Genomic DNA, 57,671 nt, shown 5'->3' with positions numbered 1-57,671 from the left:
ACCGCTGGAAGACCTGAGAGCCGTGGGCCCGCTGGAGTACGAGCGGCTGCGCGCCGACGCCGCGCCACACCGGGTGCCCGTGACGGACGAGCACGCGCTGATGGCCCTCAACTACACCAGCGGAACCACCGGCCATCCCAAAGGGGTCATGTACCACCACCGGGGCGCCTACCTCCAGGCGCTGGCCATGGTCGCCCACTTCCGCCTCACCCAGGAGGCCGTCTACCTCTGGACGCTGCCGATGTTCCACTGCAACGGCTGGGCGTTCCCCTGGGCCGTCACGGCCGTCGGCGGGGTCCACGTCTGCCTGCGCGGAGCCGACCCGCACCAGGTGTGGCGACTGATCGCCGCCGAGCGGGTCACCATGCTGTGCGCCGCGCCCACGGTGCTGATCTCCCTGGTCGAGGCCGCCCCCGCGTCACCCGACGGCCATCGGGTGACGGTCGCGGTCGGCGGCGCGCCGCCGTCGCCCACCCTGCTCCAGGGCTGCGCCAGGGCCGGCTTCGACGTCACCCACCTGTACGGCCTGACCGAGACGTTCGGCCCCGCGGCCATCTGCGACTGGCGGCCCGAGTGGTCGGCCCTGCCGATCGGCGAGCAGGCACTGCTCCGCGCCCGCCAGGGCGTCTCGAACCTGGTCTCGTGCGCGATGCGCGTCCTCGACGCCGAAGGCCGGGACGTGCCCCGGGACGGGGAGACGATCGGCGAGGTCGCGCTGCGGGGCAACACGGTGATGCTCGGCTACTACCGGGACGAGGAGGCCACCCGGGCCGCCGCGCCCGACGGCTGGTTCCGCACCGGCGACCTCGGCGTGCTGCATCCGGACGGCTACCTGCAACTGCGTGACCGCGCCAAGGACATCATCGTCTCCGGCGGGGAGAACATCTCCTCGATCGAGGTCGAGGCGGCCCTGGCCAGTCATCCGGCGGTCCTGGAGGCGGCGGTGGTCGGCGTTCCCGACGATCGCTGGGGCGAGCGTCCCTTCGCCTTCGTGACCCTGCGCCCCGGCGCGGAGGCCACCGCGGAGGAGCTGCGCGCGCACGTACGCGGCCGGATCGCCGCGTTCAAGGCGCCGGACAGGTTCGAGTTCGGGGAACTGCCCAAGACGTCCTCCGGCAAGATCCGCAAGGTGCCGTTGCGTGCCCGGGCCAATGCCCGCTGACACCGCCGGTCGAGGACGCGGACCTCCGCGCGGAGCGAGCGGCACAGCCGGGCGTCCCCCGAGCGCGAACCGCCGCACCGGGCGGTCGACCGGAGCTTTCCCCACCCGTCAGCGAAGCGGGTAAGGTGCCACTAGCCGAACCTCGGTTTACCTACATGAACGGCCTTCCATCGCCATGAACCCACTTGTCAAGTCGGCGGACCGCACCCTCGCCATTCTGGACCTGCTGACCGACCATCGCGACGGCCTCACCCTGACCGAGATCCAGCGCCTGCTGGAGATCCCGAAGAGCAGCACCTACACGCTGCTCGTCACGATGGCCACCAGGGGGTTCCTGGAACAGGACGCCGAGACCCGGCGCTTTCGCGTCGGCATCCGGCTGTGGCAGGCGGGCCAGAGCTACGTCGCGGTCTCCGACCTGGAGCAGGCGGCGCTGCCGTACATGGAGGCGCTGCGGGACACCCTGAACGAGACCGTCCAGCTGGCCACGCTCGACGGCACGGACAACGTCTACATCGCCAAGGTCGACCCCGACCAGCAGCTGCGCCTCGCCTCCCGCGTCGGCATCCGGCTGCCGGCCTACGCCACCGGGATCGGCAAGGCCCTGCTCAGCCAGCTCCGCGACGAGGAGATCGGGGAACGGTTCGCCGAGGTCCGCTTCGTCCAGTACACCCCTCAGACCATCACGTCGCTGCCCCACCTGCTCGCCGCCGTGCACGAGGTACGTGAGAACGGCTACGCGACCGACAACTCCGAGTACACCCCCGGCGTGTTCTGCATCGCCGCGCCCTTCAGCGGCCACCGGGGAGGCGGCCGCGCCGCGATCAGCGTCTCGATCCCCGAGATGCGCAAGACGCCGGCGCTCATCGCCACGACCATCGACAACGTCCGCTCGACCGCTCACCAGCTCTCGCTGCGCATGGGCTACCAGGTCGGCGCGGGCGGCAACGCGTAAGGACTCACATGGAACTCTTCCGGTTCGGCCCGGCCGGGTCAGAACGCCCCGCCGTACGGCACGAGGGGCGCGAGTACGACCTCACCTCGCTCACCGCCGACCTCGACGGCGCGTTCTTCGCGGCCGACGGCATCGAGCGGGTCGCCGCCGCCCTGGCCACGGGTGAGCTCACCGAGATCGACACGACCGGGCAGCGGATCGGATCGCCCGTCGCGCGGCCCGCCGCCGTGGTGTGCATCGGGATGAACTACGCCGCCCACGCGGCCGAGTCCGGCGCGGCCCCGCCGGAGCACCCCGTGGTCTTCCTGAAGCACCCGGGTTGCGTGGTCGGCCCCGGCGACGAGGTGATCCTCCCTCCCGGTTCGGTCAAGACCGACTGGGAGGTCGAGCTCGCCGTGGTGATGAAGCGCACCCCGCGCTATCTGAGCGACCCGGCCGAGGCCCTCGACTACGTGGCGGGCTACGCGCTCTCCAACGACCTGTCGGAGCGGGCGTTCCAGATCGAGGTGTCGGGCGGCCAGTGGTCCAAGGGCAAGTGCGCCGAGACGTTCAACCCGCTCGGCCCGGTGCTGCGGCCCGCGGCCGAGATCCGGCCCGACCGGCTGCGGCTGCGCTCCTGGGTCAACGGCGAGCCCCGGCAGGACTCCAGCACCGCCGACATGATCTTCTCGGTGCCCGAGCTCATCGTGCACCTGAGCAACCACATGCTGCTGCTGCCCGGCGACGTCATCAGCACCGGAACCCCCGAGGGCGTCGGTCTCTCCGGCCGCTTCCCCTACCTCAGGGCCGGCGACGTGGTGAGCGTGGAGATCGACGGGCTGGGCCGGCAGGAGCAGAAGGTGGTGGACTACCGGCCCGTGTCCTGAGCGACGTCAGGGCACGGGCGGACGGCCCCGCGACCGGTCGCGGCACGGAAAAACGACACGGAAAAGACGACCCGGCAGGCCCGGCACCGCGCGATCGGTCGCGGTGCCGGGCCTCCCGCGTTCACGAGCCGGGGAGCTCCGCGACGACGCCGTCCGGGTAGCGGGTGAGCTGGTCGGCGTCGTAGATGGTCAGCGGCACGTCGGCCACCCTGCGGACCCGCTCGTGGGCCGCCATCGCCTCGTAGATGTTCTCGCAGATCCCGATGGGCTGGTCGGTGTCGAGGTTGCGGCGGGTGAAGTAGGCGTCGGTCACCGTGACCACGCCCGCCGTGCTGTCGATCTCCACGGCCATGGAGGCGCGGTGGTGCGAGCCGGTCCACCAGGTACGGATCCCCGGCACCACCTCGTCCTCGTCGGCGAGCAGCCGGACCCGGTCCCACGCGTCGTGGGTGAGATAGCCGAGCACGTCCGGCGGCAGGCAGGCCCAGCGGTCGTCGTGCGGGTGCCGCTTGGTGCGGTGGAAATGGGTCCAGCCACGCTCGGTCAGGCAGATTCGCGCGTTCGGGAACAGCGGGACGTTCGAGGTGGTGTAAAGCTGCAGCGGCGTCAGCAGGACGTGGGTGACATCCTCCGGTGCGACACCGTGCGCGGCCAGCTGGTCGGGCAGCCACTGGCCGGGCTCACGCCGCATCGCCGCGCGCTCGCCGAGGAAACCGGCCCACTGCTCGTTCATCGGGCCGAGGTCCTCGGCCGGTCCCGTGCCGACGAGCGCGGTGACCCCCTCGCCCTGGATCAGCACGGCCTGGAAGGCGAGCCGATACCACCGGTCCCAGTCCGACATCCAGTACACCTCGGGACCCGGAACGTCTCCGTCGCCCAGATGAAGCAGACGTACACCGAACATCTCACTCCCCTCCCCACGGGCGCAGCAGCGCCTTGACGACATCCTGTCGTCCTTCCATCAGCTCGCCGAAGATGGCCGCGCCGTCGGCCAGGTCGAAACAGGACGCCCAGTCCAGCGTGAGGCTCCCCGCGAGCCTCACGGCGTCGGCGAACTCGGCCGCCGTGTAGCAGTACGAGCCGACGACACGCTTCTCCTCACGGACGATCTTCTGTCCGTCGAAGGCGGCGTCGCTGCTGAGCAGCCCCACCCACACGGCGGTGCCGCCCGGGCGCAGGTGCTGCACCGACACGCGGTGCGTCACCGCCGCGCCGACGGCGTCCACGACGATGTCGAACTCGCCCCGCAGAGAGGTGGTGACGGCGGTCGCACCCAGGCGCTCGGCCACCTCCAGCCGCTCCCTCGACAGGTCGCAGACCACCACCTGGTCGGAGAACCGCCTGGCCGCGAGCATGGAGACCAGGCCGATCGTGCCGGCGCCCAGCACGGCGACGCGGGCGCCCTCGGCCGGGCGGGCGAGGTTCAGCGCGTGCACGCCGTTGGCGAGGGGCTCGATCATCGCCGCCGTCTCGAACGACATGGACGGCTCGATCGGATGCAGGGCCTTCTCGGGTACGCAGACGTACTCCGCGAACGCCCCCGCCCGGTGGATGCCCAGGATGGCCCGCTCACGGCAGAGATGATCGCGGCCCAGCAGGCACAGGTCGCACACCCCGCAGCTGAGCAGGGGGTTGACCGTGACCCGGCGGCCGTCGGGGGTGGTCCCGGCGAACTCGTGGCCCATGATCAGCGGTGGCCGCCGGAAACCGCTGTCGCGGATGCCGTGCAGCTCGCTGCCGCAGATGCCGACCGCGCGGACCTGGACGAGGGCCTCACCGTCGATCGGCCGGGGGTCGGCGACATCGAGCAGCTCGACGGTGCTCGGCTTGGTGTAGACGAGAGCGCGCACCGTGCTCAGCCCGCCTTCAGCAGGTCACGCATGATCTCGGCGGCCCGCCGCTGCAGCAGCGGCAGCGACCTCGTCGAGAGGTAGGCGACATGCGGGGTCACCAGCACGCGGTCGTGCCCGGCGAGCTCCGCCGAGATCCCCGACGGCGGCTCCCCCGCCAGCACGTCCAGCGAGGCGAAGCCCAGCGTGCCCGCCTCCAGCGCGGCCAGCAGCGCGGACTCCTCCACCAGGGCTCCCCTGGCGGTGTTGACCAGATGCCCGGCCGGGCCGAGCGCCTCCAGCACCGTCCGGTCGACGATGCCGCGGGTCTGCTCGGTCGAGGGCATGTGCAGCGTGAGGTGGTTGACGGCCGCGGCGAGGCCGGCCGGCGTCGCGTGCCCGGTGACGTCCGGGGGCAGGTCGGCGACGTACGGATCCCACACGTGCACGGGGAAGCCGAGCGCGGTGGCGCGGCGGGCGACCTCACGGCCGATCCGCCCGAACCCGGCGATGCCCACCGGGTCCTCACCGGGACACAGCGGCGCGGCGATGCCCTCGGTGGTCCACCCCCGCACGGTGTAGGACCGGCTCGCCGCGACGAGCCTGCGGTTGTGGGCGTAGATCGACGCGACCGCGTGGTCGGCCACCTCCGCCAGGCAGTAGTCGTCCACGTTGCGGACCTCGATGCCCAGCCGGGCGGCGGCGGCGAGGTCGATGTTGTCCAGGCCGATCCCGTACCGCACGACCGCGCGCAGCCGGGGCAGGCCGGACAGGACTCGCTCGGTCAGCGGCGCCCACTGCACCAGCAGGCCGTCGGCGTCCGCGCCGACCTTGAGCACCTCCTCCTCGCTTCTGGCGTCGTGGTGGCTCACCTCGAACTCGGGGACCAGGACTCCGCGCTCGATGGAGCCGTCCCCCAGGTTGGTGTCGGTGATGACGATGTGCGTGTTCAACGCGGGTCCCTCGAATCGCTGTCGATGCGCGTCGCCGGAGCCGATCCGGCGAAGCTGGAGTTCTCGCCCAGGCCTTCGGGGCCCATGGCCAGATAGCCGCCGTCCACGGGCAGTTCCGCGCCGGTGATGAAGCTGGCGTCGCTGGAGCACAGGAAGGCGATGGCGCGGGCCACCTCGTCCGGCTCGCCCAGGCGGCCCAGCAGGTGGAAACGGCCCCAGACCGGTTCGACGGCGGCCCGGTCGCCGTTCGCGGCCCGGCTCACCTCGGGGGTCCAGATCCAGCCGGGGCTGACCGCGTTGACCCGGATACCGTCCGGGGCGAGGTCCATCGCCATGCACTTGGTCAGGGTCAGGATGGCGCCCTTGGTCGCGTTGTAGGTCCAGCGCGCCGGCTGCGCGACGTGGGCCGAGATGCTGGCGGTGTTCACGATCGCGCCCGCCCCGGAGCGGGCCAGCAGCGGATGCGCCGCCTGCACCACGTTGCCGATGCCCTGCACGTTGACGCGGAGCACCCGCTCCCAGTCGGCCGCCGTCACGTCCAGGCCCCTGGCCAGGAAGTTCACCGCGCAGTTGACCACCGCGTCGAGGCGGCCGTGCGCGGCCTCGATGCCGGCGACGGCGCGGCGCACCGCCTCACCGTCGCCGACGTCGACCACCTCGGCACTCGCCGTGCCGCCCATCCGCTCGATCGCCTCGCGAGTGGCGGCCAGGCCGGTCTCGTCGACGTCGAACCCGATCACGTGCATGCCGCGCGCGGCGAAGCGCAGAGCCGTGGCCGCGCCGATACCCGACGCGGCGCCGGTCACGACGCCGACACGATCGGTCCAGTCCATCTTCGTCCTCCCCTTCGGTCAGGCGTCCGGTCGCGAGGTCAGTCCGACACCCACGCGTTCAGGAAGCTCGGCACGCTGTAGCGCAGCCGGCTCGGCTCGTCGAGGTCGACGCTGTGCACCCGCTTGGACCAGATGAAGCCGATCGGCGTGCTGGTCGTCCACACCCACGGGAGCTTGGTGGTCAGGACGGCGTCCGCCTCGTTCCACAGCTTCTTCTGCTCCTCGGGGCTCCCGGCGACACGGGCCGCCTCGACCTTCTCGTCGAAGGCGTCGTCCTTGAACCCGCCGGTGTTCAGGTCGCCGCCCGAGTGCAGGAACCGGTACGGCAGCAGGTCGGGGGTGAGGAATCCGGCCATCGTCCAGCAGATCGCCCCGTACTTCTTGCCGAAGAACTGCGCCAGCCAGGCGGAACTCTCCAGCGCGTCCAGCTTCACGTCGAATCCGGCCGCCTTGAGCTGGGAGACGATGACGTCACTCGCCGCCCGGGCGTTGTTGCAGGTGTAGGTGAAGGAGGCCTTCTTCCCCGTCTCGCTCTCGTACGCCGCGATCAGCTCCTTGGCCCCCGCGAGGTCGTACTCCGGGACGGCCTCGGTGCCGTGGAAGGGGTTGCCCTCGGGGAAGAGGCTCACGGCCGGCCTGCCCAGTCCCTCGGTGGTCAGGTCGACGATCTCCTGGCGGTTGAGCGCCTTCGACACCGCCTGGCGGACCCGCTCGTCGTCGAAGGGGGGCCTGGTCACGTTGAGGATGATGCTGTCCTGGTCACCGCCGACGCCCTGGACGAAGTTGACCTGGGTGTTCGTCGTCGCCGTCTTCATCAGCGTCGAGGAGGTGGTCGCCATCAGGTCGATGTCCCCGGCCAGCAGCGCCTGGTAGGCACTCTGCGGGTCGGCGATGGTCTTGACCACGACCTTGTCCAGGTACGCCTGCTTGTCCTTGTTCCAGTACTCGGGGTTGCGGACCAGTTCCACCGGGCTGCCCGGCGACCACGACTGGAGCTTGTACGGCCCGGCCCCGGCGGCGTGCGCGGTGTAGTCGTCGCCGTGCTTCTTCAACGCCGTCGGGGAGGCCACGTACCCGGCGGTGCCGGAACCGTCGTAGGAGAACACGTACGGCAGGTTGCTGAAGGGCTTCTTCATCTTGATGACGACGGTGCTGTCGTCCTTCACCGCGACGGAGTCGACGGAGGACAGCAGCGCGGCGGCGGTCGAGCCCTCGGCTCTGTTGCGGTCGAGGTTGAACTTCACCGCCTCGGCGTCGAAAGGCGTGCCGTCGCTGAATTTGACGCCCGTGGGCAGCGTCATCTCCCAGCTCATCTTGTCGTCGCTCTCGACCAGGGACCTGGCCAGGTTCGGCTCCGGCCGGTCACCGATCTTCGGCACCGTCATCAGCGTGTCGTAGACCGCCGAGCCGATCAGCGCCATCGTGTTGGCGGAGCCCTTGGAGGGGTCCAGCGTGGTCAGGTCGGCCCCGGCGGCGACGGTGAGGGTGCCCCCCGCCTTCGGGGCGGCGTCGGCGGCGGCTCCCGAAGGAGAGGCGGCGGTGCCGCTCTGCACCGTGCAGGCGGCCAGGGTGACCACGGTGACGGGCGCGATGAGCAGGGCGATCGCCCTGCTCACACGGCTACCCCTGTATGGGACGCGCATTGCCTTGCCTTCTTTCTCAAAAGGGGAAGAGCGGTGGTCAGCGGACGGCGGGCTCGAACGGGTGGTGGCAGGCGACCTCGTGCCGCGGGGACAGTTCGTCCAGCGGGGGCGGGGTGGTCGTGCACACCGAGGTGACGGAGGGGCACAGCGCGGCGAAGCGGCAGCCCGGCAGAAGCCGGCCGTCCACGTCGTCGCTCCCGGTCCTGGTGCGGATCCTGGGTGCGGGGTCGTCGTCCGGCTCCAGCGAGGGCACGGCGTCCTGGAGGGCGACCGAATAGGGGTGGCGGGGACTGTTGGCGATGTCCGGTGCGGTGCCCCGCTCGACGACCCGCCCGGCGTACATCACGGCGGTCCGGTCGCACAGGGACGCGACCACGCCGAGGTCGTGGGAGATGAACAGCATGGCCAGGCCCTGCTCGGTGCGCAGTTCGGCCAGCAGTTCCAGGATCTGCGCCTGGATGGAGACGTCCAGCGCGGAGACCGGTTCGTCGCAGACGAGCACCTCGGGCCGCAGGATCGTGGCCCGCGCGATCGCGGCCCGCTGGCACTGGCCGCCGGAGACCTCGTTGGGGCGGCGGAGCGCCATCTGCTCGGTGACGCCGACCCGGTCGAGCTCGGCCAGCGCCCGTGTGCGCCGTTCCTGCCGCGTGCCCTGGCCGTGCACCCGCAGCGGCTCGGCGACCGAGTCGAGCAACGACCTCTTCGGGTTGAACGACGCGGCCGGGTTCTGGAAGATCGCCTGCACCGACGCCCGCAGCCGCCGCTCGTGGACGCCCACCGGCGTGCCGTGCAGTGTCAGCCGGCCGCTGCTCAGCGGTACCAGCCCGAGCATCGCCCGCGCCGTGGTGGACTTCCCGCAGCCGGACTCCCCGACCAGGCCGAGGATCTCTCCCCGATAGAGCCGCACCGAGACGTCCGAGACGGCTTCGGGTCCGTTGCCGTACCGCACGGAGCCGTTCTCCAACGTGAAGATCGGCTGCTTGCCTTCCGTCATCGGCTCGCCTTTCCCGGGTGCCAGCAGGCGTACTCGTGGCCGGGGACGTCGCCGAGCGCGAGCAGCGGCGGCTGCTCGTCGCGGCAGCGTGCCGAGGCGTGCCCGCACCGGGGGCCGAAACGGCAGCCGGGGGGTGGGTTCAGCAGGTTGGGCGGCTGCCCGGGTATCGGCCGCGGCAGGGACTGCTCCGTCGCGCGGTGCCGCGGGATCGCGGCCATGAGCGAGCTGGTGTAGTGCATGCTCGGCCGGGCGAAGACGGCACCCACCGGCCCTCGCTCGGCGATCCTTCCGGCGTACATCACGGCGACCTGGTCGGTGTGGCGGCCGACGACGCCGAGGTCGTGGCTGACCATCACCAGCCCGATCCCGAAGCTCGCGCACAGCTCGTCGAACAGGTCGAGGATGCGGGCCTGCACGGTGACGTCCAGCGCGGTGGTCGGCTCGTCGGCGAACAGGAGCTTGGGGCGGCAGGCGACGGCCATCGCGATGGCCACCCGCTGGCGCATTCCGCCGGACAGCTCATGGGCGCGGGAGTGGACGCGCCGGGCGGCCTGCGGGATGCCCACGGTCTCCAGCAGCTCGACGGCCCGCGCCGCGGCCTGGCGGCGGGTCACCTCGGGGTCGCGGCGGACCGCCTCGGCGATCTGCTCGCCGATCGGCGTGATCGGGTGCAGCGCGCTCAGCGGATCCTGGAAGACCATCGCGACCTCGCGCCCCCACAGGGCACGGCGGCGGCGCTCCTTGAGATCCAGCACCGAGTGCCCGGCGATCACGACCTGGCCGCTGATCCGGGCCGTGCCCGCTCTGGTGAGTCCCATCGCGGTGCGGGCCAGCACGCTCTTGCCGGACCCCGACTCCCCGACGATGCCCAGGCGCTCGCCGTAGCCGAGTTCGAGGCTCACATGGTCGACCGCGCGGACCGTCCCGGCGCCGGTCGGGAACTCCACGACCAGGTCCCGGATGCTCAGCAGCGTGTCGCCGGCGCCCGGGGTCTCGGCAGGGGTGACATCGGAGGTCGTGTCGGGGGTCATCGCACACCTGCCGTCGCGGCGTCGGAACGGGACAGGAAACGGTCGGCGATCAGGTTCAGGCCCAGGATGGTGAGCAGCATGAACATCGAGGGCACCGCGACGAGGCGCGGATCCTCGCTGATGAAGATCCGGCCACTGTTGATCATGCTTCCCCAGGAGGGCTGCTCCGGCGGCACGCCCATCCCCAGGAAGCTCAGGCCCCCCTCGATGAGGATCGCAGAACCCACGCTGACCAGCGCGTACGCCATGACGGGCTGGAGGATGTTGGGCAGCACGTCACGCACCACGATCGACCACGTGCGGGTGCCGATCACCTGACTCGCCTCGACGTACTCCCGGCCCGCCACCGACATCGTCTGCGCCTTGGCCAGCCGGACGAACACCGGCGTCATCGGCACCAGGATCGCGATCATCACGTTGCCGACCGAGGGCCCGAGGAACGAGGCCAGCGCCAGTGCCAGCACCAGCCCGGGGAAGGCGAGGATCACGTCCACCACGAAGGAGACGACCGCGTCCACCCAGCCCCTCAGGTAGCCCGCGAGCATGCCGAGCGGCACTCCGATGAGGGCGGCCGCGGCGACCGAGCCGAACCCGATCCCGAGCGAGATCCTCGCCCCGGACAGGGCTCGGGCGAGCAGGTCACGACCGTAGTTGTCGGTGCCGAGCCAGTGCTGGGCGGAAGGACCGCCGAGCCGTTCGGCCGACGACATCGTCTCGGTGTCGAGCTGGAGGAACAGCGGCAGGGCCAGCGCGGCGAGGGCGAGGAACCCGAGCCAGGTGAGCGACAGCGCGTCGGTCAGCCGCCAGGTGCGCAGCCGCCGTCGCCAGGTGCTCGCGGCGCCCACGGCGGGAAGAAGTCCTGTGCTCACGCGACCGGCACCTCCCGCGCGCGCCCGGCCTGACGGCCGGCCGTCCGCGTCTTTCGCAGCCGGGGGTCGATGAAGCCGTACAGCAGGTCCACGACCGCGTTGATCAGTACGAACGACGTGGCCGCCACCAGCACGACCCCCTGCACGGTGACGTAGTCGCGGGCACTGACCGACTGGGCCAGGATCGACCCCAGTCCGGGCAGGCTGAACAGGTTCTCGATGATCACGCTCGACCCGATCAGCACGCCCGCCACCACTCCGATCGAGGTGGTGAGCCCGAGCAGGCTGGGCCGGAACGCGTGCCGCACGGCCATCCGCAGCGGCGAGATCCCCTTGGCACGTGCCACGTTCATGAACTCCTGTCCGTATGTCTCGACCAGGTCGGCCCGCAGCACCCGCTGGTAGAGCGCGGCCGGACCGGCGGCGAGCGCGAGGGCGGGCAGGAACAGCGAGCCGAGGTTCTGTCCCAGTCCGGCGCTGATCGGGACGAAGCCGTTGGCCGGGTACAGTCCGAGCTTGATCGCGAACACCCAGATCAGCACGAACGCGAGGACGAAGGAGGGCACCGAGACGGCCACGAACACCAGTGAGCTGATGCCGCGGTCCACCACGGTCCCCCGTTTGATCGCGGCGACCGCCGCGAGGGGCACGGCCGCCGCGAGCGCGATGATCTGGCTGAGGACGATGAGCTCGACGGTGACCGGCGCCCGCGCCAGGATGATGTCGGCGACCGGCTGCCGGTTGGCGTAGGAGCGGCCGAAGTCGCCCCGCAGGATGTCGCCCAGCCAGTTCACGTAGCGGTCGGCGAGCGGCCGGTCCAGCCCGAGTTCCTGGCGCAGGGCCGCCACCGACTGGGGGGTGCCCGACTCGCCGAGGATCGCCCTGGCCGGGTCTCCTGGCAGCAGGTTGAGGCTCAGGAAGCACAGGGTCGACACCACGATCAGCACGGCCGCCAGCCGGGCCAGCCGCAGCAGCACCCTCCGCGTCCTCATCGCGGGCCCAGGTGCACGCGGACCGTGTGGCGACCGGGGCCGAGCCGGACGTGTCCCGTCGTGGTCACTGCCGGGGTCGCTGCCGGGGTCGCTGTCGGAGACGGGGTCGCGTCCTCGGCTTCCAGCGCGGCGCCGACCGGCGCGTGCACGGTCGCGTACGCGGCCCCCGGCACCTCCAGCTCGTGCTCGACGACCTCGCCCGACCATCTCCAGTGGCTGCGGATCGGGCCGACCGGACTGTCGTAGCCGGCCCTGACCCAGTCGAGCTCGCGGGTGTAGCGGGCGCGCACGGCGACCTCGCCGGTCCAGGTGGTCTCGGTGGCGTCGATGCCCGCCACCCCCTCGAAGAGGTGACGGCCGACCGCACCGAGGGCGCAGTGGTTGAAGGAGTTCATCTCGGCGGTGGCCAGCGACCCGTCCGGTTCGATGCCGTCCCACTTCTCCCAGATCGTCGTCGCGCCCTGGCCGACCATGTAGAGCCAGCCGGGCATCCGGTCGCGGAGCAGCAGCCCGGTGGCGAAGTCGGCGTGCCCGTAAGCGCTCAGGACGGGGAGCACGTGCTCGACGCCGTGGATCCCCGCGGTCACGTGTCCGATCCGCTCGATGTTCTCGCGGAGCCGGTCCGCCGTCGCCCGCGCGGCCTCGCCTCGCACCAGGCCGTACCCGACGGCCTGGGCGTAGGCGGTCTGGGTCGCCTCCTTGATGTCGCCGTCGGGCAGCAGGAACGCCTCCAGGTACGCCTCGCGGATCCGCTCGGCCCGCGCCGCGAGCCGCGCCGCCTCGCCGTCCTCGCCCAGCCGGCGGGCGATCTCCGACAGCTGGACGAAGGAGCGGTAGCTGTGCGCGGTCCCGACGATCGGCCGGGGTGTGGTCGAGTACGCGCCGGTGTACTCGAACCCGGTGTGCCGCGGGAGCCCGTCGCGCTCCGGCAGGGAGAGCCAGTCCCCGAAGTCCGCGCCGGTCTGGTTCACCCGCAGGCCGTCGGGGTTGGCGCGGTCGACATGGCCGAGGAAGCGCGTCATGGGCTCGAACAGGCGCCGCGCGGTCTCCAGCTCGCCGTAGCGCTGGACGAGCAGGTGCACCAGCCGGACGAAACCGTCGGACCAGCCTGGTGCCCCCGGTCTCAGCGTGCTCGGCGGCACGGCCGGGGCGTAGTTGCGGATGATCCCCTCGGCGTCCTGGGTGTCGGCCGCGTCCTGCGCGAACTTGGCCACGAACGCGGAGACGTCGAAGTGGTAGGCGGCGGTCGGGGCGATCACTCCCGCGTCGCCCAGCCAGCCGTGCCGTTCGTCCCGCTGCGGGCAGTCGGTCACCGCCTCCAGGAAGTTGTCCCGCACGGTCCACTCCACGTTGCTCGCCAGCCGGGTCAGCCGGTCGTCGGAGCACTCGAACCAGCCCGTCCTGCTGGGCAGCCCGGTGACGGAGCACGCCTCGATCGAGGTCTCCGGCAACACGTCGTAGGCGCCGTACGGCGTCGTCCCCGGTAGCCCCCACACCTCGGCGTAGCGGAAGCCGTGCATCGTGAACGAGGTCTCCAGGCGGTGCGGCCCCGGGTCGGGAACGGTGTAGTGGTCCTCCTGGAAGGCGCCGCGCAGGTTGTCGCGGTAGACCAGCCGGTCGGGCGTGAGAATCTCGCCGTGCCGCACGATCAGTTCGACGGAGGGCGCGCAGGGCGTGGTGAGCCTGGTCCAGCCGACCAGGTTCTGCCCGAAGTCGAAGACGGCCGGGCCGCGCGCGTGCGCGTGTACCAGCTTGCCGGGGTGCGTCCGGTAACCGGTGATCGAGTCGTGCGGCTGCGGCAGCACCAGTTCGGGCGCTGCGGTGAAGGGCAGGGCCGGAGCCCACCCGCTGTCGTCGAACCCGTTCAGGTGCCAGCCCTCGGGCTCCTGGCGCAGGTCCTGGATCTCGCCGCGCAGCAGGTCGGAGGCGAGGAGCGCGCCGTGGCCGGTACGCCACTCCTCGTCGGTGCCCACGACGGGGACGCCGTCGACCTCCAGTTGCGCCAGGAAGGCCGGGCGGTCGCCGTAGTAACCGGGCTCGCGGAGCAGGCCGAGGCGTCCCGCGTACCAGCCCTTGGCCAGGACGGCGGTGAGGGTGTTGCGGCCGCGCCGCAGCGCCGCCGTGCCGTCGAAGGTCTGGTGGTGGACGCGGACGGCGTAGTCGGTCCAGCCTGGCCGGTACAGCTCGCCGGAGGTCAGCTCGACCCCGTTGAGCCAGAGGCGGTAGAGGCCGAGCGCGCTCGCGTACACCCGGACCGAGCCCATGTCCTCGACGTCGAACTCGCGCCGCAGGTAAGGGCAGGGGTCCCAGCTCTCGCGCGGGAACGCCACCGGCTCGGCGCGGATCCATCCGGCCCGCCAGTCGGCGGCGGAGGTGAGCCCGACCTCCCAGGAGGCGACGTCGCCGGTCAGGCGCAGGCCGGAACGATCCAGGGCGGTGACCGTCCAGTACAGCCTCTGGCGCGAGGCGGGTTCCGGGCCGCCGTAGCCGACCCAGGGGCGCTCGCCACCGCCCGACCACAGCAGCGGGCCGTCCCTCAACGCGCGCTCCGAGGCGGCGACGGACACCTCGAAGAACGTGCCGGGATCGATCCGGGCGTCGGGTGCGACCGACCAGGACAGGCGTGGCGGCGTGCCCGGCATGCCCAACGGGTCGACGCGCCCCCCGGTGCGCGGCGAACTCAACGCCGGGCTTGTCTGCTGCCTCATCATCGCGAACTGCCCTTCTGGTTTACGGCCCTCCGGAACGCGCCTTTGTAACGCACTGTTCACACGAGCGGAATCGTGCGCCACCTCGCCCCGAACTGTCAAGGATGAGAACCGAAGTTCATATATGTGAACTAGCCGAACACGTTTGATCCACTAAGAAGATATTTGATAGCTAGTTTCACATATGCCCGATTTGTCGGGTAATCGGACTAGAAGGGGCCTTCGAGTTCACATTTGTGAACATATGTCCACAGCCTTGACTCGATGCCACACCGTACGGCAGCATCGCGCGGGTCCCTTCGATGAGGGACGTCTCACCGTCCGGAGAGGAAACGGCCCATGCGGACCACGGTGAACCCCCCCTCCCACGGACTCGCCCCGTCGAGCCTGGCCACCCTCGACGAGCGACTGCGCGAGTACGTCGACAACGGCCTTCTCCCCGGCTGGCAACTCCTGGTGAGTCGGCACGGGCAGGTCGTCCACCACCGCTCCTACGGCATGGACGACCGTGACGACACGCTCTTCCGGATCTACTCGATGACCAAACCCGTCACCTCGGTCGCCGCGATGATCCTCCACCAGGAGGGCCGATTCGACCTGACCGACCCGCTGGAACGCCACCTACCGGCCTTCCGCGACATGAGGATCTTCACCGGCGGCGACGCGGACGCCCCGGTGACCGAGCCGGCGCGGGGCCCCATCCGGATTCGCCACCTGCTCCAGCACACCTCGGGCCTGTCCTACGGTGCCTTCCTGGACCACCCGCTGGACGAGATGTACCGCGCCCGGGGCCTCGGCTCACCACAGCCTCCGGGCCGCGATCTGGCCGAGCTCACCGACGCCTGGGCCGGGCTTCCGCTGCTGTTCGAACCCGGCAGCCGCTGGAACTACGGCGTCTCCACCGACGTTCTCGGCCGCCTGATCGAGGTCGTCTCCGGACAGAGCCTGGACGCCTTCCTCACCGAACGCGTCTTCGCGCCACTGGGAATGACCGACACCACCTTCACCCCGACCCCGGCACAGCGCGCCCGTCTCACCCGCGTGTACGCCCCCGGCGAGGGCGGCGGCCTGGTCGAACGTGCCGAGGACGCCGAGGACGTCGAGGACGTCGAGGACGTCGAGGACACGGTGCTGGAGCGCTCGGGTTTCCTGTGCGGCGGCGGCGGGCTGCTGTCGACCATGGCCGACTACCACCGCTTCACCCAGATGCTGCTGGGCGGCGGCGCCCTCGACGGCGTCCGCCTTTTGGAGCGCCACACGGTGAACCTCATGACCGCCAACCACCTGCCCGGCGGCGTCGATCTCGCCCAGGCCGCCGTGACGATCCCCGAACCCGGTCGCTACGACGGCCTCGGCTTCGGCCTTGGCTTCTCCATCGACCTGGATCCGACCTTCCGTGGCGTCACCTGCGCCCCCGGCCAGTACGGCTGGTCCGGCGCGGCCGGGACGACCTTCCTCGTCGACCCCCACCACCGCCTCACCGCCGTCTTCCTGACCCAGGTCCTCCCCTCCCCCCACACCGCCGCCGTCCGAACCCTTCTCGGCCGTCTCCCGCACACCGGACTGCGGGACTGACCACTGACGCCGCCGCCCCTGAACCGGCTCGGGTCCGGCCGAGGGACGCGGCCTCCGGCCCCGGGCGATGCCAGTGGCCAGACGTGACCAGGTGTGATCAGGTGTGGCCAGGGCCGCGACGCCGACCCCTCACCCACCGCCCGGTGCGAGACCGCGCGGTCCGAGAGCTCGCCGGTCGATCACGAGCCGACCGCCACGGCCCGTTCCCGCGTGACACGGCGGCGCCGAACCGGCAGCCCGAGCGTCGGGTTCGCGACGCTCCAGACGGCGCCCCTGCAGACCAGCTCCTTGTAGACGGCCGCGAGCCGTCCGGTCAGGACCGCCCGCACCGCACGGTCGTCGGCGGTGACGTACTGGATCAGCCCCTCCCAGCGGCCCAGTGAGACGCACTGGTTGACATAGCGGATCGGCGTGTTCGGGAGTCTCCCGCCGGTCAGGCGCGCCGCGATCGCGTCGGCGGCCTGCCACGCGGTCGGCCCTCCCGAGGCGCACGACATCCGCAGCGGCTTGTTTCCGGGGCCCGCCGCCATCGCCGCGTCGCCGACGGCGTACACCTCCGGGTGCGAGACCGAGCGCATGGTCTCGTCGACCACGATCTGGCCGGTGCCGGTGACCTTCAGGCCGGTCGCCGCCGCGATCGGGTGGACGGCGAAGCCGGTGGTCCACACGGTGACCGCGGCCGGGATGCCCCTGCCGTCGGCGGTGGTGACGCGCTCGGCCTCGACCCCGGTGACGACGGCGTGCTCGTGCACGGTGATCTTGAGCCTGCCGAAGACCTTCCGCAGGTGCTCGCGTCCCCTGGGCGAGAAGTGGCCACCGAGTTCGCCGCGGACGGCGAGCGCGACGTCGAGGTCCGGACGCGCCTCGGCGATCTCGGCCGCGGCCTCCAGGCCGGTGAGACCTCCGCCGACGACGACCACGCTCTGTCCGGCGCCCAGGCGAGCCAGGCGCTCACGCAGCCGGAGTGCTCCGGGCCGACCGGCGATCTCGTAGGCGTGCTCGGCGCTCCCGGGGACGCCCTGGGAGTTCCAGCCGCTGCCCAGGGCGTAGACGAGCGTGTCGTAGGCGAGTTCTTCCGCGCCGTTCGCGTCGACGACGGCGACGGTCCTGCCGTCGACGTCGACGCCGGTGACCTTCGCGATCCGCAGTTCGACGCCGGTGCCCGCGAACATCTCACTGAACGGCCGGGGCCTGAGATCCTGGCCGACCGCCAGCTGGTGCATGCGGACGCGTTCCACGAAGTCGGGCTCGGCGTTGACGAGGGTGATCGCGACGTCCTCGCGGCGGAGCCGCCTGGCGAGGCGACCGGCGGCGATGGCTCCGGCATATCCGGCTCCAAGAACGATGATGCGGTGCTGCATTCCCTTGCTCCCATCTCGCGCGGGTTTGCCCTTTGAACCGGGCGGCCCGCCGTTTCCTGACAGGAACGCGATGTGAAGCACCTCACACAGTGATCGGAAGTGATCAGGAGGCGCCGAACAGAGGCTCCCCGTGATCGGTGGCCGCCCAGCGCGCGGTCGCGCGGTCGAGCTTGTCGGGATTGACCTGGTGACGGAACGCGGCGATGCCCTCGGCGGTGACCTCCAGGCACATGACACCGACGACCCGGCCGTTCATCACGGCCACGACGGCGGGGTCACCGTTGGCGGTCCAGGCGTAGACCTCGGGCACACCGCCGACCACGGCGCGCACACCCTTGCCGAACGCGAACAGGCCCCGCAGGAACTTCGCGACCGCGACGGAGCCCTCGAACGCCGTGGCGCGGGCCGGAACCTCTCCTCCACCGTCTCCGATCGAGACGACGTCCTCGGTGAGCAGCCGCACGAGCGATTCGACCTGGCCGCCGGCCGCGGCCGCCAGGAACTCCTCGACGATCCGCCGGGTCGCGGCCTCGTCGACCTCGGTTCGGGCTTTGCCGTCCGCGACGCGCTTCCTGGCCCGGTGGAAGATCTGCTGGCTGGCACCCTCGGTGATGTCGAGGATCTCGGCGATCTCCCGGTGCGAGTAGCCGAAGGCCTCCCGCAGCACGTACACCGCCCGCTCGTTGGGGTGGAGGCGCTCCATGAGGGTGAGGACCGCGTACGAGACCGATTCGCGCTGCTCGGCGGTCTCGGCCGGGCCGAGCATCGGGTCTCCGGCGAGCAGCGGTTCGGGAAGCCACTGGCCCACGTAGGTCTCGCGGCGCGCCCGCGCGGAGGCGAGCTGGTTGAGGCACAGGTTGGTGAGGACCTTCGTCAGCCATGCCTCGGGGACCTCGATGCGGCCGATGTCGGCGGCCTGCCAGCGCAGGAACGTCTCCTGCACGGCGTCCTCGGCCTCCCCGCCGGAGCCGAGGAGGCGATAGGCGATGGCCTCCAGGCGCGGCCTGGAGGCCTCGAACCGGCCGACGTCGTTCGCGGTCAACGGCATGGCCCGATCCTAGGTCGCGCGGCGCGAATCGGCCGCCACGGCAGGAATCGAGGTAGCCCTGTCCCGACGCGAGCCGCGCCACGCAAAAGAGGTTCGATGATCGCCGCACGCGATGCGTGAGCGTCGGACCCGCGCCGGAGGACTACGGCGCGGGTCCTGCGGCGGGTCCGGCGGGTTCACGAGATGACCGGGCCGCGACGGCTCACCCCCGCGTCCCGGGAACGAAGGATGATCGCTTCACGGGGACAGCAGTCCGCCACCTCCTCGGCCAGCGAGATGTCGTCCGGGTCGGTGAGTTCGCCCTCGCGTGCGACGGCGATCCGATCCGCGCCGAGCGTGAACAACCCGGGGGCCGTCGCGGAACAGAGCCCGGTGCCGAAACACAGGGTTCGGTCCACCTCCAGACGCCGGCCCGTCACAGGACGACGGGCAGAGCACGGTAGTCGTTCAACGCCCACACCTCGTGACGCCGTATCTCCTCCCGGGGGCAGGCGAGCCGCAGATCCGGGAACCGCTCGACGAGAGTGGCGAGAGCCATCTCGCTGATCAACCGCGCGGCGGCCGCCCCGAGGCAGTTGTGGATACCGTGCCCGAGTCCCAGGTGACGCGCCCCACCGCGGGTGAGGTCGAGGCGATGCGGATCGTCGAAGACCTCCGGGTCACGGTTGGCCGACGCGATCATGACCATCACCGGCTCACCGGGCGCGATCTCCACGTCCCTCACCTTGATCGCCTCGGTGGGGAACCGCCAGGGCACGGAGGCGACCGGCGACTCGTAGCGCAGCAGCTCCTCGATGCCCGACCGGCCCAGGACGCCTGGATCCCCGGTGACCAGCGCGCGCTGGTCGGGGTGGTCCAGCAGCGCCAGCATCGCGTTGCCGATGAACATCTTGGTCGTCCCGACCCCCGCGATGATCATGATGATCACCATCGCCACCAGTTCCTCCTCGGTGATCCGCCCCTCCTCGTCCGCCGCGCGGATGAAGGCGGAGGTGAGGTCGTCACCGGGTTCGGCCCGCTTCCTGGCGACGAGCTCGCGGCCCCGTTCGCAGAAACGCTCCCGCGCCCCCGGAATCAGCGGATGTTCGGCCGGGTCGGTGGAGATGAGCAGGTCCACGTCCCGGGCGAGATCCTCCCGCCCCTCCAGGGTGAACCCGAGGCGCGTCGCGATCACCGAAGGTGGAATCGGCGCCGCGAACTCCGACACCAGATCCCGTTCCTGGCCCGGTTCCCAATCTTTGATGGTCAGGTCGATAACGCGCCGGATATCCTCCCGCCATTTTTCGACGGCTCGCGGAGTGAACGCGCTCATGGCGCACCGCCGGACCCGGGTGTGCTGCGGTGGATCGAGTCCCGGAATGGTCTGCGCCAGTATGCTCTCTCCACCGATGGACAATCCCGCCGCGTGGAATTCGGCGCTCCCGCGCCACTCGGCGGTGCTGAACCGCGTGTCGGCGAGGATGGCCTGAGCGTCGTCGTATCTGGTCACCACCCACATGGGGACGTCGCCGAGCGGGAAGACGTATCGATGAACAGGCGAGTTGACCCGCAACCAGTCAAGCGCCGTATAGGGGTCACGAAAATAGTCGGAGCCGAAAAGCTCGAACGGAACGACCGTATCAGCCATACCAGGATTCCTCCCGCTGCCTGTATCGCCCGCATCGTACGTCTCATATCCACCGCGGGAAATAGGCGGCCCGCAACGGAGCCACCACACAAAAGGCGAACGCCGGTCACCGGAAAAACCTGCGAGCAAAGGAACGGCTCACTCGACCCGGACTCCGAGTGGGAGGACCCGGGGGTCGTCCCGCCGGGTGAACGAGAACGGGACCTGCGGGAAGCCGCCCCTGAAGGCGGACCCGCAGGTCCCGGTCACACGTGGAGCTATGGGGATTCGAACCCCAGACCTCCTCCATGCCATGGAGGCGCGCTACCAGCTGCGCCATAGCCCCTTGCGATGCAGATGAAATCCTAGCCGATTCGGGACAGTCCTCGCGCCCTCATTCCGGTCGCGAGCGCGACGGCCGCGGAGCCCGCGGCGCTCGCGGTGATGATGCCAAAGGAGATCACGTACGCGTCGCGGGAGGGGACGGAGGTTCCCGCGATGGTGATCGAGGTGAGGAGCGCGGAGGTCGCGGCGCCGGAGAGGCTGCCGCCGATGGAGCGGACCAGGGAGTTGATGCCGCTCGCGATGCCGCTCTGGTCCCTGGACACGTGCTGCACGGCGAGGGCCCCCAGCGCGGCGTAGCCGATGCCGAACCCCAGGCCCTGTACGGCGTTGGAGCCGACCAGATGGAGCACCGAGTCGTTGAAGAGGGTGAACCAGCCGAATCCGGTGGCGCACAGGCCCGCGCCGAGGGCGAGGGAGTAGGCGGGACCGAGCCGGGCGGAGAGACGGCCCGCCGTGAAGGAGGCGAGCAGCATCGTCACGGTGCTGGGCAGGGCGTAGACGCCGACGTCGAGGACCGACCCGCCGAAGCCGTACCCGGCGGACGAGGGCGTCTGGATGAATCCTGAGACCAGGGTGAAGGAGCCGAACATGGCGAAACCCAGGAGCATCGACGCCACGTTGGCCGGCAGGGACCGACGCCCGACGAGCAGGTGGAGCCGTACCATCGGCGCCCGGAGCCGCAGCTGACTGAAGACCCAGACGGCACAGAATCCGCCCGCGCCCGCGAACAGCCACAGCACGACTCCCGAACTCCAGCCCCAGTCGTTGCCCTTGGAGATCGCCAGCAGCAGGCAGACGAGCCAGGCCGACAGCAGCGCCGCGCCGATGAGGTCGGGGCGGCCCCCGGCGCCGGCTCCGTCGCCCGGAGCACTCAGCACGATGAGCACGATCGCGAGCGCGCTGAGCCCAGCCGTGATCCAGAAGACCGGGTGGTGATCGGGGGTGCGGTCGGCGATCAGGCCGGTGACGATCATGCCGAGGCTGCCGCCGACACCCATGGTGGCGCTGACCACCCCGATCGCCGTCATGACCCTGCCGGGCGGGAAGGTGTCCCTGATCATGCCGATGGCCAGCGGGATCAGTGCCGCCGAGGCGCCCTGCAGAGCCCGCCCGGCGATCAGCACAGGGAGGGAACCGGACAGGGCGCAGACCAGCGAGCCCAGTACGAGCAGGCCGACGGTGAACAGGATCATCCGCTTCTTGCCGTACATGTCCCCGAGGCGCGAAAGCAGCGGCGTGGCCACCGCCGCGGCGAGCAGCGAGGCGGTGAAGACCCAGGTGACCTCGGCCACCGACGCGCCGAAGGTGACCATGAGCCTGGGCAGCAGCGGAATGACCACGGTCTGCTGCACGGACACGACCATTCCGGCGGTGGAGAGCGCCATCAGGGTGAGCCAGAGATGTCTGCCCTGCCGTGTGGTGCCAGGTCCGGCGAGGGTCGTTCCCGTCACTGCCCGCTCCTCCGCTGTCGACTGCCGCCTTCGCATGGTAGAGGGCGACGGTAAACAACTGTTTACCGGGTGGCGGCCGGCCGAACCCCCTCGGCCTTTCCGCCGGGACGCGTGACGCGCGTCGAGTCCGCGATCGGCGTCATCTCGTCATGCCGATGTTCATGCCGATGCGGCTCGCGCCGCCCCCGAAGGGGCGCGAGCCGCATCGGGGGCGGCGCGGTCGATCAGCGCGCGAGGGACCGCTCGTCCTCCAGATATCCAGGGCGACCGGCGTGCCAGCCGGTCACGAACTGGACGGCGACCACCGCGAACAGCAGCAGGAACGGCAGCGTCCAGCCGCCGGTCGATTCGTGCATGACGCCGACGACCAGGGGCCCGGCACCCGCGATGAGGTATCCGACACTCTGCCCGAAGGCCGACAGCGCGGCCGTCGCCTCGGGGGTGCGGGTGCGCATGGCGAGCATCGTGAGCGCGAGGGGGAACGACCCCATGCCGACGCCCACCAGGCTCGCGAAGACCCAGGCCAGGCCGGAGGGACCGAGCCAGAGTCCGAGGAATCCGACCGTGTAGAAGACGACGAAGGCGGCAACCACGGGCCTCTGGTCGGAGAACCGCGACGCGATCGAGGGCACCAGGAGCGAGACCGGGATACCGATCGCGGTGAAGACGCCCAGCACCAGGCCCGCCTGCGCGGTGGTGTAGCCGCCGTCGGTCAGGATCTTCGGCAGGAAGCCGAACATGATGTAGGCGACCATGCTCTGGGTGCCGAAATAGGCGGCGACCGCCCAGGCCAGCCTGCTACGAAGCAGGGCACGGGCCCCCGTGCCCCCGCTCATGCCGCGCCGCTCCGGCTCACTGCGCGAGAGCGCAAGCCACGGAATGGCGGCGACGGCCGCGAGCGCCCCCCACACCCCCAGGGCAACATGCCAGTTGCCGTCGGTGGCCCGCTGGATGGGCACGGTCGCGGCGGCCGCGAGCATCGTGCCCACCGCGAGGGCGGTGGTGTAGACGGTGGTCATGGTCCCGGCCCGGCCGGGGAAGTGACGCTTGATCAGGCTGGGGATGAGCACGTTGCCCACCGCGCCGCCCGACAGCGCCAGGGCACTGCTGTAGAGGAACACCTCGGCCGAGCCCACCATCGAGCGGATGAGCAGGCCCGCACCGAGGACGACGAGGGCGAGGAGCAGAAGGCGGTGCTCTCCGACCCTCACCGCGAGGGCGGGCGTCACCGCGCCGACCGAGGCGAAGATGAGCACCGGGAGCGTGGTGAGCAGCCCGGCTCCGACGGCGGTCATGCCCAGGCCGGAGGTTATCTGGTCGAGGACCGGTCCGACGCTCGTGACGGCGGTACGCAGGTTCAGTGCCGCGAGGACGATTCCCAGTACGAGCAACCAGGCGAGAGAGCCCGTGGTTCCATCGGTGCGGCCCCTGGTCTGATGGGTGAGCACGCTCATGCTGGTTTCAGTCCTCCTCAGTGGTTTCATCCAATCGTAGGATGATTGGCTGACCCCGACTGTAACAGGAGTGAAACCTCAGTTTGTTCCTGACCTGGCGTGCCGAATCCGAACAGGACGAATCACTGACAACATGAAAGCCGGGCCACGATCCTCTTTACAGATCGTGGCCCGGCTTTCTCACGCACCGGACGACTCCCCCCGCCTCCGGATGCCCGGAATCCCGGACGGTTCGGGCAGCGGACGCCTGGGGCGTCACCGAGCGCGCCTTGGGATCGGACGCGCGGCCCGGGACCGACCGCACCGGACGCCCACCCCGGACGAGAGTCCCCCCAGGTCCGGACGGCGGTTTCCGGGCACGCGGCCCCGGTCGGCGAGCGTCAGATGCGCGGCCCCGGGGTGAGCGGCGGCTCCTCGCCCGGCCTGCGCCCCGCCGGGGGCAGCGGCTCACCACCGGGCGGAGGAAGATCCGGGTCCGCCGGGTAGGGCTGGCCCACCGTACGCGGCGGCACCGGCTCGCCGAACCCGTGACCGCCCCCCGTACCGGTGCCGCGATGCTCCCCCAGGCCCGGGTCGCCCAGAGGCCGGTCGGTGACCCCACCGGTGCCGGCGACATCGCCGCCGCGCTCGTGCGGGCCGGGAACGTCGCCGCGCCACGCGCCGGTCTCGTCGCCGCGCGACTCGACGAAGGTCTTGAAACGCTCCAGGTCGCCGCGGACGCGCAGCCGGACGAGCTGCAGCCAGTCACCGACGGTCTCGACGAACCCCTCGGGGTCGTACTCCATCTGCAACGTGACCCGGGTGCTGTCGGGACCGAGATGGTGGAAGGTCACCACGCCCGCCTGGTGCGGCTTGTCCAGTGACTTCCAGGCCACCCGCTCGTCGGGGTGCTGCTCGGTGATCTCCGCCTCGAACTCCCGGCGGACCCCGGCGATCTCGACGACCCACGCCGTGCGCGTGTCACTCAGCTGCTTGATCGACTCGACGCCTTCCATGAACTCGGGAAAGCTCTCGAACTGGGTCCACTGGTTGTACGCGGTCCGGATCGGAACGTTGACGTCCACTGACTGTTCAATCGAGCTCATGACCGTGCCTCCCTTGTGGTTTGGTCGGTTCGGGGACCAGACCTGCCCGGTGAGGCACGGACCTAACTAGCGGCGCCGCAAAAGCCAGTAAAGGCCCAGGACAGGAAGCACAAACGGGATGAAAAGATATCCGCTCCCGTAACCCGACCAGACCGTGGCACGCGGGAAGGCCTCGGGGTCGACCATGCTGAGCGTTCCCACGATGAGCACCCCGGCCAGTTCGACACCGCAGGCGACGAGCGCCAGGGTCCTGTTCCCCCTGGCCAGCGCCACGGTGAGCACGACGTAGACGGCCGCGGCGAACGCCGACAGCGCGTAGGCCAGCGGAGCCTCCTGGAACCGGGTGGCGATCTGCACGGCGGCACGCGCCCCCGCGGCGAGGGCGAACACCCCGTAGACCGCCACCAGCGCGCGTCCCGGCCCGCTGCCGATCGCCGGTTCGCTCACGGCAGCCCCTGCCAGACCTGGAGCATCCGCCCGACCATGCCGGGAATCGCGAAACCCGCCACCGCGATCACCGCGGGCCCCCAGCGCGACCGCTCACCGATCCCCCAGAACGCCGCCACCGGCGGGATCACCAGGCTGCCCGCCAGATAGCCGATGAGCGTGGCCGTCTCCGCGGGCCCCTCGCCCCGCACCAGCGCGGCGATCACGAACCCGGCCTGGACGAGCAGGCCGATCTCCAGCACTCCGAGCGCGACGAGGAGCGGTCTGCTCATCGCCCTGTTCCTCGCCGTGCTCACCAGCGCGAAGATCCCGACCAACAGCGACAGCAGGATGAGGCCGGTCGCGAGCGGGCCGATCATCGAGACCTCAGGGGATCGAAAAGCATGGGCAGCAGGGTACTGCCCGGCCCCCTCGCCCTCCGCTCCGCGCCACGTACTCTGGGTCCGTGGAGAGGATCCTGGTCAGCGCCTGCCTGATGGGACGGAAGGTCCGCTACGACGGGGCCGCCAAGACGAGCGGCGACGCCTTGCTGGTCACGTGGCGGCGGCAGGGGCGGCTCGTCCCGTTCTGCCCCGAGGTCGAGGGCGGTCTGCCCGTGCCGCGCCCGGCCGCGGAGATCGAGGACGGCGCCGGAGGCGAGGCGGTGCTGTCCGGGGCGGCCCGGGTGCTGACCGCCGAGGGTGCCGACGTCACGGAGTTCTTCCTCTCCGGCGCACGGGCGGCGCTCGCCGCCGCGCGGACCCACGGTGTGCGGGTGGCGATTCTGAAGGAGGGCAGTCCCTCCTGCGGCAGCCTGGTCATCTACGACGGCGCCTTCGGGGGCGGGCGCGTGCCCGGCCACGGGGTGACCACCGCCCTGCTCGAACGGCACGGCATCGCGGTCTTTTCCGAGGAGCGCGTCGCCGAGGCCGCCGCGCGACTGCGCGAACTCGGCGACCGGCACCCCGGACCCGCCTGAAGGCCGGCCCTCGCTCGCCCCGGCGTCCATCAGGGGCGGCCTAGTACTCCCACAGGTCGGTGCGGCCCTCCGCTCCGATGCAGAAGACCGCGGAACCGTGCTCTCCCTGGACGAGGTCGACCCTGATCCAGCCGGTGGCCGAGGCGACCTTGGCCTCGTAGCCCGCGTTGGGCGCGGCGGCGATCAGACGGCACACGCCGTTCTCGATGGCGAACGAGACCGAACCACCCTTGACGTTCACCACGCGCAGGTTCTCGGTGGAGATCGATCGCGTCCTGGTGGCCGTCGCCCTGGGCGTGGCGGGCGACGAGGTGGCCGCCTGGGTTCCGCGCGGCCTGGGAGGCGCGGACGGCGGCCCGGAACGGGAGGAATCGCCCTCCCGCGTGCGGGCCGGCGCCGCGGCGGTCCTCGACGGAGAGGAGGCGGAACTCGGCCTGGCGGTGCCGCGTGCGGGCGCGGTGGAGCGGGGCGCCGGGGTCCGGTCCGGCCCGGAGGAAGGCGCGGAGGAGGCCGCTGTCGGCGTGCCGAGTACCTGCGGTCCCGTGGGCGCTCCCCGGGGGAGTCGCGAGTCTCCCGTACGCCCGATGGCGGCGTTGATGGGTTCGATGCTCGCGTCCTCGAAGACCTCGCTGCGGAGCACGTCGCGGACGCCGAACCAGGCGACCGAGATCGCCAGGACGGTGGCCCCGCACCACACCGCTATGAACCCCAGCGTCTGCCGCATATCGTGAATTATTACGTCATATGTCCCACTGTTCACTACCGTTACATGGCATGGCGACGGTGCTAGTGGTCGAAGACGATGAATACGTACGATCCGCGATCATCCAGGAACTCAGCAGGCGCCAGCACGCCGTACGCAGCGCGGGGCGTGCGCTCGACGCTCTGCGAGAGATCACCCAGAACCCCCCGGACGCGGTGGTTCTCGACCTCGGGCTGCCCGACCTGGACGGGGCGGAGGCGCTCAAGATGGTCCGCAGCGTCTCCAGCGTCCCGGTCATCGTGGCCACGGCCAGGGACAACGAGGCGGAGATCGTCCGTCTCCTCCAGGCGGGGGCCGACGACTACCTGGTCAAACCGTTCTCCGGCGACCACCTGAACGCCCGCCTGGACGCCGTGCTGCGCCGGGCGCGGAGCGCGACCCCACCCCCGGTCCTGTGCGTCGGCGCCCTGTCGGTGGACCTCAACCGGCGCGAGGCCCACCTGGACGGTGCCCCGCTCACCCTCACCAGGCGCGAGTTCGACCTCCTCGCCTATCTCGCCACCCGCGCCGACCGGGTGGTCTCCCGCAAGGAACTGCTCACCGAGGTCTGGCAACAGTCCTACGGGGACGACCAGACGATCGACGTCCACCTGTCATGGCTGCGGCGCAAGCTCGGCGAGAGCGCGTCCTCCCCCCGCTACCTGCACACCGTACGCGGCGTGGGGGTCATGCTGATCACACCGCCGTGAGGCGGACCCTCGCCCTGCTCACCGTCGCGGGAACCTCGATGGTCGCCCTCGCCTTCCTGATCCCGCTCGGACTCATCGTCAGGGAGATCGCCCACGGCCGGGCCATGGCCGAGGCGGAACGGCAGGCCTCGGCGCTGGTCCCCGTGCTCGCCATCACCGTCGATCCCGACCGGCTCACCCACGCGCTGCTCAGCACCGGCGCACGGGACCGCATCGGGGTCCACCTGCCCGGCGGCGGCTCGGCCGGTACCGTGAGGGCCCCCGCGGAGACCGTGGCCGCGGCCTCCCGCCTGACCCGGGCCATCACCGCCGAGATGGGCACCGGCTACCTCCTGCTGCGCCCCGTCGCCCTGGACGGTGACAGGACCGTGGTCATCGAGATCTTCATCCCGCCGGCCGACCTCACCCGAGGCGTCGCCTCGTCGTGGGCGGTGCTGAGCGGGGTGGCCGCGGTGCTCGTCGCCGGATCACTCCTGGTCGGCGACCGGCTGGGCGTACGCGTGGTGCGCTCGGCCCGGCGGCTGGGACGGGCGGCGAGCGCCCTGGGCGCCGGGGACCTCAGCGTCCGCATCGAGCCCGAGGGCCCGCCCGAGCTCGTCGCGGCCGGCGAGGCGTTCAACAGCATGGCCGACCGCGTGACCCAGCTGCTGGCCGCGGAAAGGGAGATGGCCGCGGACCTGTCGCACCGCCTGCGCACCCCCCTCACCGCGCTCCGGCTCAGCCTGGACCACCTGGGACCCGAGGCCGAGCAGAGCAGGAGCGCGCTGAGCCGCCTGGAGGCCGAGGTGGATCAGATCATCGCGGCGGCGAGGCAGCCCTCCCGCGCGCCGGAGCTCGTCCACTGTGACGCCGCCGAGGTGCTGCGCGAACGGCTCGCCTTCTGGTCGGCGCTCGCCGAGGACCAGAGGCGCCCATGGGAGCTGATCGGCGCCTCGGCGCCCGCACGGGTGCCGGTCGCGGCAGGAGAGCTCAGCGCCGTGGTGGACGCCCTGCTCGGCAACGTCTTCCGGCACACCCCCGAGGGCACGGCGTTCACGGTGACCCTGCACCAGGGCTCGGGCACCGTCGGCGTGCTGATCGCCGACGCCGGTCCCGGCATCGGCGACCCCGAGGCGGCGCTGCGACGTGGGACCAGCGGGGCGGGATCCACCGGGCTCGGCCTGGACATCGCCCGCAGGCTCGCCGAGTCCTCCGGCGGCACCCTGCGAATCGACGCGTCCTCACTCGGCGGCGCCAGAGTCCAGCTCTGGTTCCGCACCGAATCGCACGACCGTCCCCCCCGTACCGCCCGGCGTCTGGTCGGCGGCCGCTGGTCCCGCAGGGACGCGAGGCGCTGAGCGGCGCGGCGGAACGTGTCGTGGACCGCGCCGGAGTGCGCCGGAGTGCGCCACGGCCGATACGGGGCCGGCTCACGACGTGCTTCTCCGGACGTCGGCCAGAGCACGCGTAGGCGAACGGCCGGATCTCCACCGGATCACCCGAAGTGCGAAGCGTTGCCCGGACCACGCGTGAGCGGACATTGGTTAGATCACGCGTAAGCGCCCCTTAAGCAATGCTCAAACGGGCTGTTTCCCCATTCCGGCTGCTCGATCATGAAGGGGAACGCGGACGTCACCCCGCGTCCATGGTTTCCGGCTCGCCCCGCCGCGCCGGTCTCGCGTCCAGACGGAGGAGGCGCGACCGGCACGGCGGGCGAGCCGGAAGCTCGCCTTCGCGGTCTCTTCTGATGATCTGTGATCGAAGCGCTCCGTCGCGAAGAACCGGGATGACGTTCGCCTTCCGGGGACGCGGGAACGGCAGGCATCCCCCACCTCCTCGTTGACCCGCTGACCCGACTCGGCCGGCGTGTCGTCCCGCGTGATCGGCCGTCACCGGATCACGAAACAGAACACGCCGGTGGCGAGGCAGACGACGAGCATGCCCGTGGCGTTGAGGAAGAGGTTCCTGCCGAAGTCTCTCGCCGCCACGTGCATCGATATCGCGACGAGGAAGTACAGGACGAGCGCGGCGCAGGTGACCGCCCCCAGATAGGGGATCCATATGCCCGCCAGCAGGCCGGCCGCCGCCGCGAACTTGATCGGCGACATCACCCACCAGTGTCTTCTCGGCCACTTCACGTCCTCCAGGCACCGAGCGACGAAAGCCACCGGCCTGACACACAGGATCGCGTCGACCACCTGTATGAAAGCCAGCACCACGACGGGCCACACCGGATCAGGAAGGTGCGTCAAGGTCGTCCTCCCTTCGTACGCTCTCGACTCGAACCGTACCATACGGCATGGTATGGAAAGATGACAAGGATCCTCCGACGCCGGGCCGTGCGGGCGGGTCACCGTCCCTCCTCCCGCTCAGCTGAACGCCCAGGTGAAGAAGAACGTGGGCCGCCCGGAAATCCGGTCGAACAACGGCGCGGACCGCGCGGGAAAGCAGCCGACCGACGTCATGAGCCGCGCGGGAAAGCAGCCGACCGATGCCGTGAACCGCACAGAAACCCGACCGGCGATGCCGTGGAGGGCCCGGCAAACCGGCCGGCCCATGTCGCGGAGCGCGAATCGATGTCGCGTCTCAGTCGGCGGCGGTGATCGACTTCTCCGGCACCAGGGGCAGAAGCATCTCGACGACGTCCCTCAACTCCTCGGCACCGACGGGCGGGACCAGCACGGTGGCCCCCACGGCCAGGAGATACGGAAGCAGCGCGGCTCGTCTCGCCTCCGCGTCCGTCGCGACATGGGGCCGCCAGACGCGCTGCAACGCCGACAGCCTGACCTGGTCGATGCGCGCCTGCACGGCGCGCACACCGGGATCCGACATCGACCAGGCACGTACCGCCGCCTCCAGTTGGGGTCGGTAGAGCCCCGTATCCCGCGACCGGATCAGCTCGGTCAGCCTCCCGAGGACGGCGCGCGCGTCACCCTGCGTCTCGACCTCGGCGATCGCCCGGTCGAACGCCTCGACGGACAACCGCTCGAAGTACGCCAGCAGGTCGCGCTTGTATCCCTCGGCACCATCGAAATGGTGGTGAAAGGACCCCTTGGACAATCCCAGGCGGGCGGCGATCCGGTCGATGCGCACCCCCGAGGCCCCCTCGGCGGCCAGCACCCGGATGCCCTCGTCCAACCAACGGTCACGCGCCGCACTCACGCCCCGACCATACCAGGAGGTACGGTGCCCGGACGTGCCCGCGACACGCCCCTGAACGAAACAAGGCCACCCGGAGGGTGGCCTTGTCAAGGAGATCGCGGGCGACCTCCCACCGGCGCTCATCGCGCCGACGATCCGATCACCCGTCCGTGGGTGGAGCTATGGGGATTCGAACCCCAGACCTCCTCCATGCCATGGAGGCGCGCTACCAGCTGCGCCATAGCCCCTGGTCACCGCTTCGAGTGCTCTCGTTGCGGCGCTCGGGAAGCATATAAGGACACCGGCGTGTTCACCTAATCGACGACCACACGGCCCGCGCCCGCCACCGGGGCGCAAGCCGCGCCGCCCGAAGGTCAATCCTGGGTGACCTCGGGGTTGTCGTCGCTGCTGACCGGCTCGGGGAGGGTCCCCGCGTTGTGCTCCAGCAGACGCCAGCCCTTACGCCCCTCCTCCAGCACCGACCACGAGCAGTTTCCGAGACCTCCCAGGGCGGGCCAGAGCTCCTGCGGCAGGTTCATGAGCTTGGCGATACCGAGCCGGATCGCCGCCCCGTGGGAGGCGACGACCAGCAGGCCGTCGGAGTCGATCTCCGCCGCCCAGCGGCGGATGGCCGAGGAGACCCTGTCGGCGACGTCGGTGACCGCCTCACCGCCCGGCGCCTCCCAGTCGGCGAACTCCCGGGGCCACCTCTTGGAGATCTCCTCCCGGGTGAGCCCTTCCCACTGGCCTCCGCCCCGCTCTCGCAGATCCTTGTCGACACTGACGTCCAGGCGCGTGACGCGGCCCAGCGCCGAGGCGGTGTCGAAGGCGCGCTGGAGATCGGAGGAGACAATCCTGCTCGGGCGGAGAGCGGCGAGCAGCGAGGCCGCGCGGGTGGCCTGCGCGATCCCGGTCTCGTCAAGGGGGATGTCGCTGTGGCCCTGGAAGCGGTGCTCGACGTTCCACAGCGTCTGGCCATGCCTGAGGCAGACGACGCGGCGACTCACTCAGCTACCGTCCCGCGGGCGCGCTGGGCGGCGACCTGGGTCACACTGTCCGGCAGCGAGATGGAGGGGCAGTCCTTCCACAGGCGCTCCAGCGCGTAGAAGGTGCGGTCCTCCTCGTGCTGGACGTGCACGACGATGTCGATGTAGTCCAGCAGGACCCAGCGGCCCTCGCGCTCACCCTCGCGACGGACGGGCTTGGCGTCGGCCCCGATCCGCAGCCGGTCCTCGATCTCGTCGACGATGGCGCGGACCTGACGGTCGTTGGTGGCGGAGCAGAGCACGAACGCGTCGGTGATGACGAGCTGGTCGCTCACGTCGTAGGCGAGAATGTCGTCGGCCAGTTTGTCCGCCGCCGCCTCGGCGGCGAGCCTGACGAGCTGGATGGATCTTTCTGTTGCTGTCACGGTGTGGGTCAGTCCTCCTGCTAGTCGGCGCTGTCACCTATCAGGGTGCCCGATTCGGCGCTTGTTGAAGAGCCGCCTGTTGGACAACGCCTATCGTGTGTCACCCGATTCCGCACCGCAAACGAATTGCCGCCCTGATCAGGGGCGTCCTCGGCGGGCGCGGCCGCGTTCGTCGATCTCGGGCGGGACGGGCACGGCCCGCGCGGTCGGCGATCATGCCGGATGAGCCGCGGATACTCGTCCCACGCAAATTTCTCGAATCATAGCGAATTTCATCAAAATCGGCCCCCGCTCACCGGCCACCGGAAGGTCTGGCCGCCGTGTCGCCGTACAGACCGCGCTTGTTGATGTACTGGACGATGCCGTCGGGGACGAGATACCAGATGGGCTCCCCGGAGGCCACCCGCTGGCGACACTCCGACGACGAGATGGCCAGTGCCGGGATCTCCACCAGGCTCACCTTGCCGTCGGGCAGGCCGGGGTCGTGCAGGACGTGGCCGGGCCTGGTGGCACCCACGAAGTGCGCGATGGTGAACAGCTCGTCGACGTCGCGCCAGCTCAGGATCTGGGCGAGCGCGTCGGCCCCGGTGATGAAGTAGAGATCCACATCGGGCCCCCAGGCGGCGGAGATCTCTCTGAGCGTGTCGATGGTGAAGGTGGGACCCGGGCGGTCGATGTCGACGCGGCTCACCGAGAACCTGGGGTTGGAGGCGGTGGCGATGACCGTCATGAGATAGCGGTCCTCGGCGGCCGAGACGATCTTGTCGGCCTTCTGCCACGGCTGTCCCGTCGGCACGAAGACCACCTCGTCAAGATCGAAATGGTGAGCGACCTCACTGGCCGCGACCAGGTGACCGTGATGGATCGGGTCGAAGGTCCCGCCCATGACGCCCAGACGTCGCTTCCCCTTGCCCGTAGGCACGTTCATCATGAAACGGACCATACGTGCAAGCCGTACACAGCTTTTAATCACCCCCCGCGCGTGGCAGGCGGACCCGACGTAGCATGCCGGACATGACCACCACCCCGGATCGCAACCGCGTGCAGCTTCCCGGCATCAGCTCGCGCGCCTACGAACATCCTGCCGATCGGTCCGCGCTGGTCGCCCTCCGGTCGCTCAGCGGGTTCGACACGGTGCTCAAGCAGATGTCCGGCCTGGTCAGCGAGCGCCGCCTGCGCCTGATCTACCTCGCCTCGGCCGTGCGCACCAGCGAGACCCAGTTCCGCTCGCTGCACGACATGGGCCGCGACGCCGCCTACACGCTCGACCTCCACCGCATTCCCGAGGTCTACGTGCAGCAGAGCCCTCTGGTGCAGGCGAAGGCGATCGGTTTCGACGACCCGTTCATCGTCGTCACGACCGGTCTCCTCGACCTGATGGACTCAGAGGAGCAGCGCTTCGTCATCGGCCACGAGACCGCCCACATCCTGTCGGGCCACGCGGTCTACCGGACCATGCTCGACATCCTGACCCGTCTCGCCACCCGTGTGGCCTGGATCCCGCTCGGCTACATCGGCCTGCGCGCGATCGTGGCCGGCCTGGAGGAGTGGCACCGCAAGTCCGAGCTCTCCGCCGACCGAGGCGGCCTGCTCTGCGGCCAGGACTCCGACGCGGCACTGCGCGCCCTGATGAAGCTCGCCGGCGGCTCGCGCCTGCACGAGATGAACATCGAGGCCTTCCTCGACCAGGCCAGGGAGTACGACACGGCGGGCGACGTCCGTGACGGCCTGCTCAAGGTCCTCAACCTGCTGGGCACCACCCACCCGTTCGCCGTCTCGCGTGTCGCCGAGCTCGACAAGTGGCGCCGCAGCGGCGAGTACGAGACGATCCTCGCCGGTGAATACCCCCGCCGCACCGACGACGCCAACGCGAAGATCTCCGAAGAGGTCAAGGCGGCCGCCCGCTCCTACCGTGAATCCTGGTCGCAGTCCCAGGACCCGTTCATCGGCGTCCTGCGCGACGTCGCGGAAGGCGCCGTCAACGCCGGAGAGCGCATCTTCAACCGCTTCTCCCGCCGCGATGGAAATTAATCAGAAGCTCCACCGAAAGGGCCCGGGGACCGCTCCGGGCCCTTTTCCATGCCGGCCACACATGAAGTCCATACTCGAACAGGAGCGAGATCTACACGAGGAGGGCGATCGCGCGTACGGCCGCGGAGCACAGGGCGACGAACCCGCCCAGTACGGCGAGCGCGCGCAGGCCCTCCTTGCGGAGTTCGACGAGCTCGGCACCGATCCGCTCGATCTCCCGGCCGAGGATGCCCCCGCAGACGACGCCGAACACGACGCCGGCGACGGCGACCGGGGCGGGATGCGCCCACCAGTCGGGGGGCAGCGAGCCGCCGAGGCTCAGCCAGAGCGCGCCCCCGGCGAGGGCCGCCGCCGGCAGCCCCGGCCACGCGAGGGCGGTCAGCAGCGAGACGACGAAGGTCAGTGGAAAGCCCAGGACACGCAGGACCGCCCGGGTCCTGGCCGACTTACGCTTCCTGACCAGCCAGTGCCCGGCCCACAGCGTACGGGCCAGCGTGGCGAACAGCCCGGTGACGGCGAAGGTGGCCGGCGGCCAGATGACCGTGGCCACGACGCACGGCACGGCCAGCACCGCCAGCAGTAGCAGCGCCGCGTTGCCCGCGGGCAACGGCCCCGCCCTGCCCCCGCCCTGGAGTTCTCCGGCCGCCCCGCCCCGCCCCTTACCGGTTTGGCGCCGCCGGACGGCTCTGCCCGCCGCGGCGGCGGGCCGCCCGCCACGCGACGTCTCCGCGGCCGCGGGGGCCCGCCCGGTCCTGGACGTCTCACCTGTCGTGGCGGCCGCGCGTGCCCCGCGAGGTGTCTCACCGCTCGCGGGGGCAGAGCGGCCACGGGGCGCCTCGCCGACCGCGGCGGCCGGGCGCCCGCCACGGGACGTCTCACCGGGCGCCGGGAGCACCCGGGCCGCACGGGCCGTCTCACCGGCGGGCACCGCCCTCCCCCCGCGCGGCGCGCCGTCCGTGTCGGCCGGGGACCGGGGCGGACGCACCGCTCCGTCCGTGGGAACGGACGACCTTCCTCTGCCGGTCTCCGCCCTGGCCGCCCGCCCGCCCTTGACGGGCTCCTCACCCTTGGTGCCGGACCTGGAGCGGCCTTCCTGCTTCCTGCCCTGGCCGGGCTTCTCCCCCGCGAGGGTGCCCGGTTTCCTGGCCGCCCCCGCCCCGGACGGGATCGTCCTCACCAGGCGGCCCAGGCGGCTGGTGAGGAGTGCCGCGGTGGGGCGCTTGGCCGGCTCGCGGTGCAGGGCCGCGCGGATCAACGGCAGCAGAGCCGCCGGGACGCCCTCAAGGTCGGCCTGGCCGTTGAGGATCGCGTACATCTGTGCCTCGACGGTGCCTCCACCGAAGGTGGGACGGCCGGTCGCGGCGAAGGCGACGGTGGCCGCCCAGGCGTGCACGTCCGCGGGCTCGCCCACGTGCTCGTCCGCGAACAGTTCGGGGGCGGCGTAGCCGGGGGTGCCCAGGAAGGTGCCGGTCAGGGTGAGCCGGGTGGCGTCCAGGACGTGGGCGATGCCGAAGTCGATGAGGACGGGCTCGTCGTCCCCGTTGACCACCACGTTGGCGGGTTTGAGGTCGCGGTGCACGACCCCGGCCGCGTGGATGATCGACAGGGCGATGGCGAGGCCCTGCGCGACACTGAGCAGGCCGGCGCCCTCCAGGCAACCGTCGCGGCGCACCCGATCCAGGAGGGTGTCTCCCTCGATGTGCTCCATGACCAGGTAGGGCCGGTCACCGTCGAGATCGGCGTCGACGACGCGGGCGACGTAGGGGCTCTCGACCCTGCGCAGGGCACGGACCTCTCGCTCCAGACGCACCCGGGCCTCCGAGCCCGGGTCGTGGACGTCGTGGAGCACCTTGAGCGCGACCCTGTCACCCCGGCGGCTGGAGGCGAGGTAGACCTCGCCCATTCCCCCCCGGCCAAGACGTTCCAGCAACGTATAGGGACCGACCCGCCCGAGACGACCCACGTGACCTCCTGCGTCGGCCACATGGGTCAGGGACCGCCGCGCCTATCGGGTCGCTCACTCCCGCTCGCTTCCCTGCTCTCCAGCCATAGGAGACCACACCATAGCGGGCGAGTGTGACGTTTTCCCGGCGGCACGCCGGACTCCCAGAAAGATCCGGAAGAGCGAAAGGCCCTGCGGCTGCGGGATTCGCCGGGTCCGGGCGGTGCGCCCCGGGCCCGAGGAACGGCTCACGGGGCACCCGGAAGGCCGCGTCGCGACGTCCGGGGCCCCGCGGGAGCGACTTATCGGGACGCGGACTCGGGTGAGGCGAGGACCGTACCCTCGGCCGTGCGCAGATGACCTTCACCGGTGTAGACCCACTTGGTCGAGGTCAGCTCCGGCAGGCCCATGGGGCCGCGCGCGTGCAGCTTCTGGGTGGAGATGCCGATCTCCGCGCCGAAGCCGAACTCCCCGCCGTCGGTGAACCTGGTCGAGGCGTTGACCGCCACGGCCGCGGAGTCGACCAGCGCGACGAACCTGCGGGAGGCGCTGACCGAGCGCGTGACGATCGCGTCGGTGTGCGCCGAGCCGTACTTCCTGATGTGCGCGACCGCCTCCTCCAGCGAGTCGACCACGGCGGCGGCGATGTCCAGCGAGAGGTACTCCATCCGGAAGTCCTCCTCCCCGGCGGGCACCACGTCGCCGTACGCCGCGACGCGCGCATCACCGTGCACCGTGACGCCCTCCGCCGCCAGCGCGGCCAGCGCTCGCGGCACGAAGGTGTCGGCCACGGCCGCGTGCACCAGGAGCGTCTCGGCGGAGTTGCACACCGAGGGCCGCTGAACCTTGGCGTTGATCAGGATCTGGATCGCGAGGTCCAGATCGGCGTCGGCGTCGACGTAGACGTGGCAGTTGCCCACGCCGGTCTCGATCACCGGGACGGTGGACTCCTCCACCACCGAGTTGATCAGCGAGGCGCCGCCGCGCGGAATCAGCACATCGACCAGGCCGCGGGCCCTCATGAGTTCCTTGGCCGAGTCGCGGCTCTGCCCGGGGACCAGCTGGACGGCTCCGGCGGGCACCCGGGTGCCCGCCAGCGCCTCCTGCATGATCCTGACGAGGACCGTGTTCGACTCGTACGCGCTGGACGAGCCGCGCAGCAGGGTGGCGTTGCCGCTCTTGAGGCAGAGCGCCGCGGCGTCCACGGTCACATTGGGGCGGCCCTCGTAGATGATGCCGATCACGCCGAGCGGAACCCGGAGCTGGCGCAGCTCCAGCCCGTTGGGCAGCGTGTTGCCCCGGATCACCTCGCCGACGGGGTCGGGCAGGTCGGCGACCTGACGGACCGCCTCGGCGATCGCCTCGATCCTGGCCTCGTCGAGACGAAGACGGTCGATCATGTACTCGGAGATCCCGCTCTCCCGCGCCCTCTCCACATCGAGCGCGTTGGCCGCGACGATCTCGGCGGACGCGGCCACCAGCGCGTCGGCCATCACCCGGAGCGCGGCGTCCTTCGGCGCCCTCGGCAGCGGGGCCAGCTCCGCGGCGGCCTCTTTGGCCGCCAAGGCCACCTTCAGGAAGTCCTCGGACATCTCGCGCTCCAAAAAACTAGTTGTGGGATTCCAGTATGACGATGTCGTCGCGGTGGATCAGCTCTCGTTCGTACTCGGGCCCCAGGCTCGCCGCCAGCTCCCGGGTGGAGCGCCCGAGCAGCCCCGGAATCTCCCCCGCGTCGAAGTTGACCAGGCCACGCGCGACCACCCGGCCGAGCGGCCCGCACAGGTCCACCGGATCGCCCGCCGCGAACTCGCCCTCGACGGAGGTGACCCCCGCCGGGAGCAGCGACTTGCGGCGGCTCACCACCGCCTCGACGGCGCCGGGGTCCAGGTGGAGGCGTCCACGACCCGTGGTGGCGTGGGCCAGCCAGAGCAGGCGGGTGCCCGGGTGACGCCCGCCGGGGTGGAAGTAGGTGCCGACGTCGGTTCCCGCGAGCGCCTGGGCGGCGTGCGCGGCGGCGGTGAGCACCACGGGCACACCCGCCCCTGTGGCGATCTTGGCGGCCTGCACCTTGGTGATCATGCCTCCGGTGCCGACCGCCCCGCCCTTGCCGAGCTCCACCCCGACGAGGTCCTCGGGCCCGCGTACGTCGGCGAGCCTGCGGGCGCCGGGACGACGGGGGTCGCCGTCGTAGAGCGCGTCCACATCCGACAGCAGCACCAGCGCATCGGCCCTGGTCAGGTGGGCGACCAGCGCGGCGAGCCGGTCGTTGTCGCCGAAGCGGATCTCGTCGGTGGCCACGGTGTCGTTCTCGTTGACCACGGGGACGATGCCCAGCTCCAGCAGCCGGGCCAGCGTGCGCTCGGCGTTGACGTGATGCGAGCGGCGCATCATGTCGTCGGCGGTCAGCAGAACCTGGCCGACCCGCAGGCCGTACCGGGCGAAGGAGGAGGTGTATCGGGCCACCAGCACGCCCTGGCCGACCGAGGCGGCGGCCTGCTGGGTGGCGAGGTCGCGCGGCCTGGCGGGCAGGCCCAGCGGACCGAGACCCGCCGCGATCGCGCCGGAGGAGACCAGCACGATCTGGGTGCCGGCCTTGCGCCGGGCGGCGAGCACGTCGACCAGGGCGTCCACCCGGTCGACGTCGATCATCCCCCGCGGGGTGGTGAGCGAGGACGAACCCACCTTCACGACAAGGCGCGAAGCCGTACGGATCCGTTCGCGCGCAGAGTCCACGACACGCACCTCTCAAAGATGATCACTTGGAAGATCAGGTTATCCGAGCCGCCCGGACGGGGCGGGAAGCACACGGGACGCGCGCCGAGGCGCCCTCGCGAGGCCCCCGCTAGCCGAGCCGGTTGTCCGATCCGCGCGGCCCCTGACGTACGGCCTCGGCGTTGAGCGTCGGCTGCCAGTCGAAGATGTGTCCGCTCTCCATGGAGCCGATGATCACCTCGGCTCCGGCCTTCGCCCCGGCCTTGGTGAGCTCCTCCTCGACACCGAGCCGCTCCAGCCGGTCGGCCAGGTAGCCCACGGCCTCGTCGTTGGTGAAGTCGGTCTGGCGGATCCACCGCTCCGGCCTCACCCCGGTGACCTGGAAGGTGTGGTCGTCGATCCTGCGGACGGCGAATCCCGCGTCACCGTGCTGCTTGGGCCTGATGACCAGGCGGGTCGGCTCCGGGATCGGAGCGGCGGCCCTCGCGGCGGCGACCATCTCCCCCATGGCGTAGGTCAGTTCCTTGAGGCCGTCATGGGTGGCCGCGGAGATCGAGAAGACCCGCAGTCCCCGCTCCTGGAGCATCGGCGTCACGATCTCCGCCAGCTCGCGGGCGTCGGGCACGTCGGACTTGTTGAGCACCGCCAGGCGCGGCCGGTCCTCCAGCTTGCCGTACGCGGCCAGCTCGGCCTCGATCGCCTCGTAGTCGCTGATCGGGTCACGGCCCGGCTCCATCGTGGCGCAGTCGATCACGTGCACGAGCGTGTTGCAGCGCTCGACGTGGCGCAGGAACTCGTGCCCCAGCCCCTTGCCCTCCGAGGCGCCGGGGATCAGTCCCGGCACGTCCGCGACGGTGAAGACGGTCTCGCCCGCGGTGACCACCCCGAGGTTGGGGACCAGGGTGGTGAACGGGTAGTCGGCGATCTTCGGGCGGGCGGCGGAGAGCGCGGCGATGAGGGAGGACTTGCCCGCACTGGGGAATCCGACGAGCGCCACGTCGGCGACGCTCTTCATCTCCAGCATGACGTCGAGCTCGTCGCCCGGCTCACCGAGCAGTGCGAATCCGGGGGCCTTGCGCTTGGCGGAGGCGAGTGCGGCGTTGCCGAGCCCGCCGTGCCCGCCCTCGGCGATCACGTAGCGGGTACCCGCGCCGATCAGGTCGATCAGGACCTCGCCGGTGGCGGCGTTCTTGACCACGGTGCCGTCGGGCACCGAGATGATGATGTCGCCGCCGTTGGCGCCGTCGCGGTTGGCGCCCTGCCCCTGCTTGCCGTTGTCGGCCTTGCGGTGCGGGCGGCGGTGATACTCCAGCAGGGTCGCCGTGTTGGCGTCGACCTCCAGGATCACGTCACCGCCCCGGCCTCCGTTGCCCCCGTCGGGACCGCCCAGCGGCTTGAACTTCTCCCGATGGACAGAGGCACAGCCGTTTCCCCCGTCACCGGCCTTGATGTGCAGGACCACCTGGTCCACAAAGTCCGGCATATCTACTTTCCTACCTCTATCTACGGGAAATTCCGGTGAAAACGCGAACAGGGGTGGACCGCTGAATGCGATCCACCCCTGCCCTCAACGTCTGTCGGCGCGAATCTACTCCGCGACCGGAACGATGCTCACCGCGCGGCGTCCGCGCTTGACACCGAACAGAACGTGGCCCGCGGCCAGCGCGAACAGCGTGTCGTCACTGCCACGGCCGACGTTGTCGCCGGGGTGGAAGTGGGTGCCGCGCTGACGAACGATGATCTCGCCGGCGTTGACCAGCTGACCGCCGAAGCGCTTCACACCGAGCCGCTGGGCGTTGGAGTCGCGGCCGTTCCGAGTGGACGACGCGCCCTTCTTGTGTGCCATCTCGCAAAACTCCCGAAACTCAGGCCTGGTCGATGCCGGTGATCTTCACCTGGGTGTACCGCTGACGGTGACCCTGGCGCTTCTTGTACCCCGACTTGTTCTTGTACTTCAGAATCCGGATCTTCGGACCCTTGGTCTCACCGAGAATCTCGGCGGCAACCGTGAACTTGCCCGCCTCGGTGGTCACGTCGCCGTCGTTGACGACGAGGACCGTCGGCAGCGAAACCGTGGAACCGACCTCGCCGGCGACCTTGTCCACTTCAAGGACGTCACCGACGGAGACCTTCTGCTGCCTGCCGCCGCAACGAACGATCGCGTACACCGCGGAACCCTTCTTCTGACTGCTTGCTCGCTGGATGCTGCGCCCCGCATCCGGCTGTGGTCATTGATGACGTACCGGGTAGGCGCGCGAACAGGGCGCGCCATGAGCGCACCGGTTCACCAGGGTACCGGATTGACGGTGTCCTGGTCGAACCGGGCGGAACGTCGGGGGTGCCGGCCTTCGGCCCCGTCCCTGTGCGGGACGGGGTCTAATCGGCCGACCTGGCCTTGCGGGAGCGTCGCCGCCCCCGGCCAGAAGCCTGTGCTGCCTGACCGTCCTCATGCTGGACTCCATCAAGCGCATCGGTCACCGTATCACGCCCAGACTGGTCACCGGCCGCCACCGCGTGGTTACCGTCCTTGCCCAGCTTTTCCGCGACGGCCTTCTCCACGGCCATCTTGCCCTGGGTGCCGCGCGGCTCGGGCTTGCCCTCGACCGGTTCCGACGAGACGTGCAGGCCGCGGCCGTTGCAGCACTCACAGGTGGTCGAGAAGGCCTCCAGGAGGCCCTGGCCGACCCGCTTGCGCGTCATCTGGACCAGACCGAGGGAGGTCACCTCGGCCACCTGGTGCTTGGTACGGTCACGGGCCAGGCACTCCAGCAGCCGCCGCAGCACCAGATCACGGTTGTTCTCCAGCACCATGTCGATGAAGTCGATGACGATGATGCCGCCGATGTCGCGCAACCTGAGCTGGCGGACGATCTCCTCGGCCGCCTCCAGGTTGTTGCGGGTGACGGTCTCCTCGAGGTTGCCGCCCTGACCGGTGAACTTGCCGGTGTTGACGTCGACCACGGTCATGGCCTCGGTCCTGTCGATCACCAGCGAGCCGCCGCTGGGCAGCCAGACCTTGCGCTCCATCGCCTTGGCGATCTGCTCGTCGATCCGGTACGCGGCGAAGACGTCACCGCCCTCCTCCCACCTGCTGAGGCGGTCGGCCAGATGCGGGGCGACGTAGCGGACGTACTCGTCGACCGTCTCCCACACGTCCCCCGCGACGACCAGCGAGGCGAAGTCCTCGTTGAACACGTCGCGGACCACCCGGACGGTCAGGTCGGGCTCGGAGGAGAGCAGCTCGGGCGCGCTGGCCGACTTGGCCTTGCGCTGGATGTTCTCCCACTGCGCCGACAGCCTGGCCACGTCGCGAGCCAGCTCGTCCTCCGAGGCGCCCTCGGCGGCCGTACGGACGATGACCCCCGCGTTCTCCGGCATGACCTTCTTCAGGATGCTCTTGAGACGGGTGCGCTCCTTGTCGGGGAGCTTGCGGCTGATACCGGTCATCGAACCGTCGGGCACGTAGACCAGGTAACGTCCCGGCAGGCTGATCTGGCTCGTCAGGCGGGCGCCCTTGTGGCCCATCGGGTCCTTGGTGACCTGCACCAGCACCGACTGGCCCGACTTCAGCGCCACCTCGATCCGCTTGGGCTGTCCTTCCAGCCCCGCGGTGTCGAAGTTCACCTCTCCGGCGTACAGGACCGCGTTGCGGCCCTTGCCGATGTCGACGAACGCGGCCTCCATGCTCGGCAGCACGTTCTGCACCTTGCCGAGATAGACGTTGCCCACGTACGACTGGCTCGCCTCGCGGTTGACGTAGTGCTCGACGAGGACGCCGTCCTCCAGCACCGCGATCTGGGTGCGCCCGCCGGTGCGGCGGACCACCATCACGCGCTCGACGGACTCCCTGCGGGCCAGGAACTCCGACTCGGTGATGATCGGCGGACGCCTGCGGCCGAGCTCACGGCCCTCGCGGCGGCGCTGCTTCTTCGCCTCCAGGCGGGTCGAGCCGCGCACGCTCTGCACCTCGTCCACCGAGGTGCCGCGGCCGGCACGGGGCGCGCGGATGCGCACCACCGTGTTCGGCGGGTCGTCGGGGACGTCGCCGGACTCGTCCGTGCCCCTGCGCCGCCTGCGTCGACGGCGGCGCGAGCTGCCGCTCTCGGCCTCGTCGTCCTGCTCGGCCTCAGCCTGCTCCTCGTCGTCCTGCTCGGCCTCGGTCTCCTCGGTCTCGTCGAGGTCGCGCGCCTTGCCGCGGCCCCGGCCGCCCCTGCGGCGCCGACGCCGGCGACCTCCCGCGTCGTCGTCGCCCTCGCCTTCCGAGTCGTCGTCCTCGGGCTCCTCGGCGAGCTCGGCCCTCTCGGTCTTCTCGACCCGGTCGGCCTTGTCGGCCCTCGCCTCGACGGGCTCGGGCTCGGGAGTGGCGGGCTGGACCGGCGCGGGACGCGTGGCGGGCTGTGCGGCCCGCTGCGGGTCGGGGGCCTGGAACAGCGGCTGGAACACCGCGGCGGGCGCCTGGAAGGTCACCGAGGGCACCTCGGAACGTTCCCTGGCGGCCAGGCCGAAGGGATCGGCGAACAGGCCGGGACGCTCCTCGATGATGTCCTCGCCCGCGGGTTCGTCGTCGAGCGGCTCGTCGGCCGGCAGGAGCTCCGCCTCGGCCTCCTCCACCTCGGCGGGAGGCACGTGGACGCTCTGCTCGGCCTCGACCGGCGGCGCCTCGCGCGGCGTGGCCTTCTTGCGCGTACGGGTGCGCTTGGCGGGGGCCGCGGGCGCCTCCTGGGGCTCGGCCTCGGCGAAGGGATCCGGTACGGCGACGGGCGCCACGGGGTGCGCCGGGGAGACCGTCACGGGTGCATCGGGGATCGCAGGGGTCTCGGGGGTCGCAGGGGTCATAACCTCCGCGACCGGCTCCGCGACCGGCTCGACCGGCTTCTTCGCACGGCTACGACGCGTGGTGGTGGTCGCACCGTCCGCCACCGCCGTCTTGCGCCTGGTGGCGCGCTTGGGCGCGGGCGCGGTGGGCTCCACCGTGGAGGTCTCGGGGACCTCGGGCGTCACGGTCTGCGCGACCGGTGCGGGCGGTGCCGTGACCACCGGGGCCGGCTCCGGCGGCTCCGGTGGAGGTCCGGCCGGCCTGCTCGCGGCCCTGCGACGGGTCGTCGGCGGTCGTGTCTCTTCTGTTGTCGTGTCCCCGTCAGGGCTGTTGACCCCGGCGTTGGGCTCGTTGTCGAGCATGCGGGCGCTCTCCCGTTCAGCTCCCGGGCGCGTCTCCGCGCCGCGCGGGAGCTCTCGTCTCTCACTGTCCGCCAGGCCTGGGGCCCGGCGCCAAGTCCTATATGTCGCCGCCGACGTGCCTGCCCACCGGTTCCGCTTCGCCGCCGCGCGTGATGTCGCGGTCCAGGCCGAACGGATCGGCGGGCTCACCGGTGTGAACGTCCAGCGGGCCCTGCGCCAGCCTGGTCACCTCGGGGGGCACCGGCGGCGCGAAGTCAGCCACAAGACGCAGTCCAGTGAGAACGTCGTCGGGTCGAACGGCAGGAGTTTCGTGCCGTACAACCATGCGAAGTATGACACATGGCTGACTGGACGCCTGACCTGCTGTTGTCTCTGTTACCTCAAATACCGTGAGGCTCAGCACCGCTTCACGTGCGTCGAAGCGCCGCATCCCCTTCTTCGTAAGGCGTTCGACCTCGACGTGTTCCGTGGCGAGGAATTTCTCGACCGCGGCCCCGGCGAGGGCGGAATCGGCTCCTCGAAGCCGCAGCTCCCACGCCGAGCACTCCATCCGGTCGGCCAGGCTCGCGGAGCCCGCCTCGACGACGTCGAGCACGTCGAGACCGGGAGGCAGTGAGGTGTCCAGAGCGGCTCGCAGCCTGCCGGGATCACACTCACGCGTCACACTGATCTCGAAGTATTCGGCCTCGCTGGCGACCCCGGTGGGGGCGGCCGCTCCCACATAGGAGATCTTCGGGTGGGGCGAGAAGCCCGCGCTGAACGCCACCGGGACGTCGGCTCTCCGGACCGCCCGTTCGAGGGCCCGGGTGATGTCACGGTGACTGGTGAAGCGCAGGCGGCCGCGCTTGGCGTAGCGAACGCGCAGGCGCTGCACCACGGGCGCGGGCGGCGGCCCGTCAGGAGCGGGTTTCAGGGTGGTGTCGTCCTTCCCGAATCGTGGTCGTCGTTTCCGGAGGCGGTGCTCACGCGCCGCCCACCTCAGACAACCGTGAGTGGCAGCAGCTTCTTCCCGGTGGGCCCGATCTGGATCTCGGTGCCCATCGTGGGGCAGACGCCGCAGTCGTAGCACGGGGTCCAGCGGCAGTCCTCGACCTCGACGTCGTTGACCGCGTCCTGCCAGTCCTGCCAGAGCCACTCGCGGTCGAGCCCGGCGTCGAGATGGTCCCAGGGCAGGACCTCGTTCTCCTCGCGCTCACGCGTGGTGTACCAGTCGACGTCGACGCCCACCGCGGCGGCGGCGTCCATCCAGCGCTGGTAGGAGAAGTGCTCGCTCCAGCCGTCGAAGCGGCCCCCCTCGGCCCACACCGCGCGGATGACCTTGCCGACCCGGCGGTCACCCCGGGAGAGCAGGCCCTCCACGATCGACGGCTTGCCGTCGTGGTAGCGCAGGCCGATGGCGCGGCCGTACTCCCTGTCGCCCCGCAGAGCCTCCTTCAGCGCCTTCAGCCTGCGGTCGACCGTCTCGTGGTCGGCCTGGCCCGCCCACTGGAACGGAGTGTGCGGCTTGGGAACGAAACCGCCGATGGAGACCGTGCAGCGGACGTCGCGCGACCCGGTGGCCTCCCGGCCCGCCTTGATGACCTTCTTGGCCAGATCGGCGATGCCCAGGACGTCGGCGTCCTCCTCGGTGGGCAGGCCACACATGAAGTAGAGCTTCACCTGCCGCCAACCCTGGGTGTACGCGGTGGTGACGGTCCTGATCAGGTCTTCCTCGGTGACCATCTTGTTGATCACCTTACGCATCCGCTCCGAGCCGCCCTCCGGGGCGAACGTCAGACCGGAGCGGCGGCCGTTGCGGGAGAACTCGTTCGCCAGGTCGATGTTGAAGGCGTCGACCCGGGTCGAGGGCAGCGACAGGGAGGTGTTGGTGCCCTCGTAGCGGTCGGCCAGCCCCTTGGCGACCTCGCCGATCTCGGAGTGGTCGGCCGAGGAGAGCGACAACAGGCCGACCTCGTTGAACCCGGAGGCCTTGACGCCCGCCTCGACCATGTCGCCGATCGTGGTGATCGAGCGCTCGCGCACCGGACGGGTGATCATGCCGGCCTGGCAGAACCGGCACCCACGGGTGCAGCCGCGGAAGATCTCCACACTGAACCGCTCGTGCACGGTCTCGGCCAGCGGGACCAGCGGCTTCTTGGGATAGGGCCACTCGTCCAGATCCATCACGGTGTGCTTGTGGATCCGCCACGGCACCCCCGACCTGTTGGGCGTGACCCGCTGGATCCGGCCGTCGGCGTGGTAGTCGACGTCGTAGAACTTCGGCACGTAGACCCCGCCGGACTCGGCCAGCCGCATCAGCAGCTCGTCGCGCCCTCCGGGCGAGCCCTCGCTCTTCCACTCGCGGATCACCTCGGTGATCGCGATGGCGACCTGCTCCCCGTCGCCCAGCACGGCGGCGTCGAGGAAGTCGGCGATCGGCTCGGGATTGAACGCCGCGTGCCCACCGGCCAGCACGATCGGGTCGTCGTCGCCCCGGTCGGCCGCCTCCAGCGGGATGCCCGCCAGATCCAGCGCGGTCAGCATGTTGGTGTAGCCGAGCTCGGTCGAGAAGGAGAGTCCGAGCACGTCGAACGCCCTCACCGGCCGGTGCGCGTCGACCGTGAACTGCGGCACGCCCTCGGAACGCATGAGCGCCTCGAGGTCGGGCCAGACCGCGTAGGTCCGCTCGGCCAGCGTCTCCGGCAGTTCGTTGAGGATCTCGTAGAGGATCTGGACACCCTGGTTGGGCAGGCCCACCTCGTAGGCGTCCGGATACATCAGCGCCCAGCGGACCGTGCTCTCGTCCCAGTCCTTGACGGTCGAGTTGAGCTCACCTCCCACATACTGGATCGGCTTCTGCACTCTGGGCAGGAGCGCTTCCAGGCGGGGAAACAACGACTCGACAGACATGCCGTCAAGAATATCCGCCTGGAGAGGGTGCCACAGGCGGGCCGCTCCGCAGCGGGGCCGGAGCGGGCACCGGACTCCTCAGCTGAACGACGGTTGCCTGCGCATATGGATCGCCTGGAGCAGCCCGAAGGCGATCATGTTGGCGAAGGTGGCGGTACCGCCGTAGGAGACGAACGGCAGGGGAAGGCCCGTGATCGGCATGATCCCGATCGTCATCCCGATGTTGACGAACGACTGGAAGGCCAGCCAGCACACGATCGAACCGGCCATCAGCGCGCCGAACCGGTCGTCGCACTCGCGCGCGATCCGCACCCCCCGCAGCAGGATCACCCCGATCAGCGCCACCACCGTGACCGAGCCGAGGAATCCGAACTCCTCCCCCGCCACCGTGAAGACGAAGTCGGTGTGCTGCTCGGGCACGAAACGACCGGTGGTCTGGCCACCCCCGAACAACCCCTTGCCGAACACCTCCCCCGATCCGATCGCGATCAGCGACTGGGTGCTGTTGTAGCCGACGCCACGCGGGTCACTGGCCGGGTTGAGGAACGCGGTGAACCGGGCGATCTGGTACGGCTCCAGGACATCGAGGAGCCACACGGCCACCCCAGCACCGATCACGCTGAGGGTGAGCCCGGCGATCCAGCGCTTGCGGACCCCCGCCACCACCATCGTGCCGGCCGTGATCACCCCGATGACCATCGTGGTGCCCAGGTCGGGCTGGAGCATCACCAGGCCCATGGTGAAGGAGGACACCGCCAGCGCGATCACGACATCGAGGTTGCGCGGCCGGTCGGTGCCCCTGGCCTGCTGGGCCAGCAGCATGGCGAGCATCAGCACCAGCCCCAGTTTGGCGAACTCGGAGGGCTGGAACGCGAAACCGCCCCCCAGCATGATCCATGAGTGGGCGCCGTTCACGGTGCTGCCAAGCGGTGTGATCACCAGGATCAGCCCGATCAGCGTCACCCCGTAGATCAGCGGCGCGAAGATCCGCAGCGCGCGATGGTCCACCATCGCGGCCGTGCCGGCCAGCACGGCCCCGATGACGAGGTTGAGGATGTGCTTCTTGACCAGCCCGGTGGAGCCGGGCGCCCAGGTCCTGGTCGACGACCAGACGAGCATCGTGCCGATCACCGCGAGCGCGACCACGGCGACCAGCATCAATCCGTCCATCCGGCCCACCGTGGAGACCGCCGCCACCGTCCGGCCGGTGAGGGACGTCCTCGGCGGCGCCGCCCGACTCACGCGGCCTCACTCGCGGACGTCACCGCCGCCGATACGGGGGTCATCGCGACACCGTCCCATCCTTGGCGATCACCGGAAGAGCCCTCGCGGGGCGCCCACCCGGCAGGATGGAGGAGGACGGTTTCCCGTCAGGCTTGAACCCGTAGATGCCCTCGTAGATCTTCCGTACCGCCGGAGCCGCGGTCTGACCGCCCATCCCGCCCTGGGACACCATGGCGACGATCACGAACCGCGGGTTGTTCGTCGGGGCGAACGAGGCGAACCACGACGTGTCGGCCTTGCCGTAGACCTCGGCGGTGCCGGTCTTCCCACCGATCTTGACCTTGTCCATGGGAAACCCCGCGAAGGCCCCGGCGGCGGTGCCGTCGGAGGCGACCTCGCTCAACGCCCCCTTGATGTAGTCCCGCTCCTCCCGCGTGATCGGCAACTTGCCCACCACCGGCACCTTGATCTCCTTGACCTTGGTCCCGTCGGGACGCACCAGCGCCCAGGCCACCCTGGGACTGCGCAGCCTGCCGTCCCCGACCAGTGCCGCGTAGGCCGCCGCCAACTGCAGCGGCGTCACCAGCACGTCGCCCTGCCCGATGGAGAAGTTGGCGGCGTCACCCGGCCGCCACTGGAATCCCTCCAGGCAGTTCTCGTACGCCAGCCGTTTGAGGAAGGCCGCCCTGCTGGGGCTGCTCTTGGCCACCTCCGGATAACCGGTCTTGGCCCGCCGGCAGTTGTCCTCCTTCGTCACCGCCCAGAGCGCCTTCTTCCATGCCCGGTCGGGAATCCTGCCCGGCGACTCGCCCGGCAGGTCGACGCCGGTGGGGCGGCCGAACCCGTAGGCACGCGCCATGTTCGCCATCGGCTCCTTGGGCCTCCCCTTGGGATCGAGACCGCCGTCGCGCAGCCACTGCTCGTACGCCGCCCGATAGAAGATCGTGTCGCACGACTTCACCAGCGCCGTGTGCAGGTCGAGGGTGCCCAGTCCGATGCCGCGGAAGTTGTTGAACGGCCGGTCGCCCACCATGTAGGACCCCGGGCAGTCGTACTTGCCGTGCAGTGGATAGCCGTCCCTGAGCATCGCCGACACCGACGACACCTTGAACGTCGAACCGGGCGCGAACTCGCCCTTGATCGCCCGCGACACCAGTGGCTTGCCGGTCTTGCCCGACAGCAACCGCTGGTACTCCGCCTCCGAGATGCCTCCGGTCCAGACCGCCGGATCATACGTCGGCGCGCTGGCCAGCGCGATCACCCGGCTGGTCTTCGCGTCCAGCACCACCGCCGCCGCCCCGTCTGCCTTGGGCGCGCCCTTCATCGCCTCGGCCAGCGCCTTTTCCGCCAAGGTCTGCACCCTGGCGTCGATGCTGGTGATGAGCGTGTCGCCCGGGATCGGCGGCACGTGCCGCTCCACCCCGATGACCTTGCCCAGCCGGTCGACCTGCACCCGCCTCATCCCGGGCGTCCCCCGCAGCGGCACGTCGTAGACCGACTCCAGTCCGTCCCTGCCCACCAGGTCGACCCCGGAGAACGCCGCCCTGAGCCCGTCGCGCTTGTCCAGCTCCTCCTGCGTGATCGGCTGCAGGTAGCCGAGCGCCTGCGCGCCCGCGCCCTTGCGCGGATACTCCCGCACGGCCTGCACCTCGGCCGTGACGCCGGGGAACTCCTCCTGCCGTTCCAGGATCTGCAGGGCCTCGCGCGTGGTCACGTCGACGTCGATGGGGATCGGCTGGTACGGGGATCCCGGCCAGCACGGACGGGCGACCCCGGGCCCGCACGCCCTGATCCGCTCCCGCAACTCGCCGGGACGGCGGTCGAGCACGGCGGCGAGCCTCTTGATCACCTCCTCGCCGTTGCCCGCCATCCGGTTCAGGCGGGTGCGGTCGACCGAGACCACCAGGGTGGTCCGGTTGCGCACCAGTGGACGGCCCGTCGCGTCGAGGATCTGTCCGCGCACCGCCGGGACGACGACATCACGCGTACGCGTCTCGGTCGCTGCCTCCACGTACTCCCGGCCACTCACCACCTGCACCTGCCAGAGCCGCACCGCGAGCAACGCCAGCATCGACACCACGATCACCTGCACCACGACCAGGCGCCCTCGCATCAGGCCCATGACCGCTCCTCCCCGCACACCTCGCGGAAACCCCCCGTCCACGCCCCGCCGAACCCCTCGCGGCGCACGCACCGGGAACCCCACCGCGCACGATGCCGCGTACGTGATCTCATGCACGACTCCGCATGGCCGAGCGGGGCATCTGGATGGGGCGCGGCTCCGGCCCCTTGACGACCCTTCGCACCATCCACACCACCGGTGGCGCGGCTAGCAGGTTGTAGATCATCGCCTGTGGCAGCACCGCCGTGAGCATGGACACACCGGCCCGCGGATCCCCCACCAGGGCGCCGGTCACCAGGGCGACCACGGGACCGGCGATCGCGCAGGCCAGCGCCGCGAGCGGCCCCGCGGCCGGCCGGCTCTCCACCGCCCGTCCCGCCATGAAGCCGATGAGGCAGAACACGAGCGCGTTGTGCCCGAGCAGATGCGCCGCGGGCGGCAGCAGGTCGCTGACGAGGCCGGCGGCGAAGCCCATGACGGCCCCCGCTGCGGCCCCGCGTGCCAGCGCGTACCCCACCACGGCGAGCAACACCAGATCCGGCGCGGCATGCCCCGGCAGCGGCAGCCTGTTGACGACGGTCACCTGGAGGATCATGATCCCCAAAAGCAGCGCCACGAACATCGCGTTGCGCCCCATCCCCTCAGGCCCCCTCTCGCCGGCCACGGGGAACCCCCGCCTCTCGCCGACCGGACTCAGAGGTGGAGTCGACCTCGGAGTCGGAGCCGTCCTCGGAGCCGTCCTCGGAGCCGGGCCCGGACTCGGCGTCGGACTCGGGTGAGCGCGGCGTGGACCGCCCCGGTGCCGAGACCTTCGCCTTGCGCGGGGCCGGCGGAAGCACCGTGTCACGCGGGTCGCGCTGCGGCGCCTGCACCACCACCCCGACCACGTCCAGCGAGGTGAGATCCGCGGACGGCCGCGCGTACGCGATGCGGGTCAGCTCACCCGGCGTGGCCTCCACCCGCTCCACCACCCCGATCGGCACCCCCGCCACATACGGTGCGCCGCGCTGGGAACCAAAGCTCACGATGCGATGCCCCGGGGTGATCGGCGCGGTCGAGTCGAGCAGCCGGAAGCGGACCAGGCGACCGTTCTCCCCCACGCCGTGCACCACCCCGATCTCGTTGCTGCCCTCCAGCCTGGCCCCGGCCGCCGAGGCGGGGTCACTGAGCAGAACCACCGTCGAGGTGGACGGGCCCACCTGAACCACCCTGCCGACCAGGCCATCGGCATTCAAAACGGTCATCTCCGGACGCACTCCGTCGGCGCGCCCCACGTCGAGCTCGACGGCCTCCTCGAACCCGGGAGCGCCGCGCCGAGCGATCACCTGGGTGGTCAGGATCTTGTATCCGCCGGTCCCCGCCACACCGAGCAGCCTGCGAAGCTCCCTGGAGCGCTCCCGGTCGAGGCTCTGCGTCGCCAGATCGTGCCTGAGTCGCTGGTTCTCCGCGTGCAGCCTCTCGATCCGGCTCCGCGCCGAGGGAGCCTCGGCCATCGCCTCGAAGAACTCGCCGACCGGTCGTACGAGTCCCGCCCCCGCGCTCTCCGCGGCGCCGAACAACGTCGTGCCGACCGTCCTGAGCGGACCGAACGGCGACTCCGTGACCGAACGGTGGTCGATGGTCACGAGCACGAGTGCGGAGGCGAGCAGCAGCCCCAGGTTGACCCGTGCCCTGCGGGTGTCCTTCATCAGTGCCGCGGCTCGGGGACCAGGACCTGCTGCAGGGCGTCGAAGTCCTCGACACACTTGCCCGAGCCGAGCGCGACGGAGTCGAGGGCGTTGTCGACGAGGTGAATCGGCATGCCCGTCTCCGCCTTCAGCCGCTCGTCCATGCCCTTGAGAAGCGCACCGCCCCCGGTGAGGGCGATCCCGCGGTCCATCAGGTCTCCGGAAAGCTCGGGCGGGCATTTGTCGAGCGTGGTCTTGACCGCGTCGACGATCACGTTCAGCGGCTCCTCGATGGCCTTGCGGATCTCCGCGGCCGATACCACGATCGTCTTGGGCAGGCCGCTGACCAGGTCGCGGCCCCGGATCTCGGCGTGGCTCTCCTCGGGGAGCGTGCACGCGGAACCGATCGCCATCTTGATCTCCTCGGAGGTGCGCTCACCGAGCATCAGCGAGTATTCCTTCTTCGCGAAGGTGATGATCGCCTGATCGAGCTCGTCGCCGCCCACCCTGATCGACTGGCTGGTGACCACACCGCCCATCGAGATGATCGCCACCTCGGTGGTCCCGCCGCCTATGTCGATCACCATGTTGCCGGTGGGCTCGTGCACGGGAAGCCCGGCGCCGATCGCGGCCGCCATGGGCTCCTCGACGATGTAGACCCTGCGCGCACCCGCCTGGTAACCGGCCTCCTTGACCGCTCGCTGCTCGACACCGGTGATCCCGCTCGGCACGGCGATGATGATGCGCGGCTTGGCGAAGTGGCGGCGCTTGTGCACCCGCTGGATGAAGTAGCGCAGCATGCGCTCGGTGACGTCGAAGTCGGCGATGACGCCGTCCTTGAGCGGGCGGATGGCCACGATGTTGCCGGGAGTGCGGCCTATCATCCGCTTGGCCTCGATACCAACGGCCACGATCTTCCCCGTCGCGGTGTTGATCGCTACGACGGACGGCTCGTTGAGCACGATCCCGCGGCCCCGCACATACACGAGGGTGTTCGCGGTGCCGAGGTCGACCGCCATGTCACGGCCCAGAAAAGCAAGATTGCTGCCCATGAGGAAGGCCGGCCTCCTTCCGTCAGGTCGTCGGCGAAAACTACGGAACGCACTCGAATCGTAACGTGACGTACCCACCGTTGAGCGCAATGAGGCGGCCTGCCGCAGCAAAATCTTGGGTTAACCGAACAAGGCGGGCCCCGCCGTCCACAAGGACGGCGGGGCCCGGCAATCGCGGCGAAAGCGCGTGTTCTAGAAGCGATCCGGGAAGAAGATCTTGATCTCCCTCGCGGCGGACTCGGGAGAGTCGGAGCCGTGCACGACGTTCTCGCCGATCTCCAGGGCGTGGTCGCCGCGGATGGTGCCGGGCGCGGACTTGACGGGGTCGGTGAGGCCCGCGAGACCGCGGAAGGCCTCGATGGCCCGCGGCCCCTCAAGCACCAGCGCGACCAGCGGGCCGGAGGTGATGAACTCCACCAGCTCGCCGAAGAACGGCCGCTCGGAGTGCTCCGCGTAGTGCGTCTTGGCGGTCTCGACGTCCAGGGTGCGCAGCTCCAGCGCCACGACCTTCAGCCCCTTGCGCTCGACACGGGCGATCACATCGCCGATGAGACCACGCGCCACACCATCGGGCTTGATCAGGACAAGAGTGCGCTCGGACACTGGAGTTCTCCTTTGAACATGTATGGGTCGCGGACTGCGGTAATCGCGCGAAGTTTACCGTCCTTCGTGCGATTACCCGTGGTCGGCGAGGTCACTGGAGGGCAGGCCCACTTCCCGGACCGTCCTCGGGCGAGGGCGCGGGCGGGGGCACCACCACGGGCGGCGCGACGACCTTCTCCGGCTCGGCCTCCGTCTCCGGCTCGGGGTCGCGCTCGGGAACACGGTCGGGCTCGTGCCGGGGCCTGGGTCTCCCGCCCTTGCCCACCCCCTGCCCTCCCCCGGTGACGGCCGCGGACCCGCCCTTGGATCCGGTCGCGGCCATAGGTCCCGCCTCGGGATTAGGACGGCCCTGCGGCCTCGGTGCGGCCTCGGACCGTGGCCGCACCACCCCGTGTCCCACCTGCCCGTCCTGTTCGGACCGCCCGGGCTGCCCGGCCCGCTCGGACGGCTTGACCTGCCTGGAAAAACCGACCCTTCCGGGAGGTCCCGACGCCGTGGCGGCCGGCCACGCGCCACCGGCGGAATCGGCCTCCCCGGCGGGAGGAGGCACCAGCCCGGAAGTGGATCGCGCCGCGGGCGAGAAGCCGCCCGCACCTGCCGGAGTGTCCCGGGTGTCCCCCGGGCTCACCGGGGTGCCTGGCAGGAGGCGAGCCAGAACGGCGCCGAGCACGATCACCACGAGCACCAGTCCGCCCCCGAGCAGTGCCCACAGGTGCAGGGCGTCCACGAACCCGTCGACCAGCGCCTGCGGGGTCGTGGCGTCCTTCAGGCGGTTGACCTGGACGCCACTGCCCAGCAGAAAGCCCACGAGTACCGCGGGGAAGAACAGCGACAGCGCCAGAAGCGCCGCCCCCTCGCCGCAGGATCGCAACGCACCGGTGAGCGCCACCGAGGCACCGCCCGCGAGCAGCGCGAACGGGAGGATCAGCGGGAGCCCGCCCGGGGCGGGAAGAAACAGCCGCACGGCGCACAGGCCCGCGACCATCACCACGAGCCCACCCGCGGTGACCATGGGCATGGCCGCGTCGCCCAGCCGGTTCGCCGACAGCGCGGACAGGAGGCCCACCAACGCGGCGATCACGAAGGCCGGCCACAGGCCGGACAGCCCCGGTCCTCCCAGCCCTCCGAGTTCGACGTAGGTGATCTGGGCTGCGGTGGGCAGGGCGACGACGCCGACCGCGATCATCGCGTAGGCCGGCGCCCGACCGGCGGCCCCCTTCGAGACACCGGAGGAGGCCAGGGCGAGCAGGACGAGGATGGACACCAGCGCCGCACGGATCACCAGATTCGGTGACCAGTCGAACGTGCTGCCCAGAGCCAGGGCCGCGACGCCCGCGGCGGGCACGACCACCCACAGCGTGCGTCCGCGTTCGGCGACGACCGGAACGGGGCCCGTGCCGCCCTCGCCCTCCTTCAACCACAGCACCAGATGGAGCGCGGCGAGGGCGAGCGCGACCCCGGTGAGCATCGGGTACGGCTGGAGGGTGACGCGCCAGGAGTCGACCTGGTCGAGGGGCCACAGCGCGAGCGCCTGAGCGGCCAGCAGGCTACCCGTCAACACGGCCGCCCACACGGCCCGCAGGAGCGTCGAACGCCCCCGGACGGCCATCAGGGTGGCGGGGACCAGCAGGCCCGCTCCGACCCCGTGCAGGACCCGCAGGACCCCTACCAGCGCCGTTGACCCGGCGTATCCGCCGGCGACGTCGGCGAAGGCGAGCAGGGTCAGCCCGGCGACCATCATCGGGGCCGCCCTCATCCGGTGCACGGCCACCGCCGCCACCGGCACGGTCAGGACCATCGCGGGAAGCGCCAGCCCGTGCGCTCTGATCATCGCTATCTGCGAGATGTCCGGCGGCAGGAGGGCGGCGACCACCGAGATGGTGTTGGGAATGGCGACGATCGCCAGCGGCAGCACTACCGCGACGAGCAGTCCGAGGACAACGTCGATCATCAGGGAGACCCGGAGCACGCGCACCAGGCCGGTGGGCCCGGCGGGCACCGCCCGAGTCGGCTGGATGGGAGGGACGGCCATGTTGGCCGACTTTAGCGAGAAGTCACGCCCTCGACACGGCGAGCGACGAATATCGCCGTGATCCACAGCGCGGCGAAGATCACCCCGAGGAAGAACATCGCCGGGACCATGAAGCCGGAGGCGATGGTGAGCACCTGGATGACGCTTCCCGCGAGGTAGGCGAAAGGCCGCCTGAGCAGGCCGATCACCACCACGCAGAGGAGCGCCAGGCCGAGGCCGACGGTGAACGCGAGGGTCGGTTCGACGCCTTGGATGTTGATCGCGACCGGCGTGAACAGACCGACGACTATGGCCTGCATGCCGAGCACGCTGGCGCAGAGACGCCTCATCCCGGGAGTGACCGTGATCATCTTCTGTCCTTCCGGAGTCGCCACGACCGCGCCCGACGACCCGCCACGCCCGACCGGCTCATCCCGCCTCGCCCGCTCACTGTGACCTGTCTACTCACTGCGCCCCGTCCGCCCGACTTGTCCAATAAGAGCGTTTTTCGGCTTATCACGCTCTTGGCCGTTCGCGGTGTCCTGCTCGCTCACTGTGCCTCGTCCGCCTTGAGCAGAAGTCGCGCGTCACCGGCGGTCACCACCGACCCGGTGATCAGAACCCCGGCCCCGCTGAACTCTCCCAGAGCGTCGACGATGCCGATCGCCCGGTCGATCGCGCTGTCCAGCCTCTCGACCTGATGCACCCGGTCAAGGCCGAAGATCTCCTCGGCCAGCGCGGCGAGATCGTCCACATCCATGGACCTCGGCGAGGAGTTCCTGGTCACCACGATCTCGTCCATCATCGGTTCCAGCAGCTCCAGGATGCCCTGGACGTCCTTGTCCTCGAACACCGCCACCACTCCGATGAGCTTCGCGAAGTCGAAGGACTCCTGCACGGCGTCCAGACTGGCCCGGATCCCCGCCGGATTGTGCGCGGCGTCGACGACCACCGTGGGCCCTCTGCGGACCACCTCAAGCCTGCCGGGCGAGCGCACCCCCAGAAACGCCTGCCGCACCAACTCCGCGTCGAGAGGCTCATCCCCACCGGTCAGCGCCTCCACCGCGGCAAGTGCGCAGGCCGCGTTGCCCGCCTGGTGAGCCCCGTAGAGGGGAAGCAGGATGTCCTCGTAGGTTCCCTTGAGCCCTTTGAGCCGGACCAACTGCCCACCGATGGCGAGTTCCCTGCTCAGCACGCCGAACTCCAGCCCCTCGCGTGCCACGGTGGCACCGACCTCGGCGGCCCGCCTCATCAGCACCGAGGCGGCGGGAAGCTCCTGCTGCGCCAGCACGGCGGTCGCCCCGGGCTTGATGATGCCGGCCTTCTCCCCTGCGATCGTCTCGACGTCGGGCCCGAGGTAGTCGACATGGTCGAGGGAGATGGGCGTGATGACCGCCACGGTGCCGTCGGCGACGTTGGTGGCGTCGGTGACGCCCCCCATCCCCGTCTCGATCACCGCCACATCCACGGGAGCATCGGCGAAGGCGGCGAACGCCATCGCGGTGAGGGTCTCGAAGAAGGAGAGCCTCCGCCCCTGTGAGTCGACCATCTCCAGGTAGGGCGCGATGTCCTCGTACACCTCGATGAAGCGCTCCTCGCTCAGCGGGACGCCGTCCACGCTGATGCGCTCGCGCATGGAAACGAGGTGAGGGCTGGTGAACCGGCCGACACGCAGGTTGCGCTCACGCAGAAGTGCTTCGATCATCCGGGTCGTACTCGACTTGCCGTTCGTACCGGCCACATGCACGACGGGATAGGAATGCTGCGGGGAACCGAGCAGGTCCACGAGCGCGGCGATCCTGTCGAGGCTGGGCTCGAAGCTCCACTCGACGCCACGCTGCATGATCGCTTGTTCAACCGCTCGATAGTCCACGTCTCCAGCCTACTGACGTCCTGGGCTGGTCCCGGACGGGCCCATGAAGAGTCCAGGGCAGGCCGCGTTCCTGCCCATGGCCAGGAACGCCGGAAAAGCCACGAGGGGAAATTCTCCGTAAAAGGAAAGGACCCCTGGAAAGCACGAAAGGCCCCCACCAACGGTGAGGGCCCTACGTGAAAGATTGTCCGGCGGTGACCTACTCTCCCACACCGTCCC

52 protein-coding genes and 2 tRNA genes (1 of these 54 running past the window's edge) are annotated in these 57,671 nt (G+C 70.5%); 9 read left to right on the top strand and 45 right to left on the bottom strand.

All coding sequences use genetic code 11. From position 1 onward, the window contains the following. From ABT352_RS17405 to ABT352_RS17395, 3 genes are all read left to right on the top strand, one after another. Positions 1–1,162, top strand: the 3' portion of a protein-coding gene (locus ABT352_RS17405) for an acyl--CoA ligase family protein (protein ID WP_350945852.1). It extends 413 nt beyond the left edge of the window; the window shows 1,162 of its 1,575 coding nt (coding positions 414–1,575); its start codon lies beyond the left edge, outside the window; its stop codon occupies positions 1,160–1,162. A gap of 175 nt (positions 1,163–1,337) precedes the next feature. Beyond that, positions 1,338–2,117, top strand: a complete 780-nt coding sequence (locus ABT352_RS17400) for an IclR family transcriptional regulator (RefSeq protein WP_350945851.1) — start codon at positions 1,338–1,340, stop codon at positions 2,115–2,117. Positions 2,118–2,125: 8 nt separating this feature from the next. Continuing rightward, positions 2,126–2,983 carry a fumarylacetoacetate hydrolase family protein gene (locus ABT352_RS17395; protein ID WP_350945850.1) on the top strand — a complete coding sequence of 286 codons (858 nt, stop codon included), beginning with the start codon at positions 2,126–2,128 and terminating at the stop codon, positions 2,981–2,983. 121 nt (positions 2,984–3,104) lie between these two features. On the opposite strand, the gene ABT352_RS17390 is transcribed toward ABT352_RS17395, so the two are convergent. The 10 genes from ABT352_RS17390 to ABT352_RS17345 all read right to left on the bottom strand — a co-directional run bounded on the left by ABT352_RS17390 (position 3,105) and on the right by ABT352_RS17345 (position 14,835). Further along, entirely contained in the window at positions 3,105–3,887 is a 783-nt protein-coding gene (locus tag ABT352_RS17390) for an MBL fold metallo-hydrolase (RefSeq protein WP_350945849.1), read from the bottom strand. Between the two features lies 1 nt (position 3,888). Further along, entirely contained in the window at positions 3,889–4,833 is a 945-nt protein-coding gene (locus ABT352_RS17385; RefSeq protein ID WP_350945848.1) for a zinc-dependent alcohol dehydrogenase, read from the bottom strand. Between the two features lie 5 nt (positions 4,834–4,838). Further along, a complete protein-coding gene (locus ABT352_RS17380; RefSeq protein WP_350945847.1) occupies positions 4,839–5,765 on the bottom strand; it encodes an NAD(P)-dependent oxidoreductase in 927 nt (308 codons plus the stop codon). Beyond that, a complete protein-coding gene (locus tag ABT352_RS17375) occupies positions 5,762–6,598 on the bottom strand; it encodes an SDR family NAD(P)-dependent oxidoreductase (protein WP_350945846.1) in 837 nt (278 codons plus the stop codon). The genes ABT352_RS17380 and ABT352_RS17375 overlap by 4 nt, the downstream gene beginning before the upstream one ends. 38 nt (positions 6,599–6,636) lie before the next feature. Continuing rightward, positions 6,637–8,214: an ABC transporter substrate-binding protein gene (locus tag ABT352_RS17370; RefSeq protein ID WP_350945845.1), complete on the bottom strand. Its 1,578-nt coding sequence runs from the start codon at positions 8,212–8,214 to the stop codon at positions 6,637–6,639. Positions 8,215–8,278: 64 nt separating this feature from the next. Continuing rightward, positions 8,279–9,235 (bottom strand): ABC transporter ATP-binding protein, encoded by a 957-nt coding sequence (locus tag ABT352_RS17365; RefSeq protein WP_350945844.1) that lies wholly within the window; start codon positions 9,233–9,235, stop codon positions 8,279–8,281. Next, on the bottom strand, positions 9,232–10,266 hold the full coding sequence (locus ABT352_RS17360; RefSeq protein WP_350945843.1) for an ABC transporter ATP-binding protein: 1,035 nt from the start codon (positions 10,264–10,266) through the stop codon (positions 9,232–9,234). The genes ABT352_RS17365 and ABT352_RS17360 overlap by 4 nt, the downstream gene beginning before the upstream one ends. Next, entirely contained in the window at positions 10,263–11,135 is an 873-nt protein-coding gene (locus ABT352_RS17355; protein ID WP_350945842.1) for an ABC transporter permease, read from the bottom strand. Before ABT352_RS17355 ends, ABT352_RS17360 begins: the two co-directional genes overlap by 4 nt. Continuing rightward, positions 11,132–12,127, bottom strand: a complete 996-nt coding sequence (locus ABT352_RS17350) for an ABC transporter permease (RefSeq protein ID WP_350945841.1) — start codon at positions 12,125–12,127, stop codon at positions 11,132–11,134. Before ABT352_RS17350 ends, ABT352_RS17355 begins: the two co-directional genes overlap by 4 nt. Next, positions 12,124–14,835 carry a family 78 glycoside hydrolase catalytic domain gene (locus ABT352_RS17345; RefSeq protein WP_350945840.1) on the bottom strand — a complete coding sequence of 904 codons (2,712 nt, stop codon included), beginning with the start codon at positions 14,833–14,835 and terminating at the stop codon, positions 12,124–12,126. Before ABT352_RS17345 ends, ABT352_RS17350 begins: the two co-directional genes overlap by 4 nt. A gap of 339 nt (positions 14,836–15,174) precedes the next feature. Between ABT352_RS17345 and ABT352_RS17340 the strand changes: the two genes are divergently transcribed. After that, positions 15,175–16,410, top strand: a complete 1,236-nt coding sequence (locus ABT352_RS17340; RefSeq protein ID WP_350945839.1) for a serine hydrolase domain-containing protein — start codon at positions 15,175–15,177, stop codon at positions 16,408–16,410. Between the two features lie 179 nt (positions 16,411–16,589). On the opposite strand, the gene ABT352_RS17335 is transcribed toward ABT352_RS17340, so the two are convergent. The 10 genes from ABT352_RS17335 to ABT352_RS17290 form a co-directional block, all read right to left on the bottom strand. Next, positions 16,590–17,771 carry an NAD(P)/FAD-dependent oxidoreductase gene (locus tag ABT352_RS17335; RefSeq protein ID WP_350945838.1) on the bottom strand — a complete coding sequence of 394 codons (1,182 nt, stop codon included), beginning with the start codon at positions 17,769–17,771 and terminating at the stop codon, positions 16,590–16,592. Positions 17,772–17,874: 103 nt separating this feature from the next. After that, positions 17,875–18,819: an RNA polymerase sigma factor SigJ gene (gene sigJ / locus ABT352_RS17330; protein WP_350945837.1), complete on the bottom strand. Its 945-nt coding sequence runs from the start codon at positions 18,817–18,819 to the stop codon at positions 17,875–17,877. Between the two features lie 176 nt (positions 18,820–18,995). After that, entirely contained in the window at positions 18,996–19,217 is a 222-nt protein-coding gene (locus ABT352_RS17325) for a ferredoxin (protein ID WP_350945836.1), read from the bottom strand. A gap of 17 nt (positions 19,218–19,234) precedes the next feature. Then, positions 19,235–20,446, bottom strand: coding sequence for a cytochrome P450 family protein (locus tag ABT352_RS17320; RefSeq protein ID WP_350945835.1), 1,212 nt, complete (start codon positions 20,444–20,446; stop codon positions 19,235–19,237). Positions 20,447–20,698: 252 nt separating this feature from the next. Beyond that, a tRNA-Ala gene (locus ABT352_RS17315) sits at positions 20,699–20,771 on the bottom strand. Positions 20,772–20,790: 19 nt separating this feature from the next. Then, positions 20,791–22,221 (bottom strand): MFS transporter, encoded by a 1,431-nt coding sequence (locus ABT352_RS17310; protein ID WP_350945834.1) that lies wholly within the window; start codon positions 22,219–22,221, stop codon positions 20,791–20,793. Positions 22,222–22,445: 224 nt separating this feature from the next. After that, positions 22,446–23,675 carry a CynX/NimT family MFS transporter gene (locus ABT352_RS17305; RefSeq protein ID WP_350945833.1) on the bottom strand — a complete coding sequence of 410 codons (1,230 nt, stop codon included), beginning with the start codon at positions 23,673–23,675 and terminating at the stop codon, positions 22,446–22,448. Between the two features lie 380 nt (positions 23,676–24,055). After that, positions 24,056–24,760: an SRPBCC family protein gene (locus tag ABT352_RS17300; RefSeq protein ID WP_350945832.1), complete on the bottom strand. Its 705-nt coding sequence runs from the start codon at positions 24,758–24,760 to the stop codon at positions 24,056–24,058. Positions 24,761–24,826: 66 nt separating this feature from the next. Then, positions 24,827–25,207, bottom strand: coding sequence for a hypothetical protein (locus ABT352_RS17295; protein WP_350945831.1), 381 nt, complete (start codon positions 25,205–25,207; stop codon positions 24,827–24,829). Beyond that, complete coding sequence (locus ABT352_RS17290) at positions 25,204–25,566, bottom strand: hypothetical protein (RefSeq protein WP_350945830.1); 363 nt, start codon at positions 25,564–25,566, stop codon at positions 25,204–25,206. Before ABT352_RS17290 ends, ABT352_RS17295 begins: the two co-directional genes overlap by 4 nt. Positions 25,567–25,652: 86 nt before the next feature. On the opposite strand from ABT352_RS17290, the gene ABT352_RS17285 reads away from it, so the two are divergent. Continuing rightward, complete coding sequence (locus ABT352_RS17285) at positions 25,653–26,165, top strand: 2-thiouracil desulfurase family protein (RefSeq protein ID WP_350945829.1); 513 nt, start codon at positions 25,653–25,655, stop codon at positions 26,163–26,165. Between the two features lie 40 nt (positions 26,166–26,205). Here ABT352_RS17285 and ABT352_RS17280 read toward each other — a convergent pair whose 3' ends face one another. Further along, positions 26,206–26,406 (bottom strand): hypothetical protein, encoded by a 201-nt coding sequence (locus tag ABT352_RS17280; RefSeq protein ID WP_350945828.1) that lies wholly within the window; start codon positions 26,404–26,406, stop codon positions 26,206–26,208. Between ABT352_RS17280 and ABT352_RS17275 the strand changes: the two genes are divergently transcribed. The 3 genes from ABT352_RS17275 to ABT352_RS17265 are packed head-to-tail and all read left to right on the top strand — an operon-like array spanning position 26,396 to position 28,954. Further along, the gene (locus ABT352_RS17275) at positions 26,396–26,896 is read left to right on the top strand and encodes a hypothetical protein (protein ID WP_350945827.1); all 501 of its coding nucleotides are present in this window, start codon (positions 26,396–26,398) and stop codon (positions 26,894–26,896) included. The genes ABT352_RS17280 and ABT352_RS17275 overlap by 11 nt on opposite strands. 43 nt (positions 26,897–26,939) lie before the next feature. Continuing rightward, positions 26,940–27,617, top strand: coding sequence for a response regulator transcription factor (locus ABT352_RS17270; RefSeq protein WP_350945826.1), 678 nt, complete (start codon positions 26,940–26,942; stop codon positions 27,615–27,617). Then, entirely contained in the window at positions 27,614–28,954 is a 1,341-nt protein-coding gene (locus ABT352_RS17265) for a sensor histidine kinase (RefSeq protein ID WP_350945825.1), read from the top strand. The genes ABT352_RS17270 and ABT352_RS17265 overlap by 4 nt, the downstream gene beginning before the upstream one ends. A gap of 531 nt (positions 28,955–29,485) precedes the next feature. Here the strand turns inward: ABT352_RS17265 and ABT352_RS17260 are convergent. The 6 genes from ABT352_RS17260 to nadD all read right to left on the bottom strand — a co-directional run bounded on the left by ABT352_RS17260 (position 29,486) and on the right by nadD (position 33,079). Further along, positions 29,486–29,848: a DoxX family protein gene (locus ABT352_RS17260; RefSeq protein WP_350945824.1), complete on the bottom strand. Its 363-nt coding sequence runs from the start codon at positions 29,846–29,848 to the stop codon at positions 29,486–29,488. A 334-nt stretch (positions 29,849–30,182) separates the two neighbouring features. Beyond that, positions 30,183–30,758 carry a TetR/AcrR family transcriptional regulator gene (locus ABT352_RS17255; RefSeq protein WP_350945823.1) on the bottom strand — a complete coding sequence of 192 codons (576 nt, stop codon included), beginning with the start codon at positions 30,756–30,758 and terminating at the stop codon, positions 30,183–30,185. A gap of 154 nt (positions 30,759–30,912) precedes the next feature. Then, a tRNA-Ala gene (locus ABT352_RS17250) sits at positions 30,913–30,985 on the bottom strand. Between the two features lie 126 nt (positions 30,986–31,111). Beyond that, positions 31,112–31,744 carry a histidine phosphatase family protein gene (locus ABT352_RS17245; protein ID WP_350945822.1) on the bottom strand — a complete coding sequence of 211 codons (633 nt, stop codon included), beginning with the start codon at positions 31,742–31,744 and terminating at the stop codon, positions 31,112–31,114. Continuing rightward, on the bottom strand, positions 31,741–32,148 hold the full coding sequence (gene rsfS, locus ABT352_RS17240; RefSeq protein ID WP_350945821.1) for a ribosome silencing factor: 408 nt from the start codon (positions 32,146–32,148) through the stop codon (positions 31,741–31,743). Before rsfS ends, ABT352_RS17245 begins: the two co-directional genes overlap by 4 nt. 292 nt (positions 32,149–32,440) lie before the next feature. After that, the gene (gene nadD, locus ABT352_RS17235) at positions 32,441–33,079 is read right to left on the bottom strand and encodes a nicotinate-nucleotide adenylyltransferase (RefSeq protein ID WP_350945820.1); all 639 of its coding nucleotides are present in this window, start codon (positions 33,077–33,079) and stop codon (positions 32,441–32,443) included. Between the two features lie 74 nt (positions 33,080–33,153). Between nadD and ABT352_RS17230 the strand changes: the two genes are divergently transcribed. Continuing rightward, positions 33,154–34,179, top strand: coding sequence for a M48 family metallopeptidase (locus ABT352_RS17230; RefSeq protein ID WP_350945819.1), 1,026 nt, complete (start codon positions 33,154–33,156; stop codon positions 34,177–34,179). A gap of 91 nt (positions 34,180–34,270) precedes the next feature. Here the strand turns inward: ABT352_RS17230 and ABT352_RS17225 are convergent, their stop codons facing one another. From ABT352_RS17225 to ABT352_RS17140, 18 genes are all read right to left on the bottom strand, one after another. Further along, entirely contained in the window at positions 34,271–36,142 is a 1,872-nt protein-coding gene (locus ABT352_RS17225; RefSeq protein WP_350945818.1) for a serine/threonine-protein kinase, read from the bottom strand. A gap of 281 nt (positions 36,143–36,423) precedes the next feature. Beyond that, positions 36,424–37,713, bottom strand: coding sequence for a glutamate-5-semialdehyde dehydrogenase (locus ABT352_RS17220; RefSeq protein WP_350945817.1), 1,290 nt, complete (start codon positions 37,711–37,713; stop codon positions 36,424–36,426). 16 nt (positions 37,714–37,729) lie between these two features. Then, positions 37,730–38,854 carry a glutamate 5-kinase gene (gene proB / locus ABT352_RS17215; protein WP_350945816.1) on the bottom strand — a complete coding sequence of 375 codons (1,125 nt, stop codon included), beginning with the start codon at positions 38,852–38,854 and terminating at the stop codon, positions 37,730–37,732. A 109-nt stretch (positions 38,855–38,963) separates the two neighbouring features. Beyond that, positions 38,964–40,316: a GTPase ObgE gene (gene obgE / locus ABT352_RS17210; protein WP_350945815.1), complete on the bottom strand. Its 1,353-nt coding sequence runs from the start codon at positions 40,314–40,316 to the stop codon at positions 38,964–38,966. Positions 40,317–40,421: 105 nt separating this feature from the next. Next, positions 40,422–40,679 (bottom strand): 50S ribosomal protein L27, encoded by a 258-nt coding sequence (gene rpmA / locus ABT352_RS17205; protein ID WP_030924780.1) that lies wholly within the window; start codon positions 40,677–40,679, stop codon positions 40,422–40,424. Positions 40,680–40,698: 19 nt separating this feature from the next. Continuing rightward, positions 40,699–41,001 (bottom strand): 50S ribosomal protein L21, encoded by a 303-nt coding sequence (gene rplU / locus ABT352_RS17200; RefSeq protein WP_030924785.1) that lies wholly within the window; start codon positions 40,999–41,001, stop codon positions 40,699–40,701. 208 nt (positions 41,002–41,209) lie between these two features. After that, positions 41,210–44,011 carry an Rne/Rng family ribonuclease gene (locus ABT352_RS17195; protein ID WP_350945814.1) on the bottom strand — a complete coding sequence of 934 codons (2,802 nt, stop codon included), beginning with the start codon at positions 44,009–44,011 and terminating at the stop codon, positions 41,210–41,212. Positions 44,012–44,108: 97 nt separating this feature from the next. Continuing rightward, positions 44,109–44,888, bottom strand: a complete 780-nt coding sequence (locus ABT352_RS17190; protein WP_350945813.1) for a TIGR03936 family radical SAM-associated protein — start codon at positions 44,886–44,888, stop codon at positions 44,109–44,111. A gap of 101 nt (positions 44,889–44,989) precedes the next feature. After that, positions 44,990–46,900 (bottom strand): TIGR03960 family B12-binding radical SAM protein, encoded by a 1,911-nt coding sequence (locus ABT352_RS17185; protein ID WP_350945812.1) that lies wholly within the window; start codon positions 46,898–46,900, stop codon positions 44,990–44,992. A 78-nt stretch (positions 46,901–46,978) separates the two neighbouring features. After that, the gene (rodA, locus tag ABT352_RS17180; protein ID WP_350945811.1) at positions 46,979–48,070 is read right to left on the bottom strand and encodes a rod shape-determining protein RodA; all 1,092 of its coding nucleotides are present in this window, start codon (positions 48,068–48,070) and stop codon (positions 46,979–46,981) included. A 112-nt stretch (positions 48,071–48,182) separates the two neighbouring features. Then, positions 48,183–50,246 (bottom strand): penicillin-binding protein 2, encoded by a 2,064-nt coding sequence (mrdA, locus tag ABT352_RS17175; RefSeq protein ID WP_350945810.1) that lies wholly within the window; start codon positions 50,244–50,246, stop codon positions 48,183–48,185. A 109-nt stretch (positions 50,247–50,355) separates the two neighbouring features. Further along, complete coding sequence (mreD, locus tag ABT352_RS17170; protein ID WP_350945809.1) at positions 50,356–50,883, bottom strand: rod shape-determining protein MreD; 528 nt, start codon at positions 50,881–50,883, stop codon at positions 50,356–50,358. Positions 50,884–50,887: 4 nt separating this feature from the next. Next, on the bottom strand, positions 50,888–51,934 hold the full coding sequence (gene mreC / locus ABT352_RS17165; RefSeq protein ID WP_350945808.1) for a rod shape-determining protein MreC: 1,047 nt from the start codon (positions 51,932–51,934) through the stop codon (positions 50,888–50,890). Further along, the gene (locus ABT352_RS17160; protein WP_350945807.1) at positions 51,934–52,965 is read right to left on the bottom strand and encodes a rod shape-determining protein; all 1,032 of its coding nucleotides are present in this window, start codon (positions 52,963–52,965) and stop codon (positions 51,934–51,936) included. Before ABT352_RS17160 ends, mreC begins: the two co-directional genes overlap by 1 nt. Positions 52,966–53,157: 192 nt before the next feature. Next, the gene (gene ndk, locus ABT352_RS17155) at positions 53,158–53,568 is read right to left on the bottom strand and encodes a nucleoside-diphosphate kinase (RefSeq protein ID WP_350945806.1); all 411 of its coding nucleotides are present in this window, start codon (positions 53,566–53,568) and stop codon (positions 53,158–53,160) included. Positions 53,569–53,659: 91 nt separating this feature from the next. After that, positions 53,660–55,600 (bottom strand): hypothetical protein, encoded by a 1,941-nt coding sequence (locus ABT352_RS17150; protein ID WP_350945805.1) that lies wholly within the window; start codon positions 55,598–55,600, stop codon positions 53,660–53,662. A gap of 11 nt (positions 55,601–55,611) precedes the next feature. Beyond that, on the bottom strand, positions 55,612–55,950 hold the full coding sequence (locus ABT352_RS17145; protein WP_350945804.1) for a DUF4233 domain-containing protein: 339 nt from the start codon (positions 55,948–55,950) through the stop codon (positions 55,612–55,614). A gap of 179 nt (positions 55,951–56,129) precedes the next feature. Further along, positions 56,130–57,422 carry a bifunctional folylpolyglutamate synthase/dihydrofolate synthase gene (locus ABT352_RS17140; protein ID WP_350946103.1) on the bottom strand — a complete coding sequence of 431 codons (1,293 nt, stop codon included), beginning with the start codon at positions 57,420–57,422 and terminating at the stop codon, positions 56,130–56,132. Positions 57,423–57,671 lie beyond the last annotated feature (249 nt).

The organism is Streptosporangium sp. NPDC000563 (genome assembly GCF_040299985.1).
Classification (GTDB): Bacteria; Actinomycetota; Actinomycetes; order Streptosporangiales; family Streptosporangiaceae; genus Streptosporangium.
Note: the sequence above shows the minus strand (reverse complement) of the source record. Positions and strands in the feature narration are given on the sequence as shown.

Excerpts from the sequence above, each read along its gene's own strand:
- ABT352_RS17360 (WP_350945843.1), bottom strand. The coding sequence starts at position 10,266 with ATGACCCCCGACACGACCTCCGATGTCACCCCTGCCGAGACCCCGGGC.
- ABT352_RS17185 (WP_350945812.1), bottom strand. The coding sequence starts at position 46,900 with ATGTCTGTCGAGTCGTTGTTTCCCCGCCTGGAAGCGCTCCTGCCCAGA.
- ABT352_RS17375 (WP_350945846.1), bottom strand. The coding sequence starts at position 6,598 with ATGGACTGGACCGATCGTGTCGGCGTCGTGACCGGCGCCGCGTCGGGT.
- ABT352_RS17220 (WP_350945817.1), bottom strand. The coding sequence starts at position 37,713 with ATGTCCGAGGACTTCCTGAAGGTGGCCTTGGCGGCCAAAGAGGCCGCC.
- ABT352_RS17160 (WP_350945807.1), bottom strand. The coding sequence starts at position 52,965 with ATGGGCAGCAATCTTGCTTTTCTGGGCCGTGACATGGCGGTCGACCTC.
- ABT352_RS17270 (WP_350945826.1), top strand. The coding sequence starts at position 26,940 with ATGGCGACGGTGCTAGTGGTCGAAGACGATGAATACGTACGATCCGCG.
- sigJ (WP_350945837.1), bottom strand. The coding sequence starts at position 18,819 with ATGCCGTTGACCGCGAACGACGTCGGCCGGTTCGAGGCCTCCAGGCCG.
- ABT352_RS17195 (WP_350945814.1), bottom strand. The coding sequence starts at position 44,011 with ATGCTCGACAACGAGCCCAACGCCGGGGTCAACAGCCCTGACGGGGAC.
- nadD (WP_350945820.1), bottom strand. The coding sequence starts at position 33,079 with ATGATGAACGTGCCTACGGGCAAGGGGAAGCGACGTCTGGGCGTCATG.
- ABT352_RS17335 (WP_350945838.1), bottom strand. The coding sequence starts at position 17,771 with ATGCAGCACCGCATCATCGTTCTTGGAGCCGGATATGCCGGAGCCATC.
- ABT352_RS17145 (WP_350945804.1), bottom strand. The coding sequence starts at position 55,950 with ATGATCACGGTCACTCCCGGGATGAGGCGTCTCTGCGCCAGCGTGCTC.
- ABT352_RS17320 (WP_350945835.1), bottom strand. The coding sequence starts at position 20,446 with ATGGCTGATACGGTCGTTCCGTTCGAGCTTTTCGGCTCCGACTATTTT.
- mreD (WP_350945809.1), bottom strand. The coding sequence starts at position 50,883 with ATGGGGCGCAACGCGATGTTCGTGGCGCTGCTTTTGGGGATCATGATC.
- mreC (WP_350945808.1), bottom strand. The coding sequence starts at position 51,934 with ATGAAGGACACCCGCAGGGCACGGGTCAACCTGGGGCTGCTGCTCGCC.
- rpmA (WP_030924780.1), bottom strand. The coding sequence starts at position 40,679 with ATGGCACACAAGAAGGGCGCGTCGTCCACTCGGAACGGCCGCGACTCC.
- ABT352_RS17400 (WP_350945851.1), top strand. The coding sequence starts at position 1,338 with ATGAACCCACTTGTCAAGTCGGCGGACCGCACCCTCGCCATTCTGGAC.
- mrdA (WP_350945810.1), bottom strand. The coding sequence starts at position 50,246 with ATGGGCCTGATGCGAGGGCGCCTGGTCGTGGTGCAGGTGATCGTGGTG.
- ABT352_RS17365 (WP_350945844.1), bottom strand. The coding sequence starts at position 9,235 with ATGACGGAAGGCAAGCAGCCGATCTTCACGTTGGAGAACGGCTCCGTG.
- rodA (WP_350945811.1), bottom strand. The coding sequence starts at position 48,070 with ATGGACGGATTGATGCTGGTCGCCGTGGTCGCGCTCGCGGTGATCGGC.
- ABT352_RS17290 (WP_350945830.1), bottom strand. The coding sequence starts at position 25,566 with ATGATCGGCCCGCTCGCGACCGGCCTCATCCTGCTGTCGCTGTTGGTC.
- ABT352_RS17395 (WP_350945850.1), top strand. The coding sequence starts at position 2,126 with ATGGAACTCTTCCGGTTCGGCCCGGCCGGGTCAGAACGCCCCGCCGTA.
- obgE (WP_350945815.1), bottom strand. The coding sequence starts at position 40,316 with ATGCCGGACTTTGTGGACCAGGTGGTCCTGCACATCAAGGCCGGTGAC.
- ABT352_RS17300 (WP_350945832.1), bottom strand. The coding sequence starts at position 24,760 with ATGAGCTCGATTGAACAGTCAGTGGACGTCAACGTTCCGATCCGGACC.
- ABT352_RS17230 (WP_350945819.1), top strand. The coding sequence starts at position 33,154 with ATGCCGGACATGACCACCACCCCGGATCGCAACCGCGTGCAGCTTCCC.
- ABT352_RS17340 (WP_350945839.1), top strand. The coding sequence starts at position 15,175 with ATGCGGACCACGGTGAACCCCCCCTCCCACGGACTCGCCCCGTCGAGC.
- ABT352_RS17350 (WP_350945841.1), bottom strand. The coding sequence starts at position 12,127 with ATGAGGACGCGGAGGGTGCTGCTGCGGCTGGCCCGGCTGGCGGCCGTG.
- ABT352_RS17390 (WP_350945849.1), bottom strand. The coding sequence starts at position 3,887 with ATGTTCGGTGTACGTCTGCTTCATCTGGGCGACGGAGACGTTCCGGGT.
- ABT352_RS17150 (WP_350945805.1), bottom strand. The coding sequence starts at position 55,600 with ATGGCCGTCCCTCCCATCCAGCCGACTCGGGCGGTGCCCGCCGGGCCC.
- ABT352_RS17345 (WP_350945840.1), bottom strand. The coding sequence starts at position 14,835 with ATGAGGCAGCAGACAAGCCCGGCGTTGAGTTCGCCGCGCACCGGGGGG.
- ABT352_RS17140 (WP_350946103.1), bottom strand. The coding sequence starts at position 57,422 with ATGCAGCGTGGCGTCGAGTGGAGCTTCGAGCCCAGCCTCGACAGGATC.
- ABT352_RS17305 (WP_350945833.1), bottom strand. The coding sequence starts at position 23,675 with ATGAGCGTGCTCACCCATCAGACCAGGGGCCGCACCGATGGAACCACG.